The sequence below is a fragment of the Streptomyces sp. NPDC048196 genome (assembly GCF_040652715.1).
Classification (GTDB): domain Bacteria; phylum Actinomycetota; class Actinomycetes; order Streptomycetales; family Streptomycetaceae; genus Streptomyces; species Streptomyces siderophoricus.
Genome location: NZ_JBEZMM010000058.1, coordinates 1 through 41298, shown reverse-complemented (window position 1 = coordinate 41298; position 41298 = coordinate 1). Strand labels below are relative to the sequence as shown.

The window sequence follows — 41298 nt, the reverse complement described above, 5'->3', positions numbered from 1 at the left end:
CGGTCGCCCTGCGCGGCAGCCTCACCGATGCCCTCCTGGTCCTCTACCGCAGGCTGCCCGCCGACAGCGACCGGGTGGAGGTGCTGGGCGAGCGTTCGGACGTAAAGCGAAGCAGTCCGAAAACCCGCCCCCGGAGGACCGACCCCGCAACCCACCACCCACCAGGCGCCCCCGGCCCTGAACCCACCCCCGCCGAAGGCGGGAAAGACAGCAACCACCACGGCGGGCCAGCCGGAAACGTACGGCTAGATGAACAACGCCGCGACCCGATCCGGCGCTACGGGGCGGGAGTAGAGCCACCCCTGCCCCGTGTCGCAGCCGATGCGGCGAAGCCGCTCCGCCTGTTCGGCGCTTTCGACGCATTCGGCGGTGACCGTGAGCCCGAGGCGGTGGGCCAGTGCCACCAGCGCCTCGACGATCATCTCGTCGGCCGGATTGGGGTGTTCCTGGGAGCGGAACCCGCGGACGAACGACCCGTCGAGCTTCAATACGGAAACCGGGAGGCGGCTGAGGTAGGCGAGGTTGGAGTAGCCGGTGCCGAAGTCGTCGATGGCGATCCGTACGCCCATGTCGCTGAGCGCCTGGAGGGCCTGGAGCGGGCGGCCGGCGGAGCCCATCACCGCCGACTCGGTCAGTTCCAGCTGGAGCAGCTGCGGCGGCAGCCCGGTCTCGGCGAGGATCCCGGCCACGTCCGCGACCAGGTCGGAGTCCCAGACCTGACGTACGGCCACATTGACGCTGACGAACAGCGGCCGGCCGCCGGGGTGCGCCAGCTGCCAGGCGCGGGCCTGGTGGCAGGCGCGTTCCAGCACCCACCGGCCCAGTTCGACGATCGCGCCGTTCTCCTCCGCCAGCGCGATGAACCGATTCGGCGACAGCGTGCCGAACTGCGGGTGCCGCCACCGCACCAGCGCCTCGACGCCCTGCGCCCGGCCGTCCCCCAGTCCGACCAGCGGTTGGTACTCCAGGGTGAATTCGCCGCGGTCGACGGCCGGGCGCAGGGTGCTGGAGAGGGCCTGCCGGGTCATCCGGTGGGCGTTGCGCTCGGGGTCGAAGAGGGTCCAGCGGGCCTTGCCGTCCTCCTTGGCCCAGTACAGCGTGGTGTCCGCGGCCTGCATCAGGCCGGTCGCGGTGGTGCCGCCGGCGGCCCGTTCCACCACGCCGATGCTGGCCGACACCGAAAGCCGCTGCCCGGCCAGGTCGAACGGGCGCTGCAGCGCGTCCAGCACGCGCTGGGCCAGCTCGGCCAGCTGGTCGGTGCCGGTGGAGTCCTCCACCAACAGGGCGAATTCGTCGCCGCCGAGCCGCGCCACCAGATGCCCGGGGCGGCCCGTACCGCGGTCTTCGTCGGTCTCCGCGCAGCGCATCAGCCGCTGCGCCACCGCGCTGAGCAGCCGGTCGCCGACCCGGTGCCCGAGGGTGTCGTTGACGGCCTTGAAGCCGTCCAGGTCGAGGTAGCAGAGCCCGATCCGGCCGGTGCCGGTCGCGTCGAAGGCGGCCGTCTCCAGGGCGGCGGCGAGCCGCTCGAAGAACAGCGCCCGGTTGGGCAGCCGGGTCACCGGGTCGTGCATCTGCAGGTGCCGCAGCCGGGCGAGCAGGTCGTGGCGGTCGCTGATGTCGGCCACCGACAGCAGCATCCGCTCCTCGCCGCTGAGCGGTTCCGGCGTCAGTGGCTCGACCGTCACCTCCACCCAGACGGAGTGCCCCTCGGGGTGTTTGAGGCGGCGGGTGCAGCGCAGCCGGTCGCTGCGGCCGCACAGCACCTCGCGGTAGGCGGTCCACACCCGGGGGTCGGCGCCCAGGTCGGTGAGGTCCGCCGCGGTCGCCGCCACCAGGCCGTCGGGGTCGGCGCCGACCAGCTCGCCGAAGGCGGGGTTGGCGGCCAGGACCAGTCCGTCGCGGTTGAGCACGGCCATCGCCAGGCGCCCCGCGTGGAAGGCGGCGCGGTAGTCGCCGAGGGAGGCGGCGGAGTCGTCGTGGCGGCCGGCCGGGGCGGGCCGGGCGTCGCCGGATTCTTTGGGGGTGCCGTTACGTTCCGTCACCGAGGGCAGCGTCGCTCCGGGCGTGCGGCCCGGGCCGTCGGGGTGTCCGCTCACTGCTCGCTCCCGCTTGGCGCTTGTCTCGTGATGGAGGGGGGATCCCGCGCTGGAAAGTGTGGCGATCATAGAGGCTGGCACGAGGGCCGATCCAGCGACGCAGCCGTGCTCCCCGGCCCACATGACGGAACTTCAGCCATTTCTGCCCGGCTCTGTTCGCAGCGGTTGCCCTGTTGGTCGATTGTGACTGTCCGTTACGGCACGGCGGAGACGCGCCGGTCACTCGTCCGGGCCCCGGAAACAGGACGAATAGCATTAAATCGCCACAGGGTAGATGAGGTCCCCGAATCCGTCCCTGGAGGTACGTGTGCCGCGCGCCCAGACGCCCGACGGGGGCGATCACCGTCGCCTGCGGCGCCTGGCGGCGATCCTCACCTCGCTGAGCGCGCTGATCGCCACGTCCATCGTCACCGGGCCCGCCACCGCCTCGGAGGCCGCCCTCCCCTGTGCGCTGGGCCGCAGCGAGGCCCATCACTCCGAGGGCCTGGACAACTGGAACGGCTCCTACACCCGCCCGGACCGCCCGCTCGACGCGGTGCTGATCTACCTCTCCTTCCCGGACTCCCGGCCGGCCGCCACCCCGCAGGCGCTGGCCCGCGACTACTTCCCCGCCACCTCGGCCTTCTTCGAGCGCGCCTCCTACGGCCGCTTCCGGCTGCGCCCGCACGTCCACCGCCCCTGGGTGCGGATGCCACGCTCGTCCGTGGCGTACGGCATACGGCGCGACTGGGACGCCGGACGGCGCGCGGCCTACCTGCGCGACGCGGTCGCCGCCGCCGATCCCTCGGTGGACTTCGGCCGCTACGACATGGTCTATTTCGTCGCCGATCCGGAAGCGCCCGGCGTCGATTCGGACGCCACCAAAGTGGTCAACCTCGATCAGCCGATGCACGCCGACGATCACGAGCTGCGCCGGTTCGTCACCGTCTTCGAGCAGAGCCCGCCGGACCGCAACGTCCTCGCGCACGAGACCGGTCATGTTTTCGACCTGCCCGATCTGTACCACCGGCCACAGAGCGGCAAGGGTGACTGGGACACCTATGTGGGGGACTGGGACCTCATGGGCAGCCAGTTCGGACTGGCGCCCGACCCCTTCGCCTGGCACAAGTGGAAGCTCGGCTGGATCGCCGACAACCAGGTTGACTGCGTCGACCTCGCGCGCCCCGGCCTGTACTCGCTCCGCACCCTGACCGCCCCCCTCGAACCCCGCGGCCAGCGCCGCCCGCGGCTGCTGGTGCTCCGTACCGGCCCCGACAGCGCGCTGGCCATCGAGGCGCGCAGCGCCCAGGGCAACGACCGCGCCCTGTGCAGCGAGGGCGTCCTCGCGTACCGCGTCGACAGCGCGACCGCCTCCGGCTCGGGCCCGGTCCACGTCCTCGACGGCCACCCCGCCACCTCGGCCTGCTGGGGCACCTCCGTCTACCCGCCGCTCGCGGACGCGCCCCTGGGCGTGGGGGAGAGCATGGACGACGCCCGGGACGGCGTACGGATCCAGGTGGCCGGGCGGACCGGTGACGGCGACTGGGCGGTCAAGATCGGCCACGGCTGACGGCCGGGCTGCATCGGTCCGTACCCATGACGAAGGCCCCCACCTGAGGTGAGGGCCTTCGACCGTCTGTGCGCCGCCAGGGACTCGAACCCCGGACCCGCTGATTAAGAGTCAGCTGCTCTAACCAACTGAGCTAGCGGCGCCTGCTGACGGGGAAAACATTAGCATCCTGATCGGGGAGGACAAAAATCGGTTTCCCACGGGCCTAGGCCAGCGCCGAAACGCGGGGCTGACCTGCGGCTTCCCCTGTGACTGCCGCTGACTCCTGGGCCGCCGGGCGGGCCGCGCGGACACAGGCCCACAGCAGCACGTCCGGCCCCGGCAGCCAGGGCCGGCGAACGTCCGGGGCCACCAGCCACCGGGAGGCCGCGACGGCGTCGTCGGCCGGTGCGGTGATCGACTGTGGGGCGCCATGCGGGCGCGTACGGGCGGCGGGGGCGGGGTGCGGGTGCAGCGGCGGGATGGTCACCGCGTCCCCGCTGCCGTGGCACAGCAGCGGCGGGACGGCCGCCGCCCACTCCTCCCAGACCAGCAGCGCCGGCAGCCGCTGGGCGGTGCCCGGGGCGGCGAACAGCAGGATCCGCCCGCGGTGCGCGGCCACCGGCCCGGAGCCGGGGCCGGCGGACCACAGCCGGTCCACCATCCGCCGCCCGAACAGCGCCGGGGCGTTGATCACGTCGAAGGCCGTCCCGCACGGCAGCACGCTCGGCGCGTCCGGGTGCAGCGCCCACAGGGCGTGCAGGTCGTCCGGGTGGGGGCCGGCCGAGGCGAGCCAGTCGGCGCCGGCGAGGGTGACGTACGACGTGGCGGGGTGGGCGGGGGTGCGGGCGAGGTCGGGCAGCCGGTCACTCATGGGGACAGGTCTACCGATACGGCCCGTACGGGCTCGGCTGATTGCCGGAAATCGGGACAGCGCGGCACGGGACCCGGTACCTTGCCCCTTCGCATATGCCAGCGGCTCATGGTTGGTGACCATGAGCCGTCGTGGGGCGTCTGTGGCGGATGTGAACGAGCGGCGGGTCGGTCCGCGGCGGTCGGTCGACGGGCGGGTCAGGGCAGGGTCAGGGCAGGGACAGGGTCAGTCCATGTCGCCGAGCAGCGTGCTGCCGCTCCGCATCAGGCTGCGGCCGAACTCGATCATCTTCTGCGCGTAGTCCTCGGTCCACTCGGCCTGCTCCGCGAGCACGGCCAGCGGCAGCCGGTCGAACCGGCTCGGGTCGGCCAGCTGGGCGGCGGCCAGCGCCTGGAACTCCGTGGCGCGGTCGGCCGCGGCGCGGAAGGCCAGGGTCAGCTCCGTCGCGCGGCTGAGCAGCTCGCGCGGGTCCTCTATCGACTCCAGGTCGAAGAAGTGCTCGGGGTCGGCAACGGCCTCGGGTGGTTCGAAGAGCAGCTGCGCGGGCTTCATGCGCCGTGGCCTCGGTGCCGTACCACGGGGATCGGGAGCCGGTCGCGGCTCGGACATGTACGTACCTCCAGATCGTGTGCCGCATTCCATTGTCCCGCCTCGCGCAAGTGCGCCCTGGGGCGTGAGGTGCACGGAGGGGGTGCCGGTGGCCCACCGGGTCCTTTCCGCCCGGACCAAGGGCCGGGGTTCTCAAGGCCGCCAGGCCACCCGGTGCTCCTGCAGGTGTGCGAGGACGGCGTGGTTGGCCTCCCAGCCGTCCGGGAACTTCACCGTGACGCCCAGGCTGACCGGCTCGGTCGAGGGGTGCTCGTCGAGGAGGTCCGCGACGCCGGCCCGGCAGACCACGATGCAGGCGTGGCGGTGCCGGGAGGCGAGCACGCACAGCCGGCCGGTCTCCAGATGGAACGCGGTGGCGTCGGGGCGCCCGGAGAGCGGGTGCAGGACGACGGTGACGTCGAACTCGCGGCCCTGCAGGCGGTTGGCGGTGTCCACCGTGACGTCGGACACGCCCAGCTCGGCGAGGGCGGCGCGGACCGCGGCGGCCTGGTCGCGGTGGGCCGTGCCGACCGCGACCCGGGCGGCGGTCAGCGGCGTCGGCTCCGGCGCGTGCTCACCGCTCGCCGCGCCGCCGCGGTCCAGCAGCCGCCGCACCACCAGGGCCACCGCCCGCACCGCCTCCGGGTCCGTCCGCGGCGTCCGGCGGGCGGGCAGCTCCAGCAGACCCCACCCGGACCCGGCGGCCTCGTCCAGGACCCGGTCCACGCCCGAGCCGTCGCCCGGCACCCCGAACGCCAGCCGGCGCTCACCGGGCCCGGTGCCGCTGCGGAACGGCGTGTACGGGTAGAACGCGGCGGACACCAGGGGAGCGGCCGAGGCGGGCAGCCGCCAGGAGACCGGCAGGCGGTGCTGCGGCAGGTCGGGGTTGTGGGCGAGGAGGGTGGAGACGGCGCTGGCCGACGGGTCGTACGTCAGCCCGGCCCACTGCTCGGCGCCGACCACGCTGAACGGGTCGAGCTGGCCGGGGTCGCCCACGAACAGCGCCCGCTCGAAGAGCCCGGCCACGCTCAGCAGCGCGTCCGACCGCATCTGGTACGCCTCGTCCACGATGGCGTGCCGCCACGGCTCCTCGACCTTGGTGTAGGCCCACTTCGCGGCCGTCGACACCACCACGTCCAGCCCGGCCAGATCGGCGATCTTCGCGGACGTACGGACCGCCGGCAGCTCGGCCAGCGCCGGGTCGCACGCGCCGGGCTCACTGCTGTGCAGCCGGCCCACGGGCAGCTCGGGGTCCTTCTCGGCGAGCCGCAGCACCAGGTCGTCGACCTGCGCGTTGGTCTGCGCGACGATCATCAACGGGCGCCCGGCGGCGGCCAGTTCGCGGGCCGCGCGGACGACCAGGGTGGACTTGCCGGCACCCGGCGGGGAGTCGACGACGACGCCGCGGCGGGTGCCGTGCAGCGTGTCGCGCAGGATCGCGTCGGTGGCCGCCGCGGCCGCCACGGAGGGATCGGCGTCCCGGGCGCCGGCGGCGGTGGGGGGCGGGTCCTGAAGGGCCGTCATTCCGCGGTGATCTCCCAAGGCGTGGCGGGCGGGGCGGTCCGGGGGCAGGGGTGGGTGCGGGTCCGGGTCACAGGAAATCCTCCGCGGTCACCGGGTCGGCGGTCTCGTGCGGGGTGTCGGTGGCGGCGGAGGGCGGGCCGCCGTGGGTCCACGGGGTGTCCTCCGGGTCCGGGAGCTCCGGGCCGCCGCGCGGGGCGTGCTCGAACAGCGTCCAGCAGACCGGGTCCGCGGGCTCGGGCACGGAGCCCGGCTCCGGGGTCCGGCCCCGGCCCATCCCGCCGGTCAGCCGCACCACCAGCACCTCCGGCTCGCCCGGCGCGTACGCCACGAACTCGGCGGGCTGGGTCCGGCCGTCCGCCAGCGGGCGGTAGAGCTTGGCGCCGGCGGACAACAGCGGGCGGTCGGCGGTGCGCAGCGTCACCAGGGGGCGCGGCATCGGGCGCTTGCCCTCGGACATCGCCATCTCCACGGCGGTCACCCTGCCCTCGAACGCCTCCCCGGCCAGCCGGCGGCCCGCCATCACCAGCGGGTCGTCCAGCGCCTCCTGGGCGTCCAGCTGCGCCTGCGCGGTCTCCCGGGCGGCCAGCTTCTGCGCGGCGGTGACCGCGTCGTCCCGCCGGGGCTGCGGGGGTTCACCGGCGCGCACCCGGTCGCGGTGCGCCGTGTACGACCAGCGGTCGCGCTTCCAGCGGTCGGCGACCCGGGCGCCCTCGGGGAGCGCCCGCAGCAGGTCGATGCCGCGCCAGACGGCGTCCCAGGTCGGCCGCAACTGGCCCTCCAGCAGGGCGCGCAGCTCCTCCTCGGCGCCCGGCAGACCGGCGTCGTAGCGGGCCATCGCGGGCGCGAGCAGGCGGTTGTCGAACGCCGGGTCCGTGGCCGGTCCGGCGGGCGGGCACCGCAGCTGGCCGTCCGCGTCGCGCGCCGACTCGGCGAACTCGGCGGCCTCCCGGCCGGACCTCCCCGGCGGCGGGTCGATCCAGGCGAGCAGCGCCCCCAGGTGCTGGTCCTCCAGCACGCTCTGGCCGGTCGCCCAATGGCGGGCCAGCAGCCCCGTCATGGGCAGCAGCAGACCGGCGCCGGGGACCCGGGCGCGCTCGCCGAAATGCGTCAGCCAGCGGCCCAGCAGCGGGACGTGCGGCGGCGCCGGATGGGGCGCCTCCGGATCCTGCTCGGCCGTCCGCCGGAACCGCATCGAGCGGCCCAGCAGCCGGACGTACTCCACACCGGCCGCGCTGGGGACGATCAACTGTGGGGCGTCCGCGCACAGTTCGACCTGCACCGGGACCTTCTTGCCGGTCTCGGGGTCGGTCTCCTTGCGCTCCTCCCACTCCACGGCGTCGGCGAAGCCGTCCACGTACGGGAGCACGGTCTCGGCCAGCTCGGCCAGGAACGCGAACCGCAGATCGCGGTTGCGCGGCTGCGGGACGGCCAGCAGGGCGGGCTTCTCGCGGTCGGTGCCGACCAGCGCGCCCAGCGGGGCACCGGCCTCGCCCGCGGTCGTCAACGGCACGAGGACCAGCGGTTTTTCGGAGAGGTGGCGGTGCCGGACCGTACAGCGCGGGCGGGCGCGCCCGGCGGCCACCGCCTCCATCCGGGCCAGCGTCTCGATCAGCGACATCTATGCCTCCTCCGCTCGCGGGCGGGGCACACGGGGCTCTTCCACCGGCGTCTGCGGTACGTGGCACCCTTCCGCCGGCGTCTGCGGTACGGCGGCGGCCGCCAGGGCTTCGGCGCGCAGCGCGGCGGCCCGGCGCAGGGCGAGGACGGTCGGATCGTCGGGGCCGGCCGGGTCGTCGCCCCCGTCGCCGGTCCGGTCCCCGGGGCGGGCCGCCGCCAGCACCTCCTCGATGGTGCGCAGGGCGCCCAGCTCGCCCCGGACGCCGCGGCCCAGCGCCTCCACCGCGCCCTCCTCGCGGGCCTGCTTCCGGCAGTGGAAGGCCAGCTCGCAGGCGGCCAGGCACTCGGGGGCGTAGGCCGCGCCGACCGCCCCCACGGCCGCGGCCAGCTCCTTCGCCGGGCGGGTCGGGGTCTTGCCGTCGTCCGCCATCCGCAGATCGAAGGTGGTCCCCTCCGGGAGGGCGGCGGCGATCTCCTCGACCCGGGTGAGCCGGCCCAACTGCCGCCGGGTCGTGGACAGTTGCTTGCGGACGTCGACGGCCGCGGCGGTGGGGAGGTTGGAGAAGTCCTTCGGGCACACCAGCAGCACCCGGTCACGGATCCGCACCGCGCGGCCCGTGTGCCCGGCGGTGTGCGCGGCGACCTGTTCCAGGGCGAGCACGTACACCGCCGCCTGGCGGGCCGCGGCGCCCACCTTGGCGGCGTCCGCCGAACCGTCGATCATCGGGAAGGACTTGATCTCCACGACCGTCCAGGTGCCGTCCGGATGCACCACCACCGCATCCGGCTCCACATAGGCGGGCGAGCCGGCCACGTCGACCGCCAGCATCGGATGGTCGAGCAGCGTCCACCCGCCGGCCGCGGTCGCCTCGCGCAGCGCCAGCGCCGTACGCGCCGCGCGGCCCTCCGGCCCCGCCGCGGACAGGTCCGGCGCGGCCGCCGCTCCGGGCCCTTCCGGCTCCGGCGGCGGGCTCCCCGGGTCGAGCCGCTCCCGCACCAGCCGCAGCAGCTCCGCACCGCCGTCCGCCTTCACCCGGGCCTCGAACGCATTGCCCCGCACGAACGCGAACTGCGACTGCCCGTACCCCGCCGGCGAACCGAGGGCCCCGGCCAGCGCGCCCTTGTCGACGCCCGCACCGTCCAGCAGCGCCCGGCGCCGGCAGCCGGGATTGGCGGCCAGCGCGGCGAGCGCCCGGGCGTCGAGCGACCGGGGGCGCACGCCGGGACCGCGCAGCTCGCTGAGCCGCCGGCGCAGGCTCGATGACGGCGGCGCCTGCCCCGCCGGAGGACCGGTCGCCACGGCTCGACTGTCGCGGAAAACGTTCACCTGCCGAAGTCTCGCATCCGGCACCGACATCCAGCACCGACATCCACCACCGGCATCCGGCCCCGGCAGCGACACCGACCTCCGGCACCGGCATCGGGCACGGGGCCGGGAGCGGCGGAGGCGCCCGTGGCAGTGGGGGGTGGGTTCGGACAAAACGCCCCCATGGGCGATGATGGAAAACCCGCGGTCAATGCCGCCCGCGCCGAACGATGATGAGTAAGTGGCCGAGAGATCGGCGAAAGGTGCGACCCATGGCAGCGCGCATAATCCTGGCCCGGCACGGGAAGACCGAGTGGTCCGTTTCCGGCAGGCACACCGGGCGTACGGACATCCCGCTGCTGGACGAGGGCCGTCGCGGCGCGAAGCTGCTCGGTGAGCGACTGCACCACGCGCCCTGGGACGGCCTGCCGGGCGTCGAGGTCCGCACCAGCCCCCTGGTCCGCGCGAAGGAGACCTGCGAGCTGGCCGGCTTCGGTGACCGGGCGCAGGAGTGGGACGCGCTGATGGAGATCGACTACGGCGCGTACGAGGGGCTGACGCCCGCCCAGATCCAGGCCGGCCGGCCGGGGTGGCTGATCTGGCGGGACGGCGTGCCCGAGGGCGAGTCGCTGGCCGAGGTCTCCGCGCGGGCGGACGAGGTCGTCGCCTGGGCGCGGTCGGCCGACCGGGACGTGCTGGTCTTCGCGCACGGGCACATCCTGCGCGCCCTCGGCGCCCGCTGGCTGGGCCTGGACATCTCGTTCGGCGCCCGCATCCGCCTGGAGCCGACGTCCCTGTCGGTGCTCGGCTGGGCCTACGGGGAGCCGGCGATCGAGCGCTGGAACGACACGGGCCACCTGGGCTGACGCCGGTCACCTCCGACTCGACCGGGAGTCCGGGAGACGGCCGGTCCGCGCGACGGCCGGCCCGTACACCGGCTCCCCCGACCCCCGGCCCGCTAGTCCGCGCCGACCATGCCGACCGCCCCCACTGCCCCCTCCGCCTCACCTTCACCTTCACCCTCACCCTCGCGCTCGGCCTCCCCCGCCGCCGCGTGCCGGGACAGGAAGTCGGCGACCGGGGGGAGGGTGTGGTGGGGGCGGAGGGTGTGGGCGGTGGTGGCGAGCAGGGTGCGGATGCGGGCGGAGCGGACCTGGGCGAGGAGGGCCAGGACGCGCAGGCCGGCCGCGGCGGCCTCCTCGGGGGCGCCGTCCGCGGCGAGGTCGGCGGCCAGTTCCGCGGTGAACAGCGCGATGTTGCGGGTGAAGTGCGGGTCCTGGAGGGCCACCGCGCGGTGCGCGTGCTCGGCGGCGCGGCCGGCGTCGCCGAGGGCCGACCAGCACTGCGCCTCAAGACCCGCCAGTTCCGCCTCGCCGTAGAAGGTCATCCACTCGGGGTCGCCGTCCCGCGGCCCGCCGGCGAACAGCCGCTCGGCGCGGGCCAGTGCCTGCTCGCAGCCGGAACGATCGGCCAGCCCCGCCCAGCCGCCCGCCTCGCGCAGCGCCAGCAGGGACAGCAGCCGCGGCGAGGCGAGGTGCTTGGCGGCCTGCTGCCCGGCCTGTGCGGCGCGCACCGCCTCGCGCGGGCGGCCGGCGTCGCGGGCGAGGAAGGCGGTGTTGCAGAACGCGTGCGCCTCCAGGGCGGCGTCGCCGCAGACCCGGGCGGTGGCCAGCGCCTCGGCGTAGTGGGAGCGGGCGTCGTCGAAGCGGCCGGAGTCGTGGGCCAGCCAGCCGACGGAGATGGCGAGTTCACCGGCGCCGGTGTGCAGCCGGTCGGCGACCGAACGGTGCCGGACGTCGGCCTCCAGCAGGTCGTAGGCGGCGCGCAGCGGCTGGGTGGCGCGGTGGTAGATGCCCTCCGCGCCGTGCCGGTCGTCCAGCAGCCGGATGTGCCGGACGGCCTGTTCGACGGCGGTGGCCTCGGCCGCGCCGGCGCGGCCGCCGGCGGGTGGGCGGGGCGGGGGCACGCGGTCGGATGCGGCGGCAGCGGCCTCGATGGGGTGCAGGGCGACGAAGCCCAGGGCTGCCGCCGGGCCGCCGGTGATGAACGCGCGACGCAGCACGTCGCTCTCCTCGCAGATCTGGATACGGGTATCGCGGTGGTCGGGGTCGGTTGCCAGGGGCGCGGCGCTGACCGCCGCCGTACGCGCCCCCCGTCCGCGTACCGCCTCGCGCGGCGCGAAGCCCATGTCGGGCAGCGTCAGCCCGGGGAACATGTGCCGGAACACCCGCTCGTAGGCGTAGTTCGGACACCGGATCTCCCCGGACTCGACGCGCCCCACATAGCGGGCGTCGCACGAGACCTGCTCACCGATCTCACGGGCGGACCGTCGGACCGCCGCCGCGAACTCGCCCGGGGACAGCCGGCCGCGCAGCTGTCGGAAGGCGGTGTTCGGGCGGGCGGGTACGGTACGGGACGACGCTGATCGTGCTGCTGGCGACGCCATGGCGGACCCTCTCCGTGCCCTCTCCGTGCCATCTGTGTGGCGATGCCGCGTCCTGGCGGTGCGGCGGGACGACCGTACCGGCTGTGACGACACCGATACGCACAGTTTGGCTACAAACCGGATATCTCACGCGTGATCTGCCATGAACTGCCATCCTTTGCAGCGTTACGCCGCCGTAGCTGTTGACACGTCCGACCGTTGAATTCGGTGTAAAGGGACTGCGGCTGCAGGAGGAGGGGTTTTCCGTGTGGGAGACCGGCGTGAGCAGGGGCGGCAACGGGTCCGCGGGCCAGGCCGGCGGCCGGCGGAGGCAGGTCGTGCCGGGCGGGACGCCCGCCGTTCCGGCGCAGCCCTGCGACCTCGTGACGGTGCCCGCCCGGCAGGGGCTGGAGGCCGTGGACATCCTGCGGCTGCGGGACGGCGTGGGCCCGGTGCTGCACGACGGGGCCTGCGACACCCTCGGTTTCCTCGTACCGCCGGGCACGGCCGCGGGCTGGGACGTGCCGGGCAGTGCCTGCACCCAGACCCACGGCCGGGGGATCGTGCTGGGGGCCGCGGGCGGTGACGGTGTGCCGGACGGGCCGCCGGTGACCGGGAGCGGCTGGCTGGTGTCGCCGGAGGGTGCGGGGGCGGCGGCCACGGACCCGGTCGTGCTGCGGGCGGCGCTCGGGGAGGCGGCGCGGACGATCGCGGCGGTCGACAGCTGTCAGTGACCGCCCGCCCGGAGGCGAGGGAACGAGGTGCGGGGCCGCCCGGTGTGTGCCGGGCGGCCCCTTCGGTGTGCCGTGCCGGTGCCGCGGGTGCGGGCCGGCCTAGACGGCGGGCTCGTCGGCCGGGGCGTCCGGGGCCGGGCCGCCCGCGGGGGCCGGGGTGGTGGCCCCGGCCGGGCGGGGGATGGTGGCGGTGCCGGGCCGGTCTCCGAGCCTGCGCCGGACGCCGCGTACCACCCGTGCCGCGGTGAAGGCCGCGCCGTGCACGAAGCGCATCGACGGGCCGAAGGACGGCGCGGTCAGCAGGCCGGCGAAGAACAGGCCGGGCCAGGAGGACTCGAAACCGGCGCTCAGTTCGGGGGCCCGGCTGCCGCCGACCGTCCGCAGGGTGGTGCGCACCCGGGGGTGCAGCAGCCGCAGCCGTCCCACGTCAGGGGTGAAGCCGGTGGCGGCCACCACATGGTGGGTGTCGAGGGTTTCGGTACTCCCCTCCGTATGGGTGAGATGGAGCCGTACGCCGTCGCCGTGCGGGACCGCGGCCCGGAGCCGGTGGTGGAGCAGGAGCGGTACGGCGGATTCGAAGCGTTCGCGCAGCCACCAGGCGCCGGCCGGGCCCAGCGCGGTCTCGGTGAGCCGTACCCGGGTCGGCGCCGGCAACCGGCGTACCGCGCCGGGGAGTTGGGACCAGGCCCAGTTCGGCCAGCCGGTGCCGAGGGCGCTGTGCGGGTCGCGCAGGGCGCGCAGCCGGCCGCGGCCGAGGGGCTGCGGCGGGGCGTTCCAGCGCAGCCGGTCGGCGCGGGCGACGACCTGGGGGCGGGCGCCCTGTTCGGCGAGCAGGGTCGCGGTCTCCAGGGCGCCCTGGCCGGAGCCGATGACGGTGACGTGCCGGCCGGTGAAGCGGGACAGGTCGCGGTGGTCGCTGCTGTGCGAGGCGAGTGCGGCGGGGAGGTCGAGCAGCGGCCAGGGGCGGTGGGCGAACGGCGGCAGGCCGACGGCGAGGACGACGGTGCGGGCCGCGATCAGTTCGCCGGTGTCCGTCGCCACCCGGAAGCCGTCGTCGCCGTCCGGGCGGACCGCGGTGACGGTGGTCTCGTCGATCTGCGGGAGGGCCCGTTCGGCGAACCAGCTTCCGTACGCGGTGAAGGTGTCGAGGGGCAGCGGGACGCCGTGCTCGGCGGTCAGGTCGTGGGCGGCGCAGTAGTCGGCCAGGGTGTGGCCGCCGGCGGGGGAGGAGAGGCCGGTGGCCCAGGGCTCGGATTGGAGGAGCATGCCGGCGGGCATGTGGTCGCGCCAGGAGGCCATCGGCCGGCCCAGGACCCGCAGCCGTAGTCCGGCCGCCGCCGCGTGGGCGGCGATCGAGAGTCCGTAGGGGCCGGCGCCCACCACCACGAGGTCGTACATGGGTGTCTTCCTGCTCTTTCTGGTCGCTGGTCGTCGCTTGCTGGTCGTTCAGTGCGCTGCGGTGCGGAGGCGTGCGAAGCGTGCGGCGCCTCAGGGCCGGGACCACCTTCGATGGACCGTGCGGGGGACCGGAGGTCGCCGATGGGCTACCGGAATGCGTTCCGGGGCGGCGTCCGGGCTATCTCCTTGGTGCCGTCCCGGGACGCTTCCTGAACGGCCGTCATGTGTCAGCGCACCGGACCGCGGGCGTCCGCGGCGGAGCCACCGGAGGCACCATGTCCCAGCGCAACCGGCGGAGGGCGGCAGCCACCGCGGCCGGCGCGCTGCTGACGTGCCTGCTGGCCGCCGCCCCGGTGGTGTCCGCGGCCGGCCCGCCGCCCCCGGTGCCGCTCGGGGCGTTCCTCGGGTCCGACGCCCGGGGGGTGCGGCGGATGACGGCGCTCCGGCAGTGGCTGGGCGGCACCGACGTCCGGGTGGGCCACACCTACCTGCCCGGCAACAACTGGTCGGACATCGAGGGCGATCCGGTGTTCCTGTGGCCGTGGGCGGTCTGGCGGCACGGGGCGCCCGGCCGGATGTTCGTGCTGAACGTGCCGATGCTGGCGCCCGACGAGGCGCGGCTGCCGGACGCCGAGGTGCGCCGGCTGCTGGGCACGGCAGCGGCGGGCGGCTTCGACGGGCATTTCCGCACCCTCGCCCGGCGCCTGGTCGGGGCGGGCCTGCCGGACACCGTGCTCACCCTGGGGTGGGAGATGAACGGCATCACCTACACCCACCGCTGCGCGCCCGACCCCGTGGCCTGGAAGGCGTACTGGCGGCGGATCGTCGCCGTGATGCGGTCGGTGCCGGGGCAGCGGTTCCGGTTCGACTTCGCGCCGAGCCGGGGGCGGGACGCGATCGGCTGGACCCGCTGCTACCCGGGCGACGACGTCGTGGACGTCCTCGGCATGGACTCCTACGACCAGCCGGCCGGGGAGACCTTCGACACGATGGTCCGCGAACCGTACGGGCTCCAGGCCCAGGTGGACTTCGCGGCCGCGCACCGCAAGCAGATCTCGTACCCGGAGTGGGGCCTGTTCCGCAACGGCGACAACCCCGGTTTCGTGATCCGCATGCTGGACTGGATGGCGCGGCACCCGCCGCTCTACCAGACGATCACCGACTACTGCCCGCACGGCGTGTGGCAGTGCCGGGCCAACCCGCGCGCCGCACAGGCGTACCGGCGGGTGCTCTACGGCGTGCCGGATGCGGCCGGGCCCACCGGGACGCCGCCGCCGGTGCCGGCGCGGTCCGTCCGGTAAGCGGTGGTTCGGGCAGGTCATGGCCGGCCGGCACCCCTCGCGCGTACGGTGCCCCGCCGGGCCCGCAGGCCGCGCAGCGAGGTCATCCGCTCGCGGGCCAGGCGGGCGGCCAGCGCCCGGCCGGTGATCCGGGCCGCGTACAGCCCGAGGGCGGGTGCCTGCGCGCGGCGGGCCAGCAGCAGCCGCTGGTTGGTCACCGGCACCGGCCGCCAGTGCAGCTTGTACGGTTCGGTGCCGCGCAGCAGGCTCAGCGCGCCGCGGCCGGTGTCCACCACGTGGCGCGCGTCGTGGCGCATCAGCATCGCGGTGATGTCGACCTTGCGGTCGCGGAGTTCGGGGTCGGCGCCGTAGAGGTAGCCGCCGGCCAGGTCGGCGGACATCAGCAGGATGTCGGCGGCCATCACCCGGCCGTCCATCCGGTACTCGGTCAGCACCGCGTCGCCGCTGCCGACCATCTCCCGTGCGGCGCGCGCCAGATGGGTGGCGAACCGGGGCCGCAGGTGCTCCGGCGTCACGCCCCGGCCCTGCCACTGCAGGCCGTGCAGCCGCAGCATGTTCCGCACCGAGGAGGGCACGTCCCGGGCCGGGACGGTGCGTTCCTCGATGCCCAGCGCGTCGAGCTTGCGGAGCTTGGCGCGGACCCGGCGGGCCCGGGGGCCGGCCAGCCGGCCCAGCAGGTCGTCCATCGGCAGGCCGGGCAGCTCCAGGGTGACCGAGTCGTCGAGCCGGCGGTGCGGGCCCGGCCAGGCCGCGTAGAGCCGCTCGGCGGCGGCGCCCGGCCGCACCTCGCGCAGGTCCACCAGCGCGCCGCGGGCCGCCCGGTGCACCCCGGCGGCGAGCTCCGCGGCCGCCGGGCCGGGGCAGGAGTCGTCCAGCAGGACGTCGGAGAAGTCCGAGATGGCGCCGCCGAGCGGCACCAGGACGGGCAGCGGACGGTACGTCAGCATCAGCGGCGCCGCCGCCACCAGCCGCCCGCCGCGGTGCACCAGCACGATCCGCAGCCGCCCCGGCGTCCCGTACGACAGCCACCACGAGTGCAGCCAGGAGTGGCTCTGGAACGGGGTGGCCGCCCGGCAGCGGCGGTGCAGCGCCCGCCAGTCGGCGGCCAGCGCGGCGAACGCGGCCGGGTCGCGGCAGACCGTCGTGGTCATCGCACCGCGTCCTCGGCGGCCGGTACGGCGCCCGCCTCGACCGCGGCGACGGCCGGGGTCGGGACCGATCCGCCGGCCCGTACCGCGGGGCGCCGCTCGCGCGGCCGGACCAGAAGCACCAGCCCGCCCAGCAGGCCGCCCGCCGCGCCGCCCACCGCGGTGGCCAGCGGTGCGGACGGCGAGACCGGCGCGTCCGGGGCCGAGGCGCGGGCGAGGACCAGCAGGTGGGCGCCGGTGCGGGCGGCGGTGCGGTTGCCGGTCCCGGCCAGCGCGCGGGTCACCGCGTTGGCGAGGTCGGCGGCGGCGGCCGGGGTGCGCGCGGTGCCGGTGACCTCGATCATCGGGGCATCCGGTGAGGTCGCCGCCCGGATGCCGCCGCGCAGCGTGCCGAGCGGCAGTCCGGAGGTCCGGTGCGCGTCGGCCAGCACCGCGCCGCTGGTGGCGATCCGGCCGTACGCCTGGGCGAAGCCGAGCGCGGCGGCCGGGTCGGCGCCCTTGCCGGGCACCACGACGACGTAGCCGGTCGCGGCGTAGCGCGGCGGCTCGACCGTCTGGTACACCGCCCCGCCGGCCGCGCCGAGCAGGGCGGCGAGCGGCACCGGCCACCAGCGGGGCAGCAGGCCGACCCGGTCCCGCAGCCGGCCGAGCGCGGCCCGCGGACCGGGGGCGTGGTTCACGGTTCCGTGCACGGCGCCGCCTACCGGTTGGTGAGCGTGGACGGGGCGGGTGCCGGGGACGGGTCCGGCAGCGAGACCACCCCGGAGGGGTGACCCGGTGCGGGCGCGGTGGCGCGCCATCGTGCCGCGGCGGTGGCCAGGGCCTCCTCGTAGACGGCCGTCAGGGCCTCGGCGCTGCGGGCGATGTCGTAGCGGCGGACCACCGGCGGGACGGGCAGCCGGCCCGGCCCCTGCCGTCTCAACTCCCGTAGTGCGGTGGCGAGTTCGTGTACGCCGGGGCTGAAGCGGCGGGCGCCGGGGGCCTGGTCCTCCGGCAGTTCGTCGACCGCCGGGCAGCTGCCGTACAGCACGTGCAGCCCGGACGCCAGCGCCTCCAGGACGGCCAGGCCGAACGCCTCCTCGGGGGAGGGGGAGACGAAGACGTCGATGGCGGAGAGCAGGCCGGGGATGTCCGGCCGCGCGCCGGGCGGTGCGGCGTCGGTGCCGCCGGTGCGGGCCCAGGCGTCGGCCCGGCCCGCGGCCAGTGCGTCGAACGCCCCGTCCCGCGCGCCCAGGAGGTGGATCCGGTCGCCCGAGCCGAACTGCTCGGCCATCCGCCGCAGCATTTCCCGCTCCGGCCCCTCGCCGGCCAGCAGCAGGTGCACTCCGGGCAGTTGGGTCACCGCGCGGACCAGGACGTCGAACCGTTTGCCGGGCACCAGCCGGCCCACCCCGCCGACCACGAACGCGTCCACCGGCAGCCCGAGGCGGGTGCGGACCAGCGCCCGGGCGGCCGGGTCGAAGGCGAAACGGTGCGCCTCGATGCCGTTGGGGACGACGTGGATGCGCTCCCCGGGCACGCCCCAGCGGCGCAGCCGGGCGGCGACGGTGTCCGAGACCGCGACGGTCGCCGAGCCCAGCCGCTCGGTGGCCCGGTACAGCGCGCGCACGCTCCGGGTGAGCCGGCGGCCCTCGATGACCGCGTCGCCGAGGGAGTGCTCGGTGGCGACCACCGCCCGGACCCCGGCCAGCCGGGCGGCGATCCGGCCGTAGACGCAGGCCCGGTAGAGATGGGTGTGGACGAGGTCGTGGCCGCCGGCGCGGATCAGCCGGGCCAGCCGGGGCAGGGCGGTCAGATCGCGGTTGCCGGTCATGCCGAGGTGGGTGACGGGGGTGCCGTCGGCCTCGATGCCCGCGGCGACCGGGCCGGGATCGGTCAGGGTGACGACCTCGCAGGTGGCGGGCAGCCGGCGCAGCATCAGCCGCAGCTGCTGCTCGGCGCCGCCCACGTCGAGGCCGGTGATGACGTGCAGGACTTTCACCGGGGGCCTCCAGGGGTAGCGGTAGCGGCCGGGGACGGCGGGTTGGTGTTGTGGGTGCTGTCCGGGCCGGACGGTGTCGCGGGCCGGGGCAGCGGGGTCTCGTCGGGGAGCGGGGCGCGGCGGCGCAGCGGGTGCAGGGCCCGCTTGAGGGAGAGCCGCCAGGGGGTGTCGGCGGCGCCGATGTGCACCCGCGGCAGGGCGTGCCGGCCGGTGAGCGGGCCGGGGGCGAGGGCGCAGGCGTAGCCGTAGCCGGCCGCGCGCACCGCCGCGACGGCCCGGGCGTCGACCCCGCCGTAGGGGTAGCAGAAGCCGTCCGGGGCCCGGCCGGTGAGCTCGGTGAGCCGGGACCGGCTGACCGCCGTCTCCCGCTCCCGGGTGACCGGGTCGGCGGTGGTGAGGTCCTGGTGCAGCAGCCCGTGCGAGCCGACCTCCATGCCGGCGGCGGCGACCGCGCGGATGCCGTCCTCGGTCAGCAGCGGTTTGCGCGGGCCCCTGGGATCCCAGGAGTTGAGCCCGCCGGCCCGGCCGGGCAGCACGAACACCGTGGCGGTGCAGTCGTGGCGGCGCAGCAGCGGAAGCGCGCCGGTGAGGAAGTCGGCGTAGCCGTCGTCGAAGGTCAGCCCGACCAGTCCGGCGTCGCGCCCGGCGGCCCGGGCGCGCAGCAGCTCGCCGACCGCCACCCCGCGCAGCCCGCGGTCGCGCAGCCAGCGCAGCTGACGGTCCAGCAGACCGGGGGAGACGGTGATCCGGTACGGATCGTCCGCGCGGCCGGCGGTGTCGGCGACCGAGTGGTACATCAGGATCCAGGGCGGGCCGCCGCGGCCGGGGCGGCGGCGGACGGCGGTGCGGCCGGGGGCCGGCGGGGCGGGGGCGCGCTGCGGCGGCGGTTCAACGGGCATGGGCGAGCTTTCCTTTGACGACGACGAGCAGGTGCCGGGCCTCGGGGGCCCGAACGGCGAGGGCGGTGCCGGCGAACACGGCCGGCACCAGCAGCGCACCGGCCGCCGCGCCGAGCAGCGGGTCGGCGGGCAGCGCGGCGAGCGGGCCGCCCACCGCGACCGCAGCGGCGGCGGCGAGGGCCAGCCGGCCCAGCCCGGCGGCGATCCGGCGCACCCGGACGGCGACGACCCGGGTGCCGAGACCGTGCAGCAGGAGTGCGGCGGTGGTGGTGATGCCCGCGGCGTTGGCGGCCGCGAGGCCGGGCGCCCCCCACCAGCGGACCGCGGGCAGCCCGGTCCCGGCGGTGACCAGCAGCCCGGCGGCCATCGCGCCGGCCGGGTACCAGGTGGGCCGCCCGGCCGCGCAGAACGGCCGGATCAGCGCCCCGGCCAGGCTGTGGCCGAGCAGTCCGAGCGCGTACACCCGCATCACGGCCGCGGTGGCGGCGGTGTCGGCGGCGGTGAACGCGCCGCGCGCGAAGAGGACGCCGGTGATCTGCGGGGCGCAGGCGGCCACGTACGCGGCGCCCAGCAGCACCACCAGCCCCGCCAGCGACAGGTCCCGGGCGATCCGGTGGCCGGCCCGCGCGGTCTCCCCGTCGGCGACCGCCCGGGCCACCACCGGGAACGTGACGGTGCAGACCATCAGGGACAGCACCATCGGCAACTGGGCGACCTTCTGCGCGTAGTTGAGGTGCGAGATGGCCCCGGCCGGCAGACCGGAGGCGAGGAACCGTTCGACGAGGACCTGCGCCTGCCGGCCGACGGTGAAGCAGACGACCGGTGCCAGCAGCCCGGCCACCGGCAGCGGAGCCGTCCCGCCCGCGACCGCCCGGCACAGTCGCGGTGGCGGCAACACCCGTACGAACGCCGGGAGTTGGACCGCCACCATCAGGGCACCGCCGAGCGCGACCCCGGCCGCGGCGGCCCGCACCCCCCAGTCGGCGTGCAGCGCCAGCATCGTGCCGGTGATCGTGAGGTTGTACGCCACGTAGATCGCGGCGGGCGCGGCGAAGCTGCGGTGGGCGCGCAGCGCCGCGCTGAGGTAGCCGGCGACACCGAAGGTAAGAACGGTCAGCGCGGTCAGCCGGGTGCAGTCGACCGCGGCGGCCGGGTCGGCGAGCCCCGGCGCCAGCAGCCGGACGAGCAGCGGTGGGCCGGCCGCGAGCAGCGCGGAGCCGCCGGCCAGCGCGGCGCACAGCCGGGGAAGGGTGGCGCCGAGCAGGACCCGCACCGGGTCGGCGGCGTCCGGCACACCGGCCCCCGCGGCCCGCGCCGCCAGCGCCCGGCTGAACGCGGGCACCAGCAGCAGCGCCATACCGTCCTCGATCAGCAGCGTGGCCGCCATCTCCGGGACCGTCCAGGCGACCAGGAACGCGTCGGTGGCGCGGCCCGCGCCGAACAGCCGGGCCAGGGTCTGGTCGCGCAGCAGACCGCACAGCGCACCGGCGGCGGTCAGCCCGGCGGTGAGCGCGGCGGCCCTCGCCGGAAAGCGGCCGAGCGGGGCGGGCGCACCGGGTGCGGCCGGCGCGCCGCCCGGGCGTACGGCGGCCGGGGCCCCGGTCACCGCGCCGCCGTCCCGCCGCCCGGCACCGGCCACCGGCCGGGTGCCAGCGCCCACCATCCGACCAGCCCGAGCGCCACCGCGGTCAGCACCGTCGACGGCCCGCCGATGTCGGCGGAGAGGAAGTCGACGGCCTGCCAGACCAGCAGTCCCGTCGCGGCGAGCCCGCAGTCCGTGGCGCGACGGGCGCGCAGGGCCGCGCGCAGCCGCCGCACCCCGCACACCAGCAGCACCGCCCAGCCGCCCACCAGCGCGGTCGCGCCGATCAGCCCCTGTTCGGCGAGCGCCAGCAGATAGATGTTGTGCGGGGAGAGCAGCGGTTCGCGCCGGAAGGCGACCCCGGCGCCCGCGGTGTCGCCGCCGGACGACAGGCCCAGCGAGGCGTGGCCGTCGCGTTCGGCGGGGAACTGCTTGAGCCCGGCGCCGGTCAGCGGGTGGTCGCGCCAGATGCCGGCCGCGGCGGCCCAGAGCGCATAGCGGTCGGTGACCGAGCGGTCCGGGGCGTCGGAGACCGCGCCGATGCTGGCGACCCGTTCGCCGAGCAGGTCGGAGCCCGCTCCGGCCCCGCCCATCAGCAGCACCGCCGCGGCGGTCAGCACGGCCAGCGCCGGTACGGCGACCCGGGCACTGGCCGTCAGCAGGACGGCCGCGCCGGCCGCCGCGGTGGCGATCCAGGCGCCCCGGCTGAACGACACCGCGAGCGGCACGGTCAGCACCGCCGCGCAGACCAGGGCGGCCGGCCGCTGCCAGCGCGGGGCCCGCGGGCCGGGCGCCAGGCCCAGGGCGAGCGCCGCCGTCAGGCCGTACCCGACGGCCGTGGCCATCCCCATGACGTCCGACGGCCCGAACGTGCCGACCGCCCGCACCTGGTGCCCCATATAAGAGGCACCGGTCGCGGTCAGGTACTGGTGCACGCCGATCGCGCCCTGCACCAGGGCGAGCAGCACCAGCGCCCCGGCCAGCACCCGGAAGTCCCGGGCGTCCCGCAGCGTCAGCACCAGCGCCGCCGGTACGAGGACGAAGACCTGCAGATGGCGGACGAGTCCGGGCAGGCTCGCGGCCGGGTCGGCGGAGGTGACGGTGGCCAGCGCGAGCGCGGCGACCGGCGCACCAAGGACCAGTGCGGCGGTCCGGCCGAGCGGCCGCGGGCGGTGCCGCAGCAGCCGCAGCCCGCACACGGCCACCAGGACCGCGGAGGCGGCGTCGGCCGGGGTGACCGTGCCGAGGGGGGTGACCCGGGCGGCCTCGGCGGGCGCGCAGAGCAGCAGGACCGTCGTCAGCGCGGGGAGCAGCGGCGCGCCGTGCCGGGCCGCCGTCCGGGCCCGGTCCGCGGCGCACCACGGCCCGGCCGGGACGGACGCCGCCGCGCCCGCGCTCATCCGCGCTCCCGCCGCAGCAGCGCGCCGGCGGTGCGCAGCAGGATCCGCAGGTCCTGCCCCGTCGACCAGCTGTCGATGTAGAGGTTGTCGAAGCGGGCCCGGTCCTCGATGGAGGTGTCGCCGCGCAGCCCGTGCACCTGCGCGAGCCCGGTCAGCCCGGCCGGCATCCGGTGCCGGGCCGCGTACTCGGGGTACTGCCGGCTGAACCGCTCCACGAAGAAGGGGCGTTCCGGGCGCGGCCCGACCAGGCTCATGTCGCCGCGCAGCACGTTCCACAGCTGGGGCAGCTCGTCCAGCGCGGTGCGCCGCAGCAGCCGGCCGACCCGGCTCGTCCGGCCGTCGTCGTCCGGCACCGTCCAGCTGGTGGCGGGGTCGTGGTCGTCGTCCGGGCGCAGGGTGCGGAACTTCAGCAGGGTGAAGGGGCGACCGCCGCGGCCGATCCGCTCCTGCCGGAAGAGCACGCCGGGCCCGTCGGCGAGCCGTACCGCCAGCGCACAGCCCAGCAGCAGCGGGGCCGCGGCCAGCAGCGCCGGTCCGGCGAGGGCCAGGTCCAGGGCCCGCTTCCGCCGGCCGCCGAGCCGCGGCGGGGTGGTGTCCAGCGGGCGGCAGGCGAACCCCCACAGGTGGTCGGTGCCCGGTTCCGGCGGCCGGCCCTCCCGGCCCGCCGCGGCACCGGCCAGCCAGATCGCCGAGCCCTGGTCGACGAAGCGGCGCAGCAGCGCGGCGGTGTGCGGATCGCCGTACGGCGGCACGGTGAACACCGCGTCGCGGACGGTGTGGGCGATGACGGACCGGGTGATGTCCTGGAAGGACGTCAGGCGGGGCAGCGCACGGGCCGCGCCGCCCGTGGGCACTTCGGCCGGGCCGGGCACCACCGGGGCCGGCGGGACCAGCCCGACCGGGCGCATGCCGTACTCGGGGTGCGCCAGCAGCGCGGCGGCCAGCTGCCGGGCGACCGGATCGGGGCCGACGACCAGCGTGGCGCGTGGCCGGCGGCGGGCCAGGTTGCGGCGCGCCCGGTGGACCATGGACCGGCCGCCGCACACCAGCAGGGAGTGCGCGGCCACCGTGCACCCGAGCGTGGTGAGCGGCAGCGCCTGGCCGGGCGTGACGGCGGCGAGCAGTCCGGCCGCCGTGCACCAGCACACCAGGGCCCGGCCCAGCAGCGCGGGCAGGTCCTGGATCACGCTCGGGGCCGGGCCGGGGCGGTAGAGCCCGGCCTGGAGGTGGAGCAGCAGCAGCGCCGGTACGAGGGCGCCGAGCGCGGCCGGCCGGAGGCCGGGGCCCAGGGCGAGCGGTGCCGCGCCGGCGACGGCGAGCGCGTCGACGGCCACCAGCCAGGCCACCCTCCGCCGCCGGCCGCGGCCGGCCCGGGGCGGGGGCAGCGGCTGCCACTGGGGGCCGCGCGGCGGGTGGACCACGGGCGCCGCCGGGCGGGCCGCCGCGGGCGGCCGGACCTGGGCAAAGGGGTGTGTGTCCGCGCTCTCGGTGGTCATCGTCCGCTCCGCTCCGCGCGTTCCGGGCCGGCTGCCCCGAGCAGTTCGCGGTACAGCGCCACGACCGCGCCCGCGGTGCGCCGTACGTCACCGGTCGCCCGGGTGTGCGCCAGGGCCCGGCGGCCCAGCTCGGTGCGCAGGTGAGGGCGGGTCAGCAGCCCGCGGAGCGCCTGCGCGAGCGCCGCGGGGTCGCCGGGCGGCACCAGGCAGTGCGGCGCCGCGCCCGGCGGCAGGACCTCCCGGGCGCCGCCGACGTCGGTGACCACGACGGGCCGGCCGCAGGCCATCGCCTCCAGCGGGGCCAGCGCCATGCCCTCCCAGCGCGACGGCAGAACGGCCACATCGGCCGCCCGGTACCAGGGGACGGTGTCCGCCGCGGCGCCCGCGAACCGCACGCCGGGCGGCGCCGCGGTCCGCAGCCGGGCCTGGTCGGGGCCGTCGCCGACCAGCACCAGCACGGCGTCCGGGACCGCGGTCCGCACCGCCGGCCAGGCCCGCAGCAGCGTCCGCTGGTCCTTCTGCGGGCACAGCCGCCCCACGCAGACCACCAGCGGGGCCTCGGGCGCGAGTCCGGCGAGGGCGGGCAGCGAGCGGCGCAGCGCCTGGCGGGCCGCGGCGTCGTCGTACGCGGGGGAGCAGCGGTGCAGGTCCACGCCGTTGCGGACCACCGCCCACCGGCCGGGCACGCCGGCCGCTTCGCCCCGCTGCCGCTCCGCCTCGCTCACGCACAGCACCCGGTGCGTCCAGCGGGCCGCGTACCGCTCCCAGCCGACCGCCAGCCGCGCCGCCGTCCCGCCGACCGCCTCGAAGGACCAGGCGTGCGGCTGGTGGACCGTGGGGATCCGGCCCCGGACGGCCAGCCGGGCGGCCAGCCCGGCCTTGGCGCTGTGCGCGTGCACGAGGTCCGGGCCCAGCCGCCGGATCAGCCGGGCCAGCCGACCGGTCTCACCGGGCAGCGCCGGGCCCGGGGCGCGGCGGGCCGGCCAGGGGGCCGTCTCGGCGCCCGCCGCCGCGGCGTCCCGCAGCAGCGCGCCGTCCGGCGGCGCGGCCACCACGGTCCGCAGGCCCGCGGCGACCTGGGCGCGCACCAGGTCGGCGACGACCCGGGCCACCCCGCCGTCGACGGGCTGGGAAACGTGGAGCACCGTGGGCCGCTCACGGGACCTCAGCTCTTGCGCCGCCACGCACCGCTCCCCTGATCACCGGGCCGACAGAACTCTTTTCCGGCGGAATTCGCCGTGGAATTCCCGCAGCGCGCCGCTCAGCGCCGGGTATCGGTCTGCACGAAGAGCGCGTCGGGCAGATATCCCGGCCGGTGCGCGGAGAAGCGGAAAGTGAGCCGGTCACCGCCGGACCGCAGGGCGGCCGGCCATGCCAATGCCGCCGGCGCGCACACGAGGCCGCGCCCGGTGCGGTCCATCGACTTCCGCATGTCTTCCTCTCCGACGTCTATCAGTCAAACAGGAGAGCACTCTGACAGAAATCATGTTGGAAACCACGGCAGGCACGCCCGGTGCGGATCCGGTGATCCCGAACGGCGGAATGCCGCACTGAAATGGCGGAACGATCTTTATGCCAATAGGGTTAACCAGTCCCCGCAGGGGTGGACGCCCGCGTCTTTGACGTATTTCGTTCGTTGTGACCGGTGCCCCATTCGCGAACTGAAAGGAGAATGGGATGAAGCGGTTTATCAAGACCGCCGCAATGGCCACGACCAGCTGCGCGCTGGTGCTCAGCGGCGCAGGGATGGCATCCGCCAGCGGGGACGGCCACAACGGCCACAACGGCCGCCACGGCCACCACCGCCACCACCACCACGGTCGTCACATCGAGCGTTACGACCACCGTGGCTTCGTCTACGGCCACCACGGTGGTGCCAACGCATATGGCGGCGCTGCGCACTCCCCGGGCTTCCTGAGCGGTAACAACGTCCAGGTTCCGATCAACATCCCGATCAACATCTGCGGCAACAGCATCAACATCCTCGCGCTGCTGAACCCGACGTTCGGGAACGTCTGTATCAACAGGTGATCCGTCGGCCGGTCCGGACGGACCTCGGACCGGCCCGGGTCGTGGTGCAGTTGGCGGACCTCCCCTGACTTCGGTCTCGGGTGGTCCGCCACTCCCTCCTCTCCACCGTCCGCCTCGCCCGACCTGCGTCGGAGTCCTCGGGGGCACCGGCGATACTTGAGCGCATGGCGAAGAGCAGGCGCGGGCGCGGCGGCGTGGAGACCGTCACCGAGACGGTGGACGGCGGGCTCGCCGAGCTGCGGCCCGACCGGGACCGGCCGCGCGGCTGGACCCTGCTCCTCGACGGCGCCCCGCAGTCCCACGTGGACCTCGACGACCCGCGGCGCCTGGACTTCTCGTACCAGCGGCGGCTCGGCCACATCGCCGATCTCGCCGCACCGCCCGGACAGCCGCTGCGCGTGGTCCACCTGGGCGGCGGCGCGCTGACCCTCGCCCGCTACATCGCCGCGACCCGGCCGCGCTCCACCCAGCAGGCCGTGGAGATCGACACCCCGCTGGTGGAGTTCGTCCGCCGGCAGCTGCCGTGGGACCGCACCTGGCGGATACGGATACGCGGCGGCGACGCCCGCGCGGGCCTGGCGAAGGTCCCGGACGGCTGGGCCGACCTGGTCATCGCCGACGTCTTCCGCGGGGCCCGCACCCCCGCGCACCTCACCAGCACCGAGTTCGTCGCGGACGTCCGCCGCGCGCTCGGCCCCGGCGGCCATTACGCGGCCAACCTCGCCGACGGCCCGCCGCTTTCGTTCCTGCGCGGCCAGATCGCCACCGTGCACACGGTCTTCCCCGAGCTCTGCCTGATCGCCGACCCCGCGGTGCTGCGCGGCAAGCGCTTCGGCAACGCCGTCCTGCTGGCCGCCGACACCGCCCTCCCGGTCGCCGAGCTGACCCGCCGCGCGGCCACCGACCCGCAGACCGGACGGGTCGAACACGGCAGGGCGCTGGCCGACTTCACCGGCGGCGCGGTCCCGGTCACCGACGCCACGGCCGTCGCGTCCCCGGCCCCGCCGGCCGGCACCTTCAGCTGAGCGGGGCCCGCGGGCGGCCGGGCCGGCTCACGTCGCGTTGTTGCTGGTCTCCACCGTCGGCGGATGGCCGTTCCAGGTGCAGATCACCGAGGTGTGCCCGCCGCCGCCCGTGAAGTCCACCCGGATCCACCCCTGCTGCTTCCACACCTGCATCTCCCAGCCCGAGTTCGGCGTCGCCGACACCAACTCGGCCGCGGAGCCGCCCAGATCGAAGACCACCCGGCCGCCCGAGGTGGCGTAGCTCCTGACCCGGCCGTCGGAGGCTCCGTACGTGCCGTCGCCCGGCGCCGTGGTGGGCGGGCGCTGCGCGCGGGTGCTGCCGGTGTGCGAGGGCGCCGACGACGGGCCGGTGGCGGACGGCCGGGGGGCGGGGGTGGACGGTCTGGGGCGGTGCGTGGAGGAGGCGCGGGGCGTTCCGCCGCCGTCGGCCTGCGCCCCCGAGGAGGCCACCTGGTCGGAAAGGGGCAGCGCGCGCGGCGCGTCGTACGCGGTGCCGGACAGCACGGTGTGCACGCCGAACCACGACAGCGTGACCGCGGCGCCGGTCGCCAGCGTCCAGGCCGCCGCGTGAACCAGTCCTCGTTGCATTCGGCTCATACTGCACCACCGGCCACCCCCGTCGCAGCCCGTGGGAGCGGGCCGAACGCACCGACCCGGCGTCAACCTCCGGTAAAGAACCGTCCCCCGGATGGCGTACGGTGCCGCCCATGGCACGTGTGCTCGTGGTCGAGGACGACCAGTTCGTACGCTCGGCCCTCATCCGGCATCTGACCGAGGCGGCCCATACGGTACGCAGCGTCGGCACCGCCCTGGAGGCGCTGCGCGAGGTGGCACACGTCGGTTTCGACGTGGTCATCCTCGACCTGGGCCTGCCCGACCTGGACGGCGGTGAGGCGCTGAAGATGCTGCGCGGCATCACCGACGTCCCGGTGATCATCGCCACCGCCCGGGACGACGAGGCCGACATCGTGCGGCTGCTGAACGACGGCGCCGACGACTACCTCACCAAACCGTTCTCCGTCGAGCACCTCTCGGCGCGGATGGCGGCCGTACTGCGCCGCTCCCGGGCCGGTGCGGCCGGCGCGGAACCCCCCTCACGGGTGATCCGGGTCGGCGGGCTGTCCATCGACCCGCTGCGCCGCCAGGCCGAACTCGACGGCGCGGCACTGGACCTCACCCGCCGGGAGTTCGACCTGCTGGCGTTCCTCGCCGGGCGGCCCGGCGTCGTCGTCCCCCGCAAGGAACTGCTCGCCGAGGTCTGGCAGCAGTCCTACGGCGACGACCAGACCATCGACGTCCATCTCTCCTGGCTCCGCCGCAAACTGGGCGAAACCGCGGCCAAGCCCCGCTATCTGCACACCCTGCGCGGTGTCGGCGTGAAGCTGGAGCCACCGCGATGAAGGGCCGCGCGCTGTGAGGTGGGCCCTGGTCAAGGTCGCACTGGCGGTCACCACGATGGTCGTGGTGGCGTTCGCCGTGCCCCTCGGACTCGTCGTCAAGGAGATGGCCAGCGACCGCGCCTACGGAAGCGCCGAGCGGCAGGCCGCCACGATCGGCCCGGTGCTCGCCATCACCACCGACCGCACCCAGCTGGAACGGGCCGTGGCCAGCGCCGAGACCGGCGCCGGCGGCCGCATCGGGGTCCACGTCCCGGCGAGCGGCAAGAACGGCACCCCCGCCGAAATAGGCACCCGGCGCGCCGCCCCCGCCGACGTGGCCGCCGCCGCCAAGCTCGGCCGGGCCTCCATCTCCCCGGTCCCCGGCGGCACTTCGCTGCTCCAGCCCACCGCCGTGGCCTCCGGCATCGCCGTCGTCGAGGTGTTCGTCCCGGACGACGCCCTCACCAACGGCGTCACCACCTCCTGGGTCGTGCTGGCCGGCGTCGGACTGGCGCTGATCATCGGCTCGGTCGCGGTCGCCGACCGGCTCGGCACCCGGATGGTGCGCCCCGCCGAACGCCTCGCCGGCGCCGCCCACGACCTCGGCCACGGCCAGCTCGGCGTCCGTGTCCAGGAGGACGGCCCCAAGGAACTGCGGGCCGCGGCCACCGCCTTCAACTCCATGGCCGACCAGGTCGTCCAACTCCTCGCCAACGAGCGTGAGTTGGCCGCCGACCTCTCGCACCGGCTGCGCACCCCGCTCACCGTCCTCCGGCTCAACGCCGCCTCCCTCGGCGACACCCCGGCCGCCGAACAGACCCGCTCCGCCGTCGCCCAACTGGAGCGCGAGGTCGACCAGATCATCCGCACCGCCCGCGAACAGAAGGCGCTCACCCAGCAGGCGGCGGCCGCGGCCGGCTGCGACGCCGCCGAGGTGATCCGCGAGCGGATGGCCTTCTGGTCCGCGCTCGCCGAGGACGAGGGCCGCACCGCCCGCGTCGCCGGCGCCGACCGCCCGGTCCGCGTCCCGGTCGCCCGCCCCGACCTCGCCGCCGCCCTCGACGCGATGCTCGGCAACGTCTTCCGGCACACCCCCGAGGGCACCGCCTTCGCCGTCGACGTCCACAACGCCGAGGACGCGGTGATCGTGCTGGTCTCCGACGCCGGACCGGGCATCGCCGACCCCGAGGCGGCCCTGCGCCGCGGCCACGGCGGCGGCGGAGAAGGCTCCACCGGCCTCGGGCTGGACATCGTGCGCCGGCTGGCCGAGTCCACCGGCGGCGACGTCCGCATCGGCCGCTCCGTCCTCGGCGGCACCGAGGTACGCGTCTGGCTCGCCCTGGACGGCCGGCGCGGCCCGCAGGGCACCCGCCGCGGCCACCGGCTGCGCCGCAGGCTGCGCACCGGCGGCCGGCGGGCCGCCCGCACCGGTTCCTGAGCGCCCGGCACGGGGCATAGGCCGGTGGTCTTAACCACCGCCTTCCGCTTCCTTAAGGCCGCCATAATTCCACCAACGTCCGTACGGATCCCGGCATTTGTCCGTTTCGCTGTCGCTAGCGTGCGGGGCACACCGACTTCCCCCGGTGCACCCCCAGCCACCCCCCACGTGACGACAGGCAGGACCAGATGAGTTCCTCCGCACACCGCCGGCGCAAGAGCCGTACCACCCAGCTGATCCTCACCGGCACGGCCGCCGCGGTCGCGGCCGGCGGCGCGTTCGCCGTCGCCGGCGCGGCACTCGCCGAAAAGGCCCCGCGCCCCGCCGGCACCAAGGCCGCGGCCGGCTTCGCCCCGTACGTCGACACCTCCCTGACGCCCGCCTACGACCTGGCCGGCACCGCCCGGAAGACCGGCGTGAAGAACTTCAACCTGGCCTTCATCACCTCCGGCGGCGGGTGTACGCCGAAGTGGGGCGGCTCGGTGGACCTCGGCAGCGACCCGGTGGCGAAGCAGATACCCGCGCTGCGCAAGGCCGGCGGCGACGTCCGGGTCTCCTTCGGCGGCGCCAACGGCTCCGAGCTCGGCGTCGCCTGCACCTCCGCCGACCAGCTGGCCGCCGCGTACGGCAAGGTCATCGACCGGTTCAAGCTCACCCGGGTCGACTTCGACATCGAGGGCGGCGCGCTGCCCGACACGGCCGCCAACACCCGCCGCGCCCAGGCCGTCGCCCGCCTCCAGAAGAGCCACCCGGGCCTGGACGTCTCCTTCACCCTGCCGGTCATGCCCGAGGGCCTGACCCAGGACGGCGTGAACCTGGTCGCCGACGCCAAGAAGAACGGCGTGAAGATCTCCGCCGTCAACATCATGGCGATGGACTACGGCTCCTCCTACAACGGCGACATGGGCACGTACGCCACCCAGGCCGCCACCGCCACCCAGGGCCAGCTCAAGAAGGCCCTCGGCCTCGGCGACGCGGCCGCCTGGAAGACCGTCGCGGTGACCCCGATGATCGGCGTCAACGACGTCCAGAGCGAGGTCTTCAAGGTCGACGACGCCACCCAGCTGGTGACGTTCGCCAAGAGCAAGCACCTGGCCTGGCTGTCGATGTGGTCCGCGACCCGCGACAAGGCCTGCGCGGGCGGCGGGTCGAACTCCGCCCAGCCGACCTGCAGCTCCATCGCACAGCGCCCGCTGGACTTCACCAAGGCCTTCGGCGCCTACACCGGCTGACCCCCACCGGCGGTCCGGCCCCTCGACCGACCCGGACCACCGCCCCTCGGGGGTGTCTCCTTGATCCCGCCGGGCTGACGGAGGAGACACCTTCACGCGGGGCGCAGCGGGCCTCCCCCCACCCGCTGCGCCCCGCCCCGCACCGCGTCCCGGAAGGCGATCGGGGTGCGGCCCGTCCGGCGCTGGAAGAACTTGCTGAAGTTCGTGGCGTCGGCGAAGCCCAGCCGGTCCGCGATCCGGGCCGCGGACTGATCGCCGTGCGCCAGCAGCCGCTTGGCCTCCAGCACCACCCGGCGGTCGATGAACTCCTTCGCCCCGACCCCGGCGGTGGCCTCGGTGGCCCGGGACAGGGTGCGCGGCGCGTACCCCAGCGCACGGGCGTAGTCGGCGACCCGCCGGCTGCGGGTGAACCCCCGCTCCACCGCGTCCCGGAACCGCAGATACGTCTCACCCGCAGGGCAGCTCCCCGCCTCCCCGGCCGCCTCGTCCGGGTGCGCGGCCCGCAGCACCAGTACGGCCAGCAGATGCCGCAGCACCTCCAGATGGACCTCCAGCGGCAGCCCGCCCAGCGCCCCGAACTCCTGGTGCAGCTGGTCCATCGCCGCGGCCATCCGGCGCGCCGCCGCACCCCGCGGATGCCGTACGGGCGGTCCGTACCAGTCCTCGATCCGGGCGGCGGCCGCGGTCGCCGGGTCCAGGAAGCCCGCCTCGAAGAGCACCAGCCGCCCCTCCGCGCCCGTGAGATCGCCGAAGTGCTGCACCTGCCCGGGGCGCGACCACAGCAGATCACCCTGGGCGAGTACGTGCTCGCGGAAGTCGACGCTGTGCACCAGCCGGCCGCGGTCGAGCAGCAGCAGATGGTGGAAGCCGGGCCGGTGCGGGGTGGCCAGTTGGCAGGCGTCCGCCCGCTCCCGCAGCTCGGCCAGGGTCAGCACCTCCACACCCGACGGCCGCCCGGCCGGCGCGGAGAACGCCACCTCCCGGATCTCCGGAACCGGCTCCCCGCCCCCCTGTCGCTTTCTGACCATCCCCGGTCCCTTCGCTACCCCGGAATCCCCCGCCGGCGGCCCTAGCGTAGGAGAGGTCAGCGAGACCGCTGACGGAAAACGGAAGTCCCTCAAGGACCCGCCCCCCTCGACCGGCTCAGCCCGGTCGCACCGCACAGCTGGGAGATCCACCATGTCCACGATCGCTCTCTACGGCGCCACCGGCACGATCGGCAGCCGCGTCCTCGACGAGGCGCTGCGGCGCGGTCACCAGGTCACCGCGGTCGTCCGCGATCCGGCGAAGCTCACCACGAGCCACCCGGCCCTGACCGTGACCACCGGGGACGTCCTCGACCCGGCCTCCGTCGCCGCGGTCGCCGAGGGCAAGGACGTCGTGGTCAGCGCGGTCGGCGGCGGCGACGGCCCGGGGCACCTCGCCACGATCGGGCCCGCCGCCGAGTCCCTCGTCGCCGGCCTGCGCTCCCTCGGCGCGGCGGCGCCCCGGCTGATCGCGGTCGGCGGCGCCGGCTCGCTCCGTACGCCGGACGGCAAGCAGGTCTGGGACGCCGAGGGCCTGCCGGAGTTCCTGCTCCAGATCAAGCACGCGCACGGCGACGCGCTGGACCTCTACCGCTCCGTCTCCGACGTCCGCTGGACCAACCTCAGCCCGGCCGCCACCATCGCGCCCGGCGAGCGCACCGGCACCTACCGCACCGCCACCGACGACCTGATCACCGACGCCGGGGGCGAGAGCCGGATCTCCGCCGAGGACTACGCGGTCGCCCTCGTCGACGAGATCGAGCGGCCCCGGCACATCGGCGAGCGCTTCACCGTCGGCTACTGAGCGGCTCGCCGCCGCTGCCCGGACAACACGAAGGCCCCCGACCAGAGGTCGGGGGCCTTTCAGTGGGGTGAGTAACGGGACTTGAACCCGCGACATCCTGGACCACAACCAGGTGCTCTACCAGCTGAGCTATACCCACCATGACCGGTGCTGTGTGGTTCTTTTTCCCCACCGGCTGAGAAAAAGTGTACAGGGTCCGGAGGGGTGCTCGCGCCCAGGTTTCCGGCCGGGGGAGCGTGGGCGTGTCTTCCGGGTCGTCACCGCGGCTGCGGCGACGACCCGGAAGACGGCCCGGGGTGGATCACGACGACGGCGCGGACTGCGGCGTCACCGGCGGCACCGACTGCGGCGTCACCGGCGGCGCGGCGGCCGGTGACGGCTCGGCCGGCAGTACGTGCTTGGCGGCGATGGCCTTCGCGGTGTCCGAGTCGGGGCCGGGCTGCGGCACGAAGACCGCCTCCCGGTAGTAGCGCAGCTCCGCGATGGATTCACGGATGTCCGCCAGCGCCCGGTGGTTGCCGTTCTTGTCCGGACTGTTGAAGTAGGCCCGCGGGAACCAGCGCCGGGCCAGCTCCTTCACGGACGACACATCGACGATCCGGTAATGGAGATGGCTCTCCAGCGCCGGCATGTCGCGCAGCAGGAAGCCACGGTCGGTGCCGACGGAATTGCCGCACAGCGGCGCCTTCCCCGGCTCCGGCACATGCTGCCTGATGTACGCCAGCACCTGCGCCTCGGCCGCCTCCAGCGTCGTTCCGCCGTCCAGCTCCGCCAGCAGCCCGGAGGCGGTGTGCATCTGGCGCACCACCTCCGGCATGGTGCGCAGCGCCTCGGCCGGGGGGCGGATCACCACATCCACCCCCTCGCCCAGCACATTCAGCTCCGAGTCGGTGACCAGTGCGGCCACCTCGATGAGCGCGTCGTTCGCCAGCGAGAGACCGGTCATCTCGCAGTCGATCCACACCATGCGATCGTTCATACATCTCACCCTACGGGGCGCTCGCGCTGTCCGGGGAGCACGGGGCGGCCCGCAGCCCGGCCGACCGCGGTCTCCGGCATCCGGGGGGCGTAGGGGTCCGAGGTCGGTTTGGCCGCCTCGGCCGCCTCCGCCAGGCCGTGACCGGCCAGCGCGGACGCGGAGAACCCCGCACCCGCCCCTAGCGCCGCCCGCTCGCGCTCCGGCCGCTCGGCCCGCTCGGCCCGCTCGGGTCTGAGCGCGGGCTCGGGCGCACCGTTCTGCGGCCGGCGTGCGCGGTAGGCCGCGCGGTAGGCGGCCGGCGAGGCCCCCAGCTGGCGCCGGAAGTGGCCGCGCAGCGCGACCGGCGACCGGAACCCGCAGCGGCCGGCGACCTCGTCCACCGAATAGTCGGAGGTCTCCAGCAGCCGCTGGGCCTGCAGCACCCGCTGGGTGATCAGCCACTGCAGCGGCGCGCTCCCGGTGAGGGAACGGAACCGCCGGTCGAAGGTGCGCCGGCTCATGTAGGCGCGCGCGGCGAGCGTCTCCACGTCGAACTGCTCGTGGAGGTGCTCCAGCGCCCAGGCGACGACCTCGGCGAGCGGGTCGGCGCCGATCTCCTCCGGTAATGACCTGTCCAGGTAGCGCTGGTGACCGAGGTCGGAGGCGGTCCGCCGGGGCGGCACCACCAGCCGGCGGGCCAGCGCGTTCGCGGCGTCCGCGCCGTGGTCGGTGCGGACGATGTGCAGGCACAGGTCGATGCCGGCGGCGGTGCCCGCGGAGGTCAGCACGTCGCCGTCATCGACGAACAGCTCCCGCGGGTCGACGTGGACGGACGGATAACGCTTGGCGAGCGTCGGCGCGTACATCCAGTGGGTCGTGGCCGGTCGGCCGTCGAGCAGTCCGGCCGCGGCGAGGACGAACGCCCCCGTGCACAGCCCGACGATCCTGGCCCCTTCTTCGTGCGCCCGGCGCAGCGCGTCGAGCGCGGCGGGCGGCGGGGCCTGGGTGATGGAACGCCAGGCCGGTACGACGACCGTCCCGGCACGGGAGATCGCCTCCAGCCCGTAGGGGGCGGACAGCTCCAGCCCCCCGGTCGTGCGCAAAGGCGCATCTTCGCCAGCGCACACAAGCAGCCGGTACCTCGGAACCCCGGCGTCCTGTCGGTCGATGCCGAAGACCGAGAGCGGAATGGAGCTCTCGAAAATAGGGCCGCCGCTGAAGAGGAGCACCGCGACTATTTCGCGGCGCCGTCGGGCGGCGAGCTTGCGTGCGGCATCTGGTACGGCAGCGGAGTCCTGGCTCATGGCACTTAAGCCCCCCTCGGTCGTCTCGCCCTCTCGGTCCTGCACAGTTCCCCCGCCGTCACTACCAAGATCGAATCTACTGTGTCCCGTGAGGATGGAGTGCCAAGTTCACCACCCGCTGGTATGTCGATATGGCAACTTGGCGCGAAGCATTCGATCACGAAGCGTTCCACTCGTCGGCCCTGCAAGGGAAGTACGCGTCTCGGCTCTGCCCGTTCGCAGGAGGACACAACCATGCCCAGCGGTCCTTTCCGCCCTGCTCACACCGGGGTTGGGGGGTGTCGGGGGCAAGGTGCGGGCCCTGTCCGGAAGTTGGCTGAAAACGGTCGTGCGCGGACTTGCAGACGCCTCAGTCGACCGGCGTACGCCGTTCGATGTGCCGCCCGCCCCTGCGCGCCCGCGCCCCAGAACGTCCGCTTCTGTCCCGTTGTCGTCCGGCGGCGCGTCTGCGGAGTCCGGCCGCGGAGCGTTCGGACCGCCGCAACAGCGCCCGGCAGGCGCAGGTCACCGCGGCCAGACCGGCGGCGGTGCCGGCCGCACCGGCCCACGAGGCGCCGCTGATGATCAGTACGAAGGGGACCAGGGCGCAGCTGAACGCGCCCCAGCGCACGACGTCGCTCACTGGGTCGGGTGATCTGTCGGGCGGCAACGGCACCTCGTGCTCCCCTCGGGCGGGCTGTTACTACAACGTCACCGACGATCTTGGGTCACCGTGAGGGGTACGTACGGGGGCAGGACGGGGCATTGCCATCCGCGCCACGCTCCGGCATGCTCCGGGGAACGTTCGAGGCCCCGTTCACCTCGTCCGGGCACCCGGTGCCCGCGGCGGGCTCTGGGCAGCGGGGGAGTGGCGCCGTACTCTTGGGGTATCGGCTTGGGAAGATGATTCCCAGTCGTATCGTTCCTCTTTGAACTATGGCTCCCGAGCCTCGATCGAGCCAGCTCAGTCAACTGCCGGATCAAGTCAATCGCCGTTCCCCGTTCGCCCCTCCGCAAGAGGACGTCCTCGCCGAGACATCAATGGCCGGTCACGAAATCCCCGAACCCGCGGACCGCAAGCAGGTCGCCGATCCGATGGCGGACCTGGAAGCGGCGGAAAAGACGCGCCACTCCTGCGATCCGGCATTCCGGCACGGCGTCGTGGTCGGCTTCGACGGCTCCATGTCGAGCGAACGCGCGTTGGCGTATGCAATCGGTATCGCGCGGCGGCACAGCGCCGGACTGATCATCGTCCACGTCGCCAACCGGCTCCCGACGACGGTCTGGGCGGGCTGCGAGCCCCCGGTCTTCGTCGACGTGCCGGACCACCGCACCGAGGTGCTCGGGCTGGAGCTGGCCTGCGCGGACCACCTCTCCGAGGTGCCCTGGATCCTGGTCGAGCGCGGCGGGGACATCTGCCACGAGCTGGAGGAGGTCGGCCGGGAGTACGAGGCCGACGCGATCGTGGTCGGCTCGACGCACGGCATCGTCGGCCGGATCTTCGGCTCGGTCGCCGGACGGCTGGCCCGCCGGGCGCAGCGCCCGGTCATCGTGATTCCCTGACGGATCGCTTCTTCTGCCCGCCTCCCGCGCACAGTTGAGGGGGCGTCAGGATCGGTCCGGGCCGGCGCACTCTTCATCTCTTGTGAAGCGAAGAGGTGGATTGTGCGCCAAAGAAGGGTAGAAAACGGTCACGTGGGCGCGCCGCACACGGGCCCGGCGGCCGCGCGCACGGCAACTGCGTGCTGCCGGCCGGGAGGTGACGGTTCCCAGGCGGTGGCATCCCGCCGGCGTTTTGGGCGACGCCGGCACAGGGGAGGCGGCGGCGTCGCGCGCGTAATGGTGGCACGCGCGCGACGCGGCTGCTTTTTGCGCCTAAGCCGGCGCTGCTCCCGCGGAGGTGCTTGCTCGCCGCGGGGGTTGCTCAATTGTCGCTTCGGCGGAACGGGCGAGGACCTACTCGACCGTTACGGACTTGGCGAGGTTGCGGGGCTTGTCGATGTCCCGGCCGAGGGCCAACGCCGTGTGGTAGGCGAGCAGTTGGAGCGGGATGCCCATCAGGATCGGGTCCAGCTCGGGCTCGTTCTTCGGCACGATGATGGTGTCGTCGGCCTTCTCCTGGTCCTGGTGCGCGACGGCCAGGATGCGGCCGCTGCGGGCCTTGATCTCCTCCAGGGCGGCGCGGTTCTTCTCCAGCAGGTCGTCGTCCGGGACGATCGCGACGGTCGGCATGGCGGGCTCGATGAGGGCCAGCGGGCCGTGCTTGAGCTCGGAGGCCGGGTACGCCTCGGCGTGGATGTAGGAGACCTCCTTGAGCTTCAGGGACGCCTCCCGGGCCACCGGGTAGCCGCGGACCCGGCCGATGAACATCATCGACTTGGCGTCCGCGTAGCGCGTCGCCAGCTTCTTGATCTCGTCCTCGCCCTTGAGGATCTCGTCGATCTGGCCGGGCAGCTTGCGCAGGCCCTCGATGATCCGCTTGCCGTCCGCGACGGACAGGTCGCGGATGCGGCCGAGGTGCAGGGCGAGCAGCGCGAAGGAGACCACCATGTTGGTGAAGCACTTGGTGGAGACCACGCAGACCTCCGGGCCGGCGTGGACGTAGATGCCGCCGTCGGTCTCCCGGGCGATCGCCGAGCCGACCACGTTCACCAGGCCCAGGACCCGCGCGCCCTTGCGCTTGAGCTCCTGGACGGCCGCCAGCACGTCGTAGGTCTCACCGGACTGGGAGACCGCGACGTAGAGCGTGTCGGGGTCCACGACCGGGTCGCGGTAGCGGAACTCGGAGGCCGGCTCGGCGTCCGAGGGGATGCGGGCCAGCTCCTCGATCATCTGCGCGCCGATCTGGCCGGCGTGGTACGAGGTGCCGCAGCCGAGGATCTTGACCCGGCGGATGGTGCGGGCCTCCCGGGCGTCGAGGTTGAGGCCGCCGAGGTGCACGGTGGAGAACCGGTCGTCGATCCGGCCGCGCAGCGCGCGGTCCACCGCGTCCGCCTGCTCGGAGATCTCCTTGTGCATGTAGGTGTCGTGGGCGCCCATGTCGTACGACTCGGCCGCGTACTCGACCGTCTCCGGGGCGCTGGTGGTCCGCGAGCCCTCGGTGGTGTACGTGCGGTAGTCGTCGGCCTTCAGGGTGGCCATCTCGCCGTCGTCGAGGGTGACGACCTGGCGGGTGTGCGAGACCAGCGCGGCGACGTCGGACGAGACGAACATCTCGTGCTCGCCGATGCCGAGCACGACCGGGGAGCCGTTGCGGGCGACCACGATCCGGTCGGTGAAGTCGGAGTGCAGCACGGCGATGCCGTAGGTGCCCTCGATGTGCCGCAGCGCCTCGCGGACCTTCTCCTCCAGCGTCTCGGCCTTGGAGCGGCCGATGAGGTGCGCGAGGACCTCGGTGTCGGTCTCGGAGGCGAAGGTGACGCCGTCGGCGGTCAGCCGGGCGCGCAGCTCGGCGGCGTTGTCGATGATGCCGTTGTGGACGACGGCGACCTTGCCCTCGGTGTCGAGGTGCGGGTGGGCGTTGTCGTCGGTGGGCGCGCCGTGGGTGGCCCAGCGGGTGTGCGCGATGCCGGTGGTGCCGGCGAACCGCTTCGGCAGCCGGGCCTCCAGGTCCCGGACCCGGCCCTTGGCCTTGGCGGTCTTCAGGCCCGCGGACTTGCCGGTGCCGCTCGCGTGGAGGGCGATGCCGGCCGAGTCGTAACCGCGGTACTCCAGGCGGGCCAGGCCCTCCAGGAGCAGCGGAGCAACATCACGTTTGCCGATATATCCGACGATCCCGCACATACAGTGACCCTCCGAGAAAGACGTGTGTCGGTTGTGGTGTGCCCGGTGCCTGCCGGACACCGGCCGTGGCCCGGCCGGCGGTGGACCGGTCAGCCGTAGACGAGGCGGCGCAGCTGGCGGGCGGAGAGATCGGGCGGGGCCACGGCGCGGTGCGGCATCTCGTGGCGGATCCGTTCGAAGATCTCCTCGTTCCGCAGCCCCTGGGACTGCAGCTCCCGATGGCGCCGGCGGACGAACTCCTCCGTCGTCTCGTCGAAGTACGCCAGCACGTCCAGCACCACCCGGGCGGCCTCACCGCGCTGCAGCGGTGTGCTGCGCACCAGGTGGTCCACCAGGTCTTCGTGTGGCGCATCCGCGCGGTTCCGGCGTTCGAGCACCCGTCGATATTGCGGGGCGCCGCCAAGATTCGCAAGAAATCTGCCCGATATCGGGCAGGTACCCGGTTTGGGTGCGGGAAAGTGGTCTACACCTTGACCCCGTTCCAGGCTCGCGGTACGCATGGTCACCGCTCGGTCGCTCCATGCCATGACATGCCCGACGCTCGCCGAAGGGACCGTCGATGAGACGACGCAGACTACTGGGCCCGCTGCTGCTGACCGTGGCCGCGGCGCTGGGAACCGCCGCCGCACCGCCGCCCGCCGCCCGGGCCGCCGCCCCCACCGTCCCCCTCGACCGCATCGTGCCCGCCCCGGCGTCGGTGCACGAGGGCGGCACCCCGTACACGATCGGCGCCGGCACCCGCATCCGGGTGCCCGGCGGCTCCGGCGACGTGCGGCGGATCGCCGGCTATCTGGCGGGCCTGCTGCGCCCCTCCACCGGCCGCGCCCTGCCGGTCACCGCCAAGGACGGCGACGGCATCGTGCTGCGGCTCGGCGGCCCGGGCACCGCGGACCTCGGCGCGGAGGGCTACCGGCTGCGCGTGGACGGCCGCGCGGTGACCATCGGCGCCCGCCGGCCCGCCGGTCTCTTCCACGCCGTCCAGACGCTCCGCCAGCTGCTGCCGCCGGACGCCGGGGAGCACCGTGCGCAGGCCGGGTCCTGGAGGATCGCCGGCGGCACCATCGCCGACACCCCGCGCTACGGCTACCGCGGCGCGATGCTCGACGTGTCGCGGCACTTCTTCACCGTCGACCAGGTCAAGCGCTACATCGACCAGCTGGCGATGTACAAGATCAACAAGCTGCATCTGCACCTCTCCGACGACCAGGGCTGGCGGATCGCGATCCGCTCCTGGCCGCGGCTGGCGACCTACGGCGGCTCCACGCAGGTCGGCGGCGGCAAGGGCGGCTACTACAGCCAGGACGACTACCGCGAGATCGTCCGCTACGCCGCCGACCGCTACCTGACCGTCGTCCCCGAGATCGACATGCCGGGCCACACCAACGCCGCACTGGCCTCCTACGCCGACCTCAACTGCAACGGCGTCGCGCCGCCCCTCTACACCGGCACCCACGTCGGTTTCAGCTCGCTGTGCGTCCCCAAGAAGGTGACCTACGACTTCGTCGACGACGTCGTCCGCGAGCTCGCCCGGCTCACCCCGGGCCCGTACCTCCACATCGGCGGCGACGAGGCGCACTCCACCAGCCACGCGGACTACGTCGCCTTCATGGACAAGGTGCAGCCGGTGGTCGCCAAATACGGCAAGACCGTGATCGGCTGGCACCAGCTGACCGGCGCGCATCCGGCGAAGGGCGCCCTCGCCCAGTACTGGGGCTACGACGCCACCGGCGCGGCCGAGCGGCAGCAGGTCACCGACGCGGCCCGGAACGGCACCGGGCTGATCCTCTCGCCCGCCGACCGCGCCTACCTCGACATGAAGTACGACAAGGACACCCCGCTCGGCCTGAACTGGGCCGGCTACGTGGGCGTCCGGCGGGCGTACGACTGGGACCCGGGCAGCTACCTCCAGGGCGCGCCCGGCGAGGCGATCCGGGGCGTCGAGGCGCCGCTGTGGTCCGAGACGCTCTCCACCTCCGCGCACATCGAGTACATGGCCTTCCCGCGGCTGCCGGGCATCGCGGAGCTGGGCTGGTCCCCGCGCGAGGCCCACGACTGGGACTCCTACCGGGTCCGGCTGGCCGCCCAGGGCCCCCGCTGGGACGCGCTGGGCATCCACTACTACCGCTCGCCGGAGGTGCCCTGGCCGGCGGCGTGAGGGGGCGTGGCAAGACGTAACGGGCGCGGCACGACGTAACGGCGCGCGCCACGCGGCGTAACGGCGCGCGCCACGAGGCGTGGGGGCACCGTGCGCGCCACATGCGCCACCTGCGCCACGACGGAGGTGGGCCCCGGAATTCCGTCGGAGCCCACCCCGTTGTGGCCCACAGGGGGCGCTCGCACCCCCTACGGGATCTGTTCGACCGCCCCCTAAGAGGGCGTCTGATCTGGGTTCAGGCTGTTGTGGGTGGGTTGCCTGTTTCGGTTCGCCAGGTTGGTGTGGAT

At 74.8% G+C, this 41298-nt stretch carries 35 protein-coding genes, 2 tRNA genes and 1 pseudogene; 12 read left to right on the top strand and 26 right to left on the bottom strand.

Features of this window, described 5'->3' with window-relative positions:
* Positions 1 to 245: 245 nt before the first annotated feature.
* Positions 246 to 2042: an EAL domain-containing protein gene (locus tag AB0E02_RS34065; protein WP_362146891.1), complete on the bottom strand. Its 1797-nt coding sequence runs from the start codon at positions 2040 to 2042 to the stop codon at positions 246 to 248.
* A 361-nt stretch (positions 2043 to 2403) separates the two neighbouring features.
* On the opposite strand from AB0E02_RS34065, the gene AB0E02_RS34060 reads away from it, so the two are divergent.
* Positions 2404 to 3645 (top strand): M6 family metalloprotease domain-containing protein, encoded by a 1242-nt coding sequence (locus AB0E02_RS34060; RefSeq protein WP_362146885.1) that lies wholly within the window; start codon positions 2404 to 2406, stop codon positions 3643 to 3645.
* Positions 3646 to 3714: 69 nt separating this feature from the next.
* On the opposite strand, the gene AB0E02_RS34055 is transcribed toward AB0E02_RS34060, so the two are convergent.
* The 6 genes from AB0E02_RS34055 to AB0E02_RS34030 all read right to left on the bottom strand — a co-directional run bounded on the left by AB0E02_RS34055 (position 3715) and on the right by AB0E02_RS34030 (position 9584).
* Positions 3715 to 3788 (bottom strand) — tRNA-Lys (locus AB0E02_RS34055).
* Between the two features lie 62 nt (positions 3789 to 3850).
* On the bottom strand, positions 3851 to 4498 hold the full coding sequence (locus AB0E02_RS34050; RefSeq protein ID WP_362146882.1) for a bifunctional DNA primase/polymerase: 648 nt from the start codon (positions 4496 to 4498) through the stop codon (positions 3851 to 3853).
* Between the two features lie 225 nt (positions 4499 to 4723).
* Positions 4724 to 5107, bottom strand: coding sequence for a hypothetical protein (locus AB0E02_RS34045; RefSeq protein WP_030414020.1), 384 nt, complete (start codon positions 5105 to 5107; stop codon positions 4724 to 4726).
* A gap of 132 nt (positions 5108 to 5239) precedes the next feature.
* A complete protein-coding gene (locus AB0E02_RS34040) occupies positions 5240 to 6610 on the bottom strand; it encodes an AAA domain-containing protein (protein ID WP_362146878.1) in 1371 nt (456 codons plus the stop codon).
* A 67-nt stretch (positions 6611 to 6677) separates the two neighbouring features.
* Positions 6678 to 8228, bottom strand: coding sequence for a hypothetical protein (locus tag AB0E02_RS34035; RefSeq protein WP_362146875.1), 1551 nt, complete (start codon positions 8226 to 8228; stop codon positions 6678 to 6680).
* Positions 8229 to 9584, bottom strand: a complete 1356-nt coding sequence (locus tag AB0E02_RS34030; RefSeq protein ID WP_362146874.1) for a hypothetical protein — start codon at positions 9582 to 9584, stop codon at positions 8229 to 8231.
* 221 nt (positions 9585 to 9805) lie between these two features.
* Between AB0E02_RS34030 and AB0E02_RS34025 the strand changes: the two genes are divergently transcribed.
* Complete coding sequence (locus tag AB0E02_RS34025; RefSeq protein ID WP_362146871.1) at positions 9806 to 10399, top strand: histidine phosphatase family protein; 594 nt, start codon at positions 9806 to 9808, stop codon at positions 10397 to 10399.
* Positions 10400 to 10491: 92 nt separating this feature from the next.
* Here the strand turns inward: AB0E02_RS34025 and AB0E02_RS34020 are convergent, their stop codons facing one another.
* Complete coding sequence (locus tag AB0E02_RS34020) at positions 10492 to 11979, bottom strand: tetratricopeptide repeat protein (RefSeq protein WP_362146868.1); 1488 nt, start codon at positions 11977 to 11979, stop codon at positions 10492 to 10494.
* Between the two features lie 245 nt (positions 11980 to 12224).
* Between AB0E02_RS34020 and AB0E02_RS34015 the strand changes: the two genes are divergently transcribed.
* A complete protein-coding gene (locus tag AB0E02_RS34015) occupies positions 12225 to 12692 on the top strand; it encodes a hypothetical protein (RefSeq protein WP_362146865.1) in 468 nt (155 codons plus the stop codon).
* Between the two features lie 99 nt (positions 12693 to 12791).
* Here the strand turns inward: AB0E02_RS34015 and AB0E02_RS34010 are convergent, their stop codons facing one another.
* Positions 12792 to 14090 carry an NAD(P)-binding domain-containing protein gene (locus AB0E02_RS34010; protein ID WP_362146863.1) on the bottom strand — a complete coding sequence of 433 codons (1299 nt, stop codon included), beginning with the start codon at positions 14088 to 14090 and terminating at the stop codon, positions 12792 to 12794.
* Positions 14091 to 14365: 275 nt separating this feature from the next.
* On the opposite strand from AB0E02_RS34010, the gene AB0E02_RS34005 reads away from it, so the two are divergent.
* Positions 14366 to 15391, top strand: a complete 1026-nt coding sequence (locus AB0E02_RS34005) for a glycosyl hydrolase (protein ID WP_362146860.1) — start codon at positions 14366 to 14368, stop codon at positions 15389 to 15391.
* 17 nt (positions 15392 to 15408) lie between these two features.
* Here AB0E02_RS34005 and AB0E02_RS34000 read toward each other — a convergent pair whose 3' ends face one another.
* From AB0E02_RS34000 to AB0E02_RS33960, 9 genes are all read right to left on the bottom strand, one after another.
* Positions 15409 to 16542 carry a GNAT family N-acetyltransferase gene (locus tag AB0E02_RS34000; protein WP_362146858.1) on the bottom strand — a complete coding sequence of 378 codons (1134 nt, stop codon included), beginning with the start codon at positions 16540 to 16542 and terminating at the stop codon, positions 15409 to 15411.
* A complete protein-coding gene (locus AB0E02_RS33995) occupies positions 16539 to 17231 on the bottom strand; it encodes a lipopolysaccharide biosynthesis protein (protein ID WP_362146855.1) in 693 nt (230 codons plus the stop codon). The genes AB0E02_RS34000 and AB0E02_RS33995 overlap by 4 nt, the downstream gene beginning before the upstream one ends.
* Positions 17232 to 17239: 8 nt before the next feature.
* Positions 17240 to 18520, bottom strand: coding sequence for a glycosyltransferase (locus AB0E02_RS33990; protein WP_362146853.1), 1281 nt, complete (start codon positions 18518 to 18520; stop codon positions 17240 to 17242).
* Positions 18517 to 19317: a polysaccharide deacetylase family protein gene (locus AB0E02_RS33985; RefSeq protein WP_362146888.1), complete on the bottom strand. Its 801-nt coding sequence runs from the start codon at positions 19315 to 19317 to the stop codon at positions 18517 to 18519. Before AB0E02_RS33985 ends, AB0E02_RS33990 begins: the two co-directional genes overlap by 4 nt.
* A 91-nt stretch (positions 19318 to 19408) precedes the next feature.
* Positions 19409 to 21082, bottom strand: a complete 1674-nt coding sequence (locus tag AB0E02_RS33980) for a lipid II flippase MurJ (protein WP_362146851.1) — start codon at positions 21080 to 21082, stop codon at positions 19409 to 19411.
* Positions 21022 to 22401, bottom strand: coding sequence for an O-antigen ligase family protein (locus tag AB0E02_RS33975; RefSeq protein ID WP_362146848.1), 1380 nt, complete (start codon positions 22399 to 22401; stop codon positions 21022 to 21024). The genes AB0E02_RS33980 and AB0E02_RS33975 overlap by 61 nt, the downstream gene beginning before the upstream one ends.
* Positions 22398 to 23897, bottom strand: coding sequence for an exopolysaccharide biosynthesis polyprenyl glycosylphosphotransferase (locus tag AB0E02_RS33970; protein WP_362146845.1), 1500 nt, complete (start codon positions 23895 to 23897; stop codon positions 22398 to 22400). The genes AB0E02_RS33975 and AB0E02_RS33970 overlap by 4 nt, the downstream gene beginning before the upstream one ends.
* Positions 23894 to 25081: a glycosyltransferase family 4 protein gene (locus tag AB0E02_RS33965; RefSeq protein ID WP_362146842.1), complete on the bottom strand. Its 1188-nt coding sequence runs from the start codon at positions 25079 to 25081 to the stop codon at positions 23894 to 23896. Before AB0E02_RS33965 ends, AB0E02_RS33970 begins: the two co-directional genes overlap by 4 nt.
* A 77-nt stretch (positions 25082 to 25158) precedes the next feature.
* A complete protein-coding gene (locus AB0E02_RS33960) occupies positions 25159 to 25329 on the bottom strand; it encodes a hypothetical protein (RefSeq protein ID WP_362146839.1) in 171 nt (56 codons plus the stop codon).
* A gap of 245 nt (positions 25330 to 25574) precedes the next feature.
* Here AB0E02_RS33960 and AB0E02_RS33955 point away from each other — a divergent pair, with 245 nt between their 5' ends.
* Both AB0E02_RS33955 and AB0E02_RS33950 read left to right on the top strand, forming a co-directional pair.
* Positions 25575 to 25928 (top strand): chaplin, encoded by a 354-nt coding sequence (locus AB0E02_RS33955; protein WP_362146837.1) that lies wholly within the window; start codon positions 25575 to 25577, stop codon positions 25926 to 25928.
* Between the two features lie 164 nt (positions 25929 to 26092).
* The gene (locus AB0E02_RS33950) at positions 26093 to 26953 is read left to right on the top strand and encodes a fused MFS/spermidine synthase (RefSeq protein ID WP_362146834.1); all 861 of its coding nucleotides are present in this window, start codon (positions 26093 to 26095) and stop codon (positions 26951 to 26953) included.
* 27 nt (positions 26954 to 26980) lie between these two features.
* Here AB0E02_RS33950 and AB0E02_RS33945 read toward each other — a convergent pair whose 3' ends face one another.
* The gene (locus AB0E02_RS33945) at positions 26981 to 27550 is read right to left on the bottom strand and encodes a hypothetical protein (RefSeq protein ID WP_362146831.1); all 570 of its coding nucleotides are present in this window, start codon (positions 27548 to 27550) and stop codon (positions 26981 to 26983) included.
* Between the two features lie 110 nt (positions 27551 to 27660).
* On the opposite strand from AB0E02_RS33945, the gene AB0E02_RS33940 reads away from it, so the two are divergent.
* The 3 genes and pseudogenes from AB0E02_RS33940 to AB0E02_RS33930 all read left to right on the top strand — a co-directional run.
* On the top strand, positions 27661 to 28353 hold the full coding sequence (locus AB0E02_RS33940; RefSeq protein WP_030414041.1) for a response regulator transcription factor: 693 nt from the start codon (positions 27661 to 27663) through the stop codon (positions 28351 to 28353).
* 13 nt (positions 28354 to 28366) lie between these two features.
* On the top strand, positions 28367 to 29770 hold the full coding sequence (locus tag AB0E02_RS33935; protein ID WP_362146827.1) for a HAMP domain-containing sensor histidine kinase: 1404 nt from the start codon (positions 28367 to 28369) through the stop codon (positions 29768 to 29770).
* A gap of 326 nt (positions 29771 to 30096) precedes the next feature.
* Positions 30097 to 31002: pseudogene (locus AB0E02_RS33930) on the top strand (chitinase); the annotation flags it as partial.
* 92 nt (positions 31003 to 31094) lie between these two features.
* On the opposite strand, the gene AB0E02_RS33925 reads toward AB0E02_RS33930, so the two are convergent.
* On the bottom strand, positions 31095 to 32030 hold the full coding sequence (locus AB0E02_RS33925; RefSeq protein ID WP_362146824.1) for an AraC family transcriptional regulator: 936 nt from the start codon (positions 32028 to 32030) through the stop codon (positions 31095 to 31097).
* A 151-nt stretch (positions 32031 to 32181) separates the two neighbouring features.
* On the opposite strand from AB0E02_RS33925, the gene AB0E02_RS33920 reads away from it, so the two are divergent.
* A complete protein-coding gene (locus AB0E02_RS33920; protein ID WP_362146821.1) occupies positions 32182 to 32832 on the top strand; it encodes an NAD(P)H-binding protein in 651 nt (216 codons plus the stop codon).
* Between the two features lie 63 nt (positions 32833 to 32895).
* On the opposite strand, the gene AB0E02_RS33915 is transcribed toward AB0E02_RS33920, so the two are convergent.
* From AB0E02_RS33915 to AB0E02_RS33900, 4 genes are all read right to left on the bottom strand, one after another.
* Positions 32896 to 32971: transfer RNA gene (locus tag AB0E02_RS33915), tRNA-His, on the bottom strand.
* Positions 32972 to 33133: 162 nt separating this feature from the next.
* Complete coding sequence (gene orn / locus AB0E02_RS33910; protein ID WP_362146818.1) at positions 33134 to 33811, bottom strand: oligoribonuclease; 678 nt, start codon at positions 33809 to 33811, stop codon at positions 33134 to 33136.
* A gap of 5 nt (positions 33812 to 33816) precedes the next feature.
* Positions 33817 to 35094, bottom strand: a complete 1278-nt coding sequence (locus AB0E02_RS33905; protein WP_362146815.1) for a helix-turn-helix domain-containing protein — start codon at positions 35092 to 35094, stop codon at positions 33817 to 33819.
* Between the two features lie 349 nt (positions 35095 to 35443).
* Positions 35444 to 35716, bottom strand: a complete 273-nt coding sequence (locus AB0E02_RS33900; protein ID WP_362146812.1) for a hypothetical protein — start codon at positions 35714 to 35716, stop codon at positions 35444 to 35446.
* 398 nt (positions 35717 to 36114) lie between these two features.
* On the opposite strand from AB0E02_RS33900, the gene AB0E02_RS33895 reads away from it, so the two are divergent.
* Entirely contained in the window at positions 36115 to 36636 is a 522-nt protein-coding gene (locus AB0E02_RS33895) for a universal stress protein (RefSeq protein WP_030414048.1), read from the top strand.
* Between the two features lie 393 nt (positions 36637 to 37029).
* Here the strand turns inward: AB0E02_RS33895 and glmS are convergent, their stop codons facing one another.
* The gene (glmS, locus tag AB0E02_RS33890) at positions 37030 to 38856 is read right to left on the bottom strand and encodes a glutamine--fructose-6-phosphate transaminase (isomerizing) (protein ID WP_362146808.1); all 1827 of its coding nucleotides are present in this window, start codon (positions 38854 to 38856) and stop codon (positions 37030 to 37032) included.
* Positions 38857 to 38945: 89 nt separating this feature from the next.
* On the bottom strand, positions 38946 to 39233 hold the full coding sequence (locus AB0E02_RS33885) for a hypothetical protein (RefSeq protein ID WP_030414050.1): 288 nt from the start codon (positions 39231 to 39233) through the stop codon (positions 38946 to 38948).
* A gap of 182 nt (positions 39234 to 39415) precedes the next feature.
* Here AB0E02_RS33885 and AB0E02_RS33880 point away from each other — a divergent pair, with 182 nt between their 5' ends.
* Positions 39416 to 41011, top strand: a complete 1596-nt coding sequence (locus AB0E02_RS33880) for a beta-N-acetylhexosaminidase (protein WP_362146803.1) — start codon at positions 39416 to 39418, stop codon at positions 41009 to 41011.
* Positions 41012 to 41298 lie beyond the last annotated feature (287 nt).

Bases quoted from the DNA above. Each gene is read 5' to 3' on its own strand.
- AB0E02_RS34050 (WP_362146882.1), bottom strand. From the start codon at position 4,498: ATGAGTGACCGGCTGCCCGACCTCGCCCGCACCCCCGCCCACCCCGCC.
- AB0E02_RS34045 (WP_030414020.1), bottom strand. From the start codon at position 5,107: ATGTCCGAGCCGCGACCGGCTCCCGATCCCCGTGGTACGGCACCGAGG.
- AB0E02_RS34040 (WP_362146878.1), bottom strand. From the start codon at position 6,610: ATGACGGCCCTTCAGGACCCGCCCCCCACCGCCGCCGGCGCCCGGGAC.
- AB0E02_RS34035 (WP_362146875.1), bottom strand. From the start codon at position 8,228: ATGTCGCTGATCGAGACGCTGGCCCGGATGGAGGCGGTGGCCGCCGGG.
- AB0E02_RS34030 (WP_362146874.1), bottom strand. From the start codon at position 9,584: ATGTCGGTGCCGGATGCGAGACTTCGGCAGGTGAACGTTTTCCGCGAC.
- AB0E02_RS34025 (WP_362146871.1), top strand. From the start codon at position 9,806: ATGGCAGCGCGCATAATCCTGGCCCGGCACGGGAAGACCGAGTGGTCC.
- AB0E02_RS34020 (WP_362146868.1), bottom strand. From the start codon at position 11,979: ATGGCGTCGCCAGCAGCACGATCAGCGTCGTCCCGTACCGTACCCGCC.
- AB0E02_RS34010 (WP_362146863.1), bottom strand. From the start codon at position 14,090: ATGTACGACCTCGTGGTGGTGGGCGCCGGCCCCTACGGACTCTCGATC.
- AB0E02_RS34005 (WP_362146860.1), top strand. From the start codon at position 14,366: ATGTCCCAGCGCAACCGGCGGAGGGCGGCAGCCACCGCGGCCGGCGCG.
- AB0E02_RS34000 (WP_362146858.1), bottom strand. From the start codon at position 16,542: ATGACCACGACGGTCTGCCGCGACCCGGCCGCGTTCGCCGCGCTGGCC.
- AB0E02_RS33985 (WP_362146888.1), bottom strand. From the start codon at position 19,317: ATGTACCACTCGGTCGCCGACACCGCCGGCCGCGCGGACGATCCGTAC.
- AB0E02_RS33980 (WP_362146851.1), bottom strand. From the start codon at position 21,082: ATGGTGGGCGCTGGCACCCGGCCGGTGGCCGGTGCCGGGCGGCGGGAC.
- AB0E02_RS33975 (WP_362146848.1), bottom strand. From the start codon at position 22,401: ATGAGCGCGGGCGCGGCGGCGTCCGTCCCGGCCGGGCCGTGGTGCGCC.
- AB0E02_RS33970 (WP_362146845.1), bottom strand. From the start codon at position 23,897: ATGACCACCGAGAGCGCGGACACACACCCCTTTGCCCAGGTCCGGCCG.
- AB0E02_RS33960 (WP_362146839.1), bottom strand. From the start codon at position 25,329: ATGCGGAAGTCGATGGACCGCACCGGGCGCGGCCTCGTGTGCGCGCCG.
- AB0E02_RS33955 (WP_362146837.1), top strand. From the start codon at position 25,575: ATGAAGCGGTTTATCAAGACCGCCGCAATGGCCACGACCAGCTGCGCG.
- AB0E02_RS33950 (WP_362146834.1), top strand. From the start codon at position 26,093: ATGGCGAAGAGCAGGCGCGGGCGCGGCGGCGTGGAGACCGTCACCGAG.
- AB0E02_RS33945 (WP_362146831.1), bottom strand. From the start codon at position 27,550: ATGAGCCGAATGCAACGAGGACTGGTTCACGCGGCGGCCTGGACGCTG.
- AB0E02_RS33940 (WP_030414041.1), top strand. From the start codon at position 27,661: ATGGCACGTGTGCTCGTGGTCGAGGACGACCAGTTCGTACGCTCGGCC.
- AB0E02_RS33925 (WP_362146824.1), bottom strand. From the start codon at position 32,030: ATGGTCAGAAAGCGACAGGGGGGCGGGGAGCCGGTTCCGGAGATCCGG.
- AB0E02_RS33920 (WP_362146821.1), top strand. From the start codon at position 32,182: ATGTCCACGATCGCTCTCTACGGCGCCACCGGCACGATCGGCAGCCGC.
- orn (WP_362146818.1), bottom strand. From the start codon at position 33,811: ATGAACGATCGCATGGTGTGGATCGACTGCGAGATGACCGGTCTCTCG.
- AB0E02_RS33905 (WP_362146815.1), bottom strand. From the start codon at position 35,094: ATGAGCCAGGACTCCGCTGCCGTACCAGATGCCGCACGCAAGCTCGCC.
- AB0E02_RS33895 (WP_030414048.1), top strand. From the start codon at position 36,115: ATGGCCGGTCACGAAATCCCCGAACCCGCGGACCGCAAGCAGGTCGCC.
- glmS (WP_362146808.1), bottom strand. From the start codon at position 38,856: ATGTGCGGGATCGTCGGATATATCGGCAAACGTGATGTTGCTCCGCTG.
- AB0E02_RS33880 (WP_362146803.1), top strand. From the start codon at position 39,416: ATGAGACGACGCAGACTACTGGGCCCGCTGCTGCTGACCGTGGCCGCG.